40 protein-coding genes (2 of these 40 cut by a window edge) are annotated in these 57,671 nt (G+C 34.9%); 26 read left to right on the plus strand and 14 right to left on the minus strand.

The annotated features are described in order from the left end of the window. Window positions 1-438: the 3' portion of an SUMF1/EgtB/PvdO family nonheme iron enzyme gene (locus IC221_RS03605; protein WP_188167647.1), read on the plus strand. 351 nt of this gene lie to the left of the window's left edge; only the last 438 of its 789 coding nucleotides appear in the window; its start codon lies off the left edge, out of view; the stop codon is at window positions 436-438. Here IC221_RS03605 and IC221_RS03610 read toward each other — a convergent pair. Then, complete coding sequence (locus IC221_RS03610; protein ID WP_188167648.1) at window positions 435-830, minus strand: hypothetical protein; 396 nt, start codon at window positions 828-830, stop codon at window positions 435-437. The genes IC221_RS03605 and IC221_RS03610 overlap by 4 nt on opposite strands. Before the next feature lie 103 nt (window positions 831-933). On the opposite strand from IC221_RS03610, the gene IC221_RS03615 reads away from it, so the two are divergent. From IC221_RS03615 to IC221_RS03655, 9 genes are all read left to right on the plus strand, one after another. After that, entirely contained in the window at window positions 934-2,415 is a 1,482-nt protein-coding gene (locus tag IC221_RS03615) for a sodium-dependent transporter (protein WP_188167649.1), read from the plus strand. Window positions 2,416-2,482: 67 nt separating this feature from the next. After that, window positions 2,483-3,292 carry a 4-(cytidine 5'-diphospho)-2-C-methyl-D-erythritol kinase gene (gene ispE / locus IC221_RS03620; protein ID WP_188167650.1) on the plus strand — a complete coding sequence of 270 codons (810 nt, stop codon included), beginning with the start codon at window positions 2,483-2,485 and terminating at the stop codon, window positions 3,290-3,292. A 359-nt stretch (window positions 3,293-3,651) separates the two neighbouring features. Beyond that, complete coding sequence (locus IC221_RS03625) at window positions 3,652-4,329, plus strand: succinate dehydrogenase cytochrome b subunit (protein ID WP_044205119.1); 678 nt, start codon at window positions 3,652-3,654, stop codon at window positions 4,327-4,329. 67 nt (window positions 4,330-4,396) lie between these two features. Then, the gene (locus tag IC221_RS03630; protein ID WP_188167651.1) at window positions 4,397-6,325 is read left to right on the plus strand and encodes a fumarate reductase/succinate dehydrogenase flavoprotein subunit; all 1,929 of its coding nucleotides are present in this window, start codon (window positions 4,397-4,399) and stop codon (window positions 6,323-6,325) included. Window positions 6,326-6,429: 104 nt separating this feature from the next. Beyond that, window positions 6,430-7,194 carry a succinate dehydrogenase/fumarate reductase iron-sulfur subunit gene (locus IC221_RS03635; RefSeq protein WP_367397758.1) on the plus strand — a complete coding sequence of 255 codons (765 nt, stop codon included), beginning with the start codon at window positions 6,430-6,432 and terminating at the stop codon, window positions 7,192-7,194. Between the two features lie 164 nt (window positions 7,195-7,358). Further along, a complete protein-coding gene (locus IC221_RS03640) occupies window positions 7,359-8,441 on the plus strand; it encodes a hypothetical protein (protein WP_188167653.1) in 1,083 nt (360 codons plus the stop codon). Window positions 8,442-8,521: 80 nt separating this feature from the next. Then, window positions 8,522-8,746 carry a TM2 domain-containing protein gene (locus tag IC221_RS03645; RefSeq protein WP_044205127.1) on the plus strand — a complete coding sequence of 75 codons (225 nt, stop codon included), beginning with the start codon at window positions 8,522-8,524 and terminating at the stop codon, window positions 8,744-8,746. Window positions 8,747-8,865: 119 nt separating this feature from the next. Continuing rightward, window positions 8,866-9,129, plus strand: coding sequence for a hypothetical protein (locus IC221_RS03650; RefSeq protein ID WP_188167654.1), 264 nt, complete (start codon window positions 8,866-8,868; stop codon window positions 9,127-9,129). Beyond that, window positions 9,120-9,470: a hypothetical protein gene (locus IC221_RS03655; RefSeq protein WP_188167655.1), complete on the plus strand. Its 351-nt coding sequence runs from the start codon at window positions 9,120-9,122 to the stop codon at window positions 9,468-9,470. The genes IC221_RS03650 and IC221_RS03655 overlap by 10 nt, the downstream gene beginning before the upstream one ends. A gap of 48 nt (window positions 9,471-9,518) precedes the next feature. On the opposite strand, the gene IC221_RS03660 is transcribed toward IC221_RS03655, so the two are convergent. Continuing rightward, on the minus strand, window positions 9,519-11,927 hold the full coding sequence (locus tag IC221_RS03660) for a TonB-dependent receptor (RefSeq protein ID WP_188167656.1): 2,409 nt from the start codon (window positions 11,925-11,927) through the stop codon (window positions 9,519-9,521). A gap of 451 nt (window positions 11,928-12,378) precedes the next feature. Between IC221_RS03660 and IC221_RS03665 the strand changes: the two genes are divergently transcribed. The 3 genes from IC221_RS03665 to IC221_RS03675 all read left to right on the plus strand — a co-directional run bounded on the left by IC221_RS03665 (window position 12,379) and on the right by IC221_RS03675 (window position 15,854). Further along, window positions 12,379-13,401, plus strand: coding sequence for a hypothetical protein (locus IC221_RS03665; protein WP_188167657.1), 1,023 nt, complete (start codon window positions 12,379-12,381; stop codon window positions 13,399-13,401). Window positions 13,402-13,488: 87 nt separating this feature from the next. After that, a complete protein-coding gene (locus IC221_RS03670) occupies window positions 13,489-14,496 on the plus strand; it encodes a hypothetical protein (RefSeq protein WP_188167658.1) in 1,008 nt (335 codons plus the stop codon). 146 nt (window positions 14,497-14,642) lie between these two features. Further along, window positions 14,643-15,854: an ectonucleotide pyrophosphatase/phosphodiesterase gene (locus tag IC221_RS03675; protein ID WP_188167659.1), complete on the plus strand. Its 1,212-nt coding sequence runs from the start codon at window positions 14,643-14,645 to the stop codon at window positions 15,852-15,854. Between the two features lie 58 nt (window positions 15,855-15,912). On the opposite strand, the gene IC221_RS03680 is transcribed toward IC221_RS03675, so the two are convergent. The 4 genes from IC221_RS03680 to IC221_RS03695 form a co-directional block, all read right to left on the minus strand. Further along, entirely contained in the window at window positions 15,913-16,524 is a 612-nt protein-coding gene (locus IC221_RS03680; RefSeq protein ID WP_188167660.1) for a LemA family protein, read from the minus strand. Between the two features lie 66 nt (window positions 16,525-16,590). Continuing rightward, window positions 16,591-18,048, minus strand: a complete 1,458-nt coding sequence (locus IC221_RS03685) for a TolC family protein (RefSeq protein WP_188167661.1) — start codon at window positions 18,046-18,048, stop codon at window positions 16,591-16,593. Between the two features lie 17 nt (window positions 18,049-18,065). Then, entirely contained in the window at window positions 18,066-19,397 is a 1,332-nt protein-coding gene (locus IC221_RS03690; protein ID WP_188167662.1) for an ABC transporter permease, read from the minus strand. 3 nt (window positions 19,398-19,400) lie between these two features. Next, a complete protein-coding gene (locus tag IC221_RS03695) occupies window positions 19,401-20,642 on the minus strand; it encodes an efflux RND transporter periplasmic adaptor subunit (protein WP_188167663.1) in 1,242 nt (413 codons plus the stop codon). A 358-nt stretch (window positions 20,643-21,000) separates the two neighbouring features. Between IC221_RS03695 and asnS the strand changes: the two genes are divergently transcribed. After that, the gene (gene asnS / locus IC221_RS03700; protein WP_188167664.1) at window positions 21,001-22,431 is read left to right on the plus strand and encodes an asparagine--tRNA ligase; all 1,431 of its coding nucleotides are present in this window, start codon (window positions 21,001-21,003) and stop codon (window positions 22,429-22,431) included. Window positions 22,432-22,671: 240 nt separating this feature from the next. Here asnS and IC221_RS03705 read toward each other — a convergent pair whose 3' ends face one another. Continuing rightward, a complete protein-coding gene (locus IC221_RS03705; protein WP_188167665.1) occupies window positions 22,672-23,106 on the minus strand; it encodes a hypothetical protein in 435 nt (144 codons plus the stop codon). Window positions 23,107-23,547: 441 nt separating this feature from the next. On the opposite strand from IC221_RS03705, the gene IC221_RS03710 reads away from it, so the two are divergent. The 6 genes from IC221_RS03710 to IC221_RS03735 all read left to right on the plus strand — a co-directional run bounded on the left by IC221_RS03710 (window position 23,548) and on the right by IC221_RS03735 (window position 28,814). After that, a complete protein-coding gene (locus tag IC221_RS03710) occupies window positions 23,548-23,892 on the plus strand; it encodes a hypothetical protein (protein ID WP_188167666.1) in 345 nt (114 codons plus the stop codon). Between the two features lie 101 nt (window positions 23,893-23,993). Further along, the gene (locus IC221_RS03715) at window positions 23,994-24,473 is read left to right on the plus strand and encodes a GNAT family N-acetyltransferase (protein WP_188167667.1); all 480 of its coding nucleotides are present in this window, start codon (window positions 23,994-23,996) and stop codon (window positions 24,471-24,473) included. Further along, window positions 24,473-25,426, plus strand: coding sequence for a YheT family hydrolase (locus tag IC221_RS03720; protein ID WP_188167668.1), 954 nt, complete (start codon window positions 24,473-24,475; stop codon window positions 25,424-25,426). Before IC221_RS03715 ends, IC221_RS03720 begins: the two co-directional genes overlap by 1 nt. Window positions 25,427-25,783: 357 nt before the next feature. After that, on the plus strand, window positions 25,784-26,008 hold the full coding sequence (locus IC221_RS03725; protein ID WP_044205163.1) for a hypothetical protein: 225 nt from the start codon (window positions 25,784-25,786) through the stop codon (window positions 26,006-26,008). 251 nt (window positions 26,009-26,259) lie between these two features. After that, window positions 26,260-28,128, plus strand: a complete 1,869-nt coding sequence (locus IC221_RS03730; RefSeq protein ID WP_223241284.1) for a glycoside hydrolase family 13 protein — start codon at window positions 26,260-26,262, stop codon at window positions 28,126-28,128. Between the two features lie 293 nt (window positions 28,129-28,421). After that, complete coding sequence (locus tag IC221_RS03735) at window positions 28,422-28,814, plus strand: hypothetical protein (protein ID WP_188167670.1); 393 nt, start codon at window positions 28,422-28,424, stop codon at window positions 28,812-28,814. 2 nt (window positions 28,815-28,816) lie between these two features. Here the strand turns inward: IC221_RS03735 and IC221_RS03740 are convergent, their stop codons facing one another. Continuing rightward, window positions 28,817-29,620: an inositol monophosphatase family protein gene (locus IC221_RS03740; protein WP_188167671.1), complete on the minus strand. Its 804-nt coding sequence runs from the start codon at window positions 29,618-29,620 to the stop codon at window positions 28,817-28,819. A gap of 238 nt (window positions 29,621-29,858) precedes the next feature. After that, complete coding sequence (locus tag IC221_RS03745) at window positions 29,859-30,476, minus strand: hypothetical protein (RefSeq protein WP_188167672.1); 618 nt, start codon at window positions 30,474-30,476, stop codon at window positions 29,859-29,861. Between the two features lie 420 nt (window positions 30,477-30,896). On the opposite strand from IC221_RS03745, the gene IC221_RS03750 reads away from it, so the two are divergent. The 3 genes from IC221_RS03750 (at window position 30,897) to IC221_RS03760 (ending at window position 45,815) form a co-directional block, all read left to right on the plus strand. Continuing rightward, window positions 30,897-42,002, plus strand: coding sequence for a PKD domain-containing protein (locus IC221_RS03750; protein ID WP_188167673.1), 11,106 nt, complete (start codon window positions 30,897-30,899; stop codon window positions 42,000-42,002). 1 nt (window position 42,003) lies between these two features. Further along, window positions 42,004-43,071, plus strand: a complete 1,068-nt coding sequence (locus tag IC221_RS03755; RefSeq protein WP_188167674.1) for a PorP/SprF family type IX secretion system membrane protein — start codon at window positions 42,004-42,006, stop codon at window positions 43,069-43,071. Window positions 43,072-43,238: 167 nt separating this feature from the next. Continuing rightward, window positions 43,239-45,815, plus strand: a complete 2,577-nt coding sequence (locus IC221_RS03760; RefSeq protein WP_188167675.1) for an erythromycin esterase family protein — start codon at window positions 43,239-43,241, stop codon at window positions 45,813-45,815. A 34-nt stretch (window positions 45,816-45,849) separates the two neighbouring features. Here IC221_RS03760 and IC221_RS03765 read toward each other — a convergent pair whose 3' ends face one another. Next, a complete protein-coding gene (locus IC221_RS03765; RefSeq protein WP_188167676.1) occupies window positions 45,850-48,135 on the minus strand; it encodes a transglycosylase domain-containing protein in 2,286 nt (761 codons plus the stop codon). 229 nt (window positions 48,136-48,364) lie between these two features. Between IC221_RS03765 and IC221_RS03770 the strand changes: the two genes are divergently transcribed. Further along, entirely contained in the window at window positions 48,365-48,949 is a 585-nt protein-coding gene (locus tag IC221_RS03770) for an NAD(P)H-dependent oxidoreductase (RefSeq protein WP_188167677.1), read from the plus strand. 101 nt (window positions 48,950-49,050) lie between these two features. Here IC221_RS03770 and IC221_RS03775 read toward each other — a convergent pair whose 3' ends face one another. Both IC221_RS03775 and IC221_RS03780 read right to left on the minus strand, forming a co-directional pair. Continuing rightward, window positions 49,051-50,295 carry an aminotransferase class I/II-fold pyridoxal phosphate-dependent enzyme gene (locus IC221_RS03775; RefSeq protein ID WP_188167678.1) on the minus strand — a complete coding sequence of 415 codons (1,245 nt, stop codon included), beginning with the start codon at window positions 50,293-50,295 and terminating at the stop codon, window positions 49,051-49,053. Window positions 50,296-50,607: 312 nt separating this feature from the next. After that, complete coding sequence (locus IC221_RS03780; protein ID WP_188167679.1) at window positions 50,608-54,873, minus strand: CHAT domain-containing tetratricopeptide repeat protein; 4,266 nt, start codon at window positions 54,871-54,873, stop codon at window positions 50,608-50,610. 276 nt (window positions 54,874-55,149) lie between these two features. Between IC221_RS03780 and IC221_RS03785 the strand changes: the two genes are divergently transcribed. After that, window positions 55,150-55,860: an NUDIX domain-containing protein gene (locus IC221_RS03785; RefSeq protein WP_044205192.1), complete on the plus strand. Its 711-nt coding sequence runs from the start codon at window positions 55,150-55,152 to the stop codon at window positions 55,858-55,860. Between the two features lie 54 nt (window positions 55,861-55,914). On the opposite strand, the gene IC221_RS03790 is transcribed toward IC221_RS03785, so the two are convergent. Both IC221_RS03790 and IC221_RS03795 read right to left on the minus strand, forming a co-directional pair. Then, window positions 55,915-56,562 (minus strand): vancomycin high temperature exclusion protein, encoded by a 648-nt coding sequence (locus tag IC221_RS03790; protein ID WP_044205255.1) that lies wholly within the window; start codon window positions 56,560-56,562, stop codon window positions 55,915-55,917. Between the two features lie 129 nt (window positions 56,563-56,691). Beyond that, a complete protein-coding gene (locus IC221_RS03795; RefSeq protein WP_188167680.1) occupies window positions 56,692-57,078 on the minus strand; it encodes a group III truncated hemoglobin in 387 nt (128 codons plus the stop codon). A gap of 392 nt (window positions 57,079-57,470) precedes the next feature. On the opposite strand from IC221_RS03795, the gene IC221_RS03800 reads away from it, so the two are divergent. After that, window positions 57,471-57,671 carry the 5' portion of a tetratricopeptide repeat protein gene (locus IC221_RS03800; protein ID WP_188167681.1) on the plus strand. The gene runs 1,737 nt beyond the window's last position, so 201 of the gene's 1,938 nt are visible here — the first part of the coding sequence; the start codon lies at window positions 57,471-57,473; its stop codon lies off the right edge, out of view.

The raw sequence follows: 57,671 nt of genomic DNA on the forward strand, positions 1-57,671 counted from the left end.
TTTCTTAAGAAATTAAATACATTGACAGGAGAGAACTACCGTTTGCTTACGGAAGCAGAATGGGAGTATGTGACGAGAGGAGGAAAGAAGATGGCTAGTACTGATGCAGCTTCTCAAAATATACCTATGAGAGCATGGATTTCTTCTAATACAGATGACCACCAACATCAAGAAGTAGGCACAAAAGCAGCCAATGAATTGGGGATTTATGACCTTCAAGGAAATGTTTGGGAGTGGGTCAATGATTGGTATAGTGAAACTTCTTACAAACAGTCTACTCATTCGAACCCTCAGGGCATTCAAAATGGTACAACAAAAGTATACAGAGGAGGCTCATTTATGAGTGAGGCACTTTTCTGTAGACCTGCCTACCGTAATTTCGACAAGCCAGATGTGAAAATGAATTTCTTGGGCTTAAGAATCGCAAGATCACTTTAATCGTTTTTCTGAAGTTCTTTCTTTTTATTCCTTGCAATAAATAGGAAACCTAAAGGAGCAAATATCAACGTAGGAATTGTTGAAAGCTCTGGGTTCGGAGTTCCTTTAAAAGAATGAACGGTATAAGTAGCGAGGATTGCGATAGTGGAGGGAATCAAAACCCCTTTTAAAAATTCACCCTTCGAGGTGTACCTTTCACAAAGTGCCGATACATATCCACCAAATAGGAATGTATAGGCACTTTGTTTTAATGCGGCAGTGGTAGCCAAAGGAACGGATTGAGCATCATAATAATTAATGCCGAACACTAAAACACCCAAAAAGAGCGCTCCAGCTAAACCATACCTTATACTTATGTATGTTTTTATATAATGCTTTATCGATTCAATCATCTCTAGACTTCAATTTTATTTTTTAACTTGGAGTTTTAAACTCTACTTAAACCATAGCTAATTTAACAATTAGTGATTTAAACCATAATAAACAAACGAGACTATGAAAGAAAATGTTGAACAATTCAGTAGTAAATGGGGTGTCATTTTAGCTTCATTAGGAATGGCTATTGGAGCAGGAAACTTATGGCGGTTTCCACGTTTGGCAGGGCAGTATGGAGGAACATTTATCATCTTATGGTTTATTTTCTTATTTATATGGTCAATACCCATTCTACTTTCAGAATTTTCAATAGGAAAAAAGTTTAAGCAAGGAGTAATCGCTTCTTTTGCTCAAGCAGCCGGAAAGAAGTATACTTGGATGGGCTTTTTCATCACGATATGTACATTAGGAATCACCTTTTATTACTCCGTTGTAACAGCATGGGGATTAAGATACGTTGGGCTATCCACAACTTTATTGGATAATGCAACAGCACTTGAAAATCTTAATCAAAGCTTTTTAGATCAATATTGGCAAGATGTGGCCAACGGAAGTGTATTAACAGTTTTACTTCATATTGGAGTGGTTTTGTTTGCCGTTTTTATGTTGTATAAAGGAATACAGCAAGGTTTAGAGAGAGTCAATAAAATACTGATACCATCTTTACTCTTTTTGATGTTGTTAGTTTCCGCAGTGGCATTATCAACTGAAAATGGGCCTAAAGGATTACAATATATGTTTCATATTGATCCAGCTTTATTTTTTAATTCTAAAGTCTGGATTGAGGCCGTTACACAATCGGCTTGGAGTACAGGTGCCGGTTGGGGGTTAATGTTGACCATTGCTTCTTATTCAAGGGAAAAAGAGGATGTGACTTTTAATATTCTGGTCAGTGGAATTGGGAATAACATCGCATCACTAATCGCAGGAATAGCCATTTTGCCTGCTGTATTTGCTATTGCTTCTGATGATGCACAGGCCATAGCTTATCTCCAATCAGGAAATACCGCTCTTACATTTACCATTATCCCATTATTATTTGCCAAGATACCTTATGGAGAATTTTTAGGTGTGATTTTCTTTGTTGCTTTTACAATGGCTGCCTTTAGTTCATTGATAAGTATGATAGAACTTTGTATCAAAACATTTACGGATTTAGAGTTTAAAAGAACAAAAGCGAGTATTATCACAGCGGTTTTATGTATTGCATTGGGGATGCCTTCGGCAATCTCTTTGGACTTTTTCTCCAATCAGGATTGGGTATGGGGCCTTGGACTTTTGATCTCAGGTCTATTTATCAACTTTGCAGTACAAAAAAATGGCATCAAGAAATTCAAAGAAGATTATATTGATGAAGATTCGAGCATTATTATTCCAACTGTCTTATACCAATTTGCCATGTATCTTAATATAGGAATTGGCGTATTTCTAGTTTGGTGGTGGATGTCGCAAGGTTACAGTGAAGCACCTTGGTTTACAGAAGAAGGGACATGGAATTTCTTTGACGTTTATTCCAATGCAACGATCGTAACACAGTGGGGGATTTTAATTTTAGTCGGGTTGATTTTTAATAATTGGTTGTATAGAAAATTCGTGAAGTAAGGTACAGATTGTCATTTCAATTCGTAACTTCGTTGTTCCAAGTAAAACTACAACGTCAAATTGAATAATGATTTCCTTTCCAAACGCTAAAATTAATATTGGTTTAGCCATAACAAGCAAACGAGAAGATGGGTATCATGATATAGCATCATGTTTTTACCCAATTGGATGGACTGATATTTTAGAAATTGTTCCAAGCGAAGAATTATCTTTTTCGAGTACGGGTATTGATATACCCGGGGATGCGAATGGTAATTTATGCTTGAAAGCCTATCATTTATTGAAGAGTGATTTTGATATTTCTCCCGTTACTATCCATTTACACAAGGTGATACCGATCGGAGCAGGACTGGGTGGCGGTTCAGCTGATGGTGCTTATGCCTTAAAGATGCTGAATGAAATCTTTGAGTTAAATCTGTCTACAGAAAAGCTTGAGGAATACGCATTGGAATTGGGAAGTGATTGCCCGTTTTTTATTACTAACAATCCATTGTGGGTGACAGGAAGAGGAGAAGTATTTTCTAAGATAGAATTATCCCTCGCAGGCAAGTGGATTATGATGGTCAACCCTAATATTCATATCTCAACAAAGGAAGCATACTCAGGAGTAGTTCCTATGGAATTAGAGGCGGATTTGAAGCAAATTGTAGAGGATGATATTTCAATATGGAAGGAAAAAGTAAATAATGATTTCGAGCAAGGAATTTTCAAGAATCATCCTCAAATAAAAGAGATCAAAGAACATTTGTACAAAGAAGGAGCAGTGTATGCGAGTATGACAGGATCAGGTTCTACACTTTTTGGAATTTTTGAAACTAAACCCGTTGAAACTCTTTTTTCAGCTTTTACTACATGGGTTGGAAAGTTAGATTCATAAAGGTAAAATATAGTAATTTAATGAAAGGTTACGAATTGGCGAAAATTCGTAGCCTTTTTTTGTTCGTTTACATTAGTTTGAAAAGATGACTTTTGTTTCCTTTAAAAGGAAACATTTTACAAATACAAGTGTCTGACTGACTATTAAATCTTATTTACAGGTTTGTATAACTCTATTATTCAGTTGTTTGTGAAATAAAAGTACGTTGCATAAACAGAGCTGTTTCACTTGTTTAGATTTATTCAAAATAAGGTTCTGCTGACCATGATTATTGTATCTGTTTTAGTTGAGGTATAATTTTGCAACGAAATAAATTAGAGAACTATCTCACCACAATATTTATCTAAACGTTAATTTTTATGAGTTGGCAGAAATCGTTGAGTAGTACAATCGGGAGAAAGATTATGATGTCTCTCTCAGGTATTTTACTCATCTTATTCTTAGCCGGACACGTGTCTGGTAACATGACGTTATTAATGGGAAAAGCTGATGCTTTTAACATGTACGCTCACTTTATGTCTACTAACCCTTTAGTACAAGTAGTAGCGAACGTTTTTAAATTATTCTTCTTAGCTCACATTGTGTATGCGATTATTTTAACAGCACAAAACAAAAAAGCTAGAGGCGGACAAGCTTACAAAGTAACAAACAAAGACGGTTCTCAAGTATCTAAATACATGGGAGTGTTAGGATCTGTAATCGCAGTATTCTTAGTTGTTCACTTAGCACAGTATTGGGCAGTAATGCACGAATTAAGAGGTGAAATTTCAACTACAACTATCGATGGTGTAGAAATGAAAGATCTTTATTCTGTAGTAGCAGTATCTTATGCTAATCCAATGATTGTTGCGGCTTACGTTATTTCTATGTTTGTATTGGCATTCCACTTATGGCATGGCTTTGCAAGTGCTTTCCAAACATTAGGATTAAATAATAAGAGATACACTCCAATTATCGCTTTCTTAGGTAAAGCATATTCTATTATCGTTCCAGTATTATTTGGAGCAATTCCAGTTGTAATGTTTTTGAACAGTTAGTAAAACAACTTTTCAAAACAAAACATTACAGAGTTATTAATCAATAACATTAAAACTATAGAATAGAATGTCATTAGAATCAAAAATCCCTGCAGGCCCATTAGCCGAGAAGTGGGAAAAACATAAATTCAACGTAAAACTTGTTAACCCTGCAAACAAGAGAAAGTTTAACATCATTGTTGTAGGTACAGGTTTAGCAGGAGCATCAGCTGCTGCAACTTTAGCAGAATTAGGATACAATGTAGACGCGTTCTGTTTCCAAGATTCACCTCGTCGTGCTCACTCTATTGCAGCACAAGGTGGTATCAACGCCGCTAAAAACTATCAAAATGACGGTGACTCAGTTTTCCGTTTATTCTACGATACAATTAAAGGTGGTGACTATAGATCACGTGAAGCAAACGTTCACCGTTTAGCGGAAGTATCTACAGAAATTATTGACCAATGTGTAGCTCAAGGTGTACCATTCGCTCGTGATTACGGTGGGTTATTGGATAACCGTTCATTTGGTGGTGCTCAAGTATCCCGTACGTTCTACGCTCGTGGTCAAACTGGACAACAATTACTATTAGGTGCATACTCAGCGTTAACTAAAATGGTGAACACTGGTAAAGTGAAAATGCACACACGTAAAGAAATGCTTGACGTAGTAACTATCGATGGTGCTGCTAAAGGTATTGTAACTCGTGATTTAGTAACTGGTAAAGTGGAGTCTCACGCAGGTCACGCTGTATTGCTTTGTACTGGTGGTTACGGTAACGTATTCTTCCTTTCTACAAACGCAATGGCTTCAAATGGTTCTGCTGCTTGGAGAGCATACAAAAAAGGAGCTAAGTTTGCTAACCCTTGTTTCACGCAAATTCACCCTACTTGTATTCCTGTACACGGTGATTACCAATCGAAATTAACGTTGATGTCAGAGTCATTACGTAACGATGGTCGTGTTTGGGTTCCAAAAGATAAAAAACATGCGAAGATCACTGCTGCTGAAGCTGTGAAACTTCCAGAATCAGAAAGAGATTACTACTTAGAAAGAAGATATCCTTCATTCGGTAACTTAGTACCTCGTGATGTAGCATCTCGTAACGCGAAGATGGTATGTGACGAAGGAAGAGGTGTTGGTGTAACTGGTCTTGCTGTATTCTTAGATTTCGCTGATGCAATCAAGCGTGATGGACAGAAAACAATCGAGGCGAAGTATGGTAACTTGTTTGACATGTACAAGCAAATTACAGCTGACAATCCTTACGAAGTACCAATGATGATTTACCCTGCAGTTCACTACACAATGGGTGGTCTTTGGGTAGATTACAACTTATCAACTAACGTTCCTGGTCTTTATGCATTAGGAGAAGCTAACTTCTCTGATCACGGTGCTAACCGTTTAGGTGCATCAGCATTAATGCAAGGTTTAGCGGACGGTTACTTCGTAATCCCTTACACAATTGGTGATTACATTGCAACACTTCCATTAGGTCAGGCTGTTGATAAATCAAATCCTGCTTTTGCTGAAGCTGAAAAAGCGGCGCAAGCAAGAATCGATAAATTATTAAATATCAAGGGTAACCAAACTCCTGATGATATCCACAAGAAATTAGGCCACATCATGTGGGAATACTGTGGTATGTCACGTAACAAAGAAGGTTTGGAGAAAGCTCGTGGTATGATTCAAGAATTACGTAAAGAGTTCAACAAAGACTTGAAAGTAATCGGTGCTAATGAGGAGTTAAACATGACGCTTGAGAAAGCATTACGTTTAGAAGACTTCTTAGAATTAGGTGAGTTGATGGTAATCGACGCACACAACCGTTCAGAGTCTTGCGGTGGTCACTTCCGTGAAGAATCACAAACTGAAGAAGGTGAAGCATTACGTCAGGACGAAGAGTTCTCGTATGTTGCAGCTTGGGGTTATGAAGGAGAAGGTAAAGATCCTTCATTAACTAAGGAAGACCTTGTATTCGAAAACGTGAAGTTAACGCAACGTTCTTACAAGTAATTTATCGAAGAGTTGGGGCGACTCAACTCTTCCTCAAACAAAATCAACAAACAGGTTGTTAGCAAACTAACACCTACAATTTGAAGATCATGGCAGGAAAAACAATTAATATAAAACTTAAAATTTGGCGTCAGGCTGGTGAAAACAAGCCGGGTAAATTTGAGTCATATGAAGTAAATGATGTATCAGTTGATATGTCATTCCTAGAAATGCTAGACGTTCTTAACGAGAACGAATTAAAGAAAGGTAGCGACCCTATCCACTTCGATCACGATTGTCGTGAAGGTATTTGTGGTATGTGTTCTTTATATATCAATGGTAAGCCTCACGGTCCTAAGCACGGTATCACTACTTGTCAGTTGCACATGCGTACTTTCAGTGATGGTGAAACTATCGTTGTTGAGCCTTGGAGAGCTTCTGCATTCCCAGTATTAAAAGATTTGGTTGTAGACCGTACTTCTTTTGATAGAATTATGCAAGCTGGTGGTTACGTAACAGTATCTACTGGTGGTGTACCTGACGCAAACGAAATTGCTATCCCTAAAACTGTAGCGGATGAAGCAATGGATGCTGCGCAGTGTATCGGTTGTGGTGCTTGTGTTGCAGCATGTAAAAATGCTTCAGCAATGCTATTCACTTCAGCTAAAGTATCTCAGTTAGCTTTATTACCACAAGGTGGTGCAGAGCGTAAGCGTCGTGCATTAGCAATGGTAGAGCAACATGATGCTGAAGGTTTCGGTGCATGTACTAACACAGGTGCATGTGAGGCTGTATGTCCGAAAGAAATCTCTATTACTCATATCGCAAGATTGAACAGAGAATTCACTCGTGCATCGTTCTCAGGTAACGAAACAGATTATCAGAACTAATTTTAACGTTTAGTTATATATTGGAAGGGTTAAGCACTTAGTGTTTAGCCCTTTTTTTATATCTTTAAGCTCCTAAGTTAAACCAATCATACTTGAGGAATAGAACTATTGAAATCACAAACATCTAACAGTTTGATGATCTGACTTTTATTGTAAATATTTAAATGAAACTAATATCAACAATCTTATTGTGGGCAATGATTGCCACTGGACTTCATGCTCAAGAATTAGCACTTCGCCGTGGAAAAATAATAACACTCCAAAATGATACATTGGATGTGATGCTTTATCATAAGGACATTACAAACTATAAAAAATGTACTTATGACAAAGATGGAACAGTTGCTGTATTTTTACCTTCAGAAATAAAAGGGTATTATTTTGATGAGGGTGAGCATTATGTTGCTAAAGAAGTGCCTATAAACGATAAGGAATATCAAATGTACTTTGTAGAGTACTTGGTAGAAGGGGTTAAAAACCTTTACTTCTCTAGAGTAAAAGGCGCTTTTCAATACTATATTGATTATGATGAGACAAAGTTAGTCAACTTACATCATGGTAAAAAAGAAGTGGAAATTGATGGTGTCACCTATTTTAAAAATGACAATAGAATAAAAACGTCATTGTTGTATTATTTTGATGATGCATCTGTCAGCGTTCAAAACAAGATAAATGCAATTTCTACAACCCCATCCACCAATAATTTAATTAAAATTACAAAGCAGTATCATGATGAAAATTGTGGTGAGAATGCATGTACGGTATACCGTAAGGAGAAAAGAAAAATACATCTATCAATCGCCCCTTTTTATGGAATGACCTATATGAGAGACAATGCTACTTCGTTTACAAGCTATGGTGCTTTGCTCTATTTATGGTTGCCAAAGGCCAGTGAGCATTTATATTTAAGAACAGGTTTTCAAAGAAGAAGCCTTGAGCAAGTGCCAGAGAATGGTTCTGTGGGGACTTTACATGAATATACTACTATCCCATTTCAATTTGAATACCGATTCTTAAAAGGACGATTTCAACCGCGTTTAAATTTTGGAACAAATTGGCATTTCGGTGACGCTGGTAATGGTGTAGGGCTAACTATTGCAGGAGGAGCAGGTTTCAATGTAAACGTTCATAAAAAAGTATCTTTGTTCGCAGAATTACAGACTGATATTGTATCACTTGTATGGTGGGATAATGTAGATCCATTTTTTACGTATTCTCCCTTAGCTGGTGTCCAAATAAGTTTCTAAATTATTAAGCATAATCCAAACATTTGTAAAGGGTATTCGTATTACTATATATAGTGTCAATTAATAAAATATATAGTAAAATGAAATCAAGTTTAGTTGCTTATTTATTGTGGTTCTTCTTCGGATTGTTGGGTATTCATAGATTCTATTTAGGGAAGACAACTTCCGGAATTGTTTATCTTTTAACAGGAGGAGTTTTTGGAATTGGTTGGATTGTCGATTTATTCCTGATTGGAGGAATGGTTGATGAAGCCAATTTTAAAGCAGGAAATATAGCGGCGATGGAAGATATGATGAACAGATAGCCATAAAAAATTATAGATAGATCCAAGGTCTAACATATTGATGTTAGGCCTTTTTTTATGTTTCAAAAGAATTATATTTGAACGACAAACTATTTATTTAACAAACTCTTCTTTAATTTATGAAGTTGATATTTACATTATTGATTAGCTGTTTTTCTTTTACTATGTTCGGACAAACGAAAGTACAGTGGAAAGAGGGTATTGAACTTAGTTTTGAAGATTTTCAATCTCCTAACACCCAAGTATCAAATACACTATCATCTTTTTCTATTCAATCAGGAGTGATGTTGGAAATGGGGTATCAAATGACTGCGTATGAATTAATGTTTAAGAAAATTTCAATCAGGCATTTAAAGCAACATTTAATCCTAAAGTGGCATTAATTACTGCTCCTAATATGGAGTTAGCACAGAATATGGTTGATTATGCTCAAGTAGAATTTGATTTAGCTGAACTGTACACAAGGAAAATTAGAAAAGAGTTATTTTTAAATAAGAAGACATTTTCAAATTTGTCTATTTTTAATTCCTACTTTACAATACATCATCAAAAAATGACGTCAGAAATGTCTCAGCTTTTACAGGAATCTGATTTTGGAAGTAACAAAGAAGTTTTAGAAAGAAAACATGTAGAGGTCCAAAGTGAATTGGAAAAGTTATCAGACTTCTGTTTCGATTGTACTCCAGTAAAAAAGAAAAAAAATAAAAAAAAGCGCGACTCATAATTCATTTATGAATCGCACTTTTTTTATAGTATGATATGAACTTAAATATTAGTTCAAAAGATTACCAATTTTTACTTCAAAGAAGAACATTCTTGGAGTAATTGGACCATAAACGAAAGCAGCGTCTTTATCTGGACCACTTACAAACTGATCTTGCATTTGGTTGAAGATATTTTTCACGCCACCACCTAATTGAATATTAGCATTCTTACTCAACTTAGTAGTGTAAGTTACTTTTAAACTCATATCCATGAAGGACTCTGTTTTGATAAGTTCTTCTTCAGTTGTCAATTCGCCATTGATGAATCCACCTGGAATATAAGGAACATGCATGCTACCAGTATAAACCCCTGTCAATGATGTTTGCCATTTTTGAGCAGGACGATAGTTCATAGTGAAAGAACCGTATTGATTTGGTGTTCTCAAGATATATTTTGAAGTACTTGTCTCTTCGTCACCCCATTGGTTGTTTTCTTCATATTCTGCTGTTTGGACAGTAAAACCTGCTTGGAAATCTAGGTTTTGTGAAGGAGCAACTTTTGCCTCTATGTTGAAACCTTGTACTACAGCATCAGAAAGCGAGTTTCTTTTGTAGTTAATTAAAGTACCGTCAGGAAGTTCCGTTAATTGATTATCAAATCTATCTTTGATTCTAGTATGGAAACCTTCTACTAAGAAGTAAGTTTGAACATTACCAATTTTCTTCTCCCAATCCCATGCAAGGTTGTAAGATAAAGAAGTCTCAGGTTTTAAATCTGGATCTAAAACTGTTCTTACCGCTTGTCCTCCTTGTACTTCAACGTGTAAGTCTTCAGAAAACATCTGAGGAGCTCTAAAACCAGTAGCAAAACCACCTCTTACCTGCATGTCTTTCGTCAAGTTATATTTTAAATTGATTCTTGGGTTAATGGCAGGAACACTTTTATTATTTTCAGCGTTGGCTAAATCGTTGATTTGCACATAATCCATTCTAGCACCTACTAATACTGATAGTTTTTTACCCTTCCATTCATTTTGAGCAAATACAGCCATAGTGCTAGACTCTTGATCAGAGATTAATGCATCACCAACTTTTTCTCCTGTCTCTGGATCAGTATATCCGTTTTTTCGATCTTCGATTTTATCGAAAATGTATTCAACGCCAGCCACGAAGTAAGTATTCGCATTGAACATTTTACCAAGATCTCTGTTTACTTGAGCACCACCTACATAAGTTGTACCCGTAGTTAAACCATAGCCATCCACTGCTTGATTAGCACCATAATAACTATCTCTATTTACATACTGAATATTTGAATAAGCATTAATATGTGTTTTCTTATCAGTACTGAACCAATCATAATTCACACTTCCACCGAAGATATTCATATCAATCATCTCCGTGATATCAGTTTCATGAGGCGCTAGATCGAGTTTGTTACCTCCTCTTCTTTGTTCGTTTAAATATCTGAAATCAGCAGTAATTTTATTTTGATCATTAAATTGATGATACACTTTAGTACCTACTGAAGCAGTTTTCAATTCAGGCAATTCAGAAAAATCATCTTTTATTGCACCTCCTGTTGGATTACCATTGTCATCTAGTTGATACCAAACATCATCAGGGTTTGCATTCCAAGCATCTCTATGACGATACGATCCATAAATGTAAGCACCTGTTTTGTCATTTTTTGATACTAATGAAGTATTGAAATAAGTATTGATATCGTTTGATTTTCCATCAATTGTTCCAAAATTAGTACCTACTTCATAAGAGTTAAATTGTGGTGCTTTAGTAATGATATTTACAGTACCACCAATTGCGTTGGCACCAAATAAAACAGAACCACCGCCTCTTACAACTTCTACTTGATCTACCATTGAAACTGGAATTTGTTCCAATCCATAAACACCTACAAGGCCATTGAAAATTGGTCTACTGTCTACTAAAATTTGAGTATAAGGCCCTTCCAATCCATTTAACCTTAAGGCAGAAGCACCACAGTTACCACAAGTATTTTCTACTCTTGCTCCAGAAACGAAGTTTAATCCATCAGCTACTACTTTAGAGTTGTTTGCCATGAAAATTTCTTTACCCACAACATTAACAACAGCAGAAGTCTCTTTTCTACTTTGTTCTCTTCTACTACTAGAAACAATAACCTCATTGAGTTGCAAAAGGTCTTTTTCTAAATCAAAATGAATATCAGTTCCATTTTTTGCTTTAAAATTTTGTGTAATTGGTAAATAACCTACCGCTGAAATCATGATAGAATATTCTACTCCTTGCTCTAATTCAATAAGGAAGTGCCCTGTTTCATCAGATGAAGTTCCAAACTCTCCATCATTAATCGAGATTGTAGCAAAAGGTACGTGATCTTTATTCGATGTCACATGACCTTTGATCGTAATTTTATCTCCTGCAAAGCTAAGTATATTTATAGCTAACAATAAAAAAGTAATTAGTGATGCCTTCATGGCTTATTTGAAAATGTTTTTAATGGTTGACTAATTTTCTATTGTCGTAAATCTAAATAAAAAATTTAGACAAGCCTAAAAATAAGGTTGTAATAATTATAAATCATATTTTAAAGTACTCTAGCACCTATAAAATCTAACTTTTATTATCTAAAAATGTTTAGTTTGAACTTGAATCCATAGTAAACTAAATTTTCGAATATTTATAATATTTAGAAATCGAGAGATTTCTGATGATCTATAGAATATGAATAATGCTTTCACTTCACATTCTTTTTAAATAGTGATATTATGTAGGTTGGATTGACTATTCTATGGGAACTATTATTCTAAATCTTTCAAAGTTGTGAACTTTAGTACTTTTAGCCTTAATGAATCTTTTATACTAAATCACTTATTGCTAACTTTAAATGTTGATTTAACAAGCAATATTTATTAATAAGCAACTATTATGTGTTTTAAGACTACAATCATTGCAGGGATAATGTCCTTTTTATCTCTATGTGCCTACTCTCAAGAAACTGCAGGAGAATACATGAGCAAAATTGGTGAACAGTACCATCAGATTAATGAAGATACTTGGGATTACATCAAGAAAGCTTCTAGAGGACGTAATGCCAGTACAATTGAAAAAAAACGTCAAGCTTTAATTGGGAGCCTCCAATCTTCAAGGGCTCAGATCAAAAAACTTCCTCCTTATGACGGTGATGCCACTTTAAGAGATGTATTTTATGAATCATTGAGCTTGTCGTATCATATTATGAATAGCGATTATCAAAAGGTTGTCGATATGGAAAAGGTAGCAGAGATGTCTTATGATGAAATGGAAGCATACCTTTTGTTAAAAGAAAGAATTAGAGCGAGGAAAGATTCTATGCATAATGTAGTTTCTACTGTTCAAGAAACTTTTGCCGAGAATAATAATATTACACTTCAAGAAAGTCAATCAAGACTAAGTCGTAAATTGGACAATGCATCAGAAGTAAATAGATACCATAATCAACTTTATTTAATTCATTATAAATGTCATTGGTATGACAAAAAAGTCGTAAAAGCTAAAAAGGCGAAGGATAACGAAGCGGCAAAGAAAAATATCGCATTATTGGAACTTGCCGTTAATGATGGTAGAGATAAACTGAAAAATATTGAAGCATTCAGAGGAGATGAAAGCTATAAGGCAGCATGTGAAGAATTATTGACTTGTTATTATAAATTGGCGACTGAGTACTACCCAAAGCAAATTGAGATACAGGAGCAAATGACAAACTTCAATAAAGTGGTCGAAAACTTTAATGCAATCAAGCAAAAAAATAGAACGCAAGAAGATATTGATCTTTATAACTCAGAGGTCCAACGATACAACAACAATGTGAATGAGTACAATACATTGGTAGAGTCTTCGAATAAGAACCGTAGTAATGGTACAGAGAAGTTCAATAAAGTAGCAGATAAATTTCAGTCGAAATATATTTAATAGCATTCTACTTAATAAGCATGTTTGTGGAGGAGTAACTTCTTCAAACATGCTTTTTTATTTTTCATTTACCCTAACGTTTTTTTGATGAGGTTACTATTTATTTTAATTGCTTTTGTATGTTCTCACACACTATTGGCTCAAGAAGAAAATGAAATAATTTTTGCAGAGAAACACTGTAGCATCACTCCACCTAAGTCATTTAAAATAGCACAAGTTAAAGGTTCAACAGGATTGGTGAATCGTTTATCAAAAGTAGCAATTATAGTGGAATACTTTCCAATAAGTGTCAATGGTATCTATTTGAAGATGCTATCTGATGAACTTGAAGGTTATCTTTCAGATGGGAAAATGGAGAAAGCCGTATTGAATAATGGAACGCCTGCTTATAAATTCAACCTCACATCAAAAAAAGAAGGGTATTCAAAATTTATTTACCTATTCGGAGATACAGAACATACCGTAATTCTAATAGGTGCTTATCCTACAAGTCAACCACACTTCGAAGACGTATTGGTTAGTGTCATGCAAACTGCCAATTTATTGAATGGTAAATTAGATGATCTATCAGATATGGAGATGGTGGATGGTATGTTTTCAATCACAACAACAGAGTATCAGCCTTTATTACAAAAGAAAGGAAAGGCCATTTTCTTCAAAAAAAGTAAAAAAGATATTAAACCATCCATCTTCAAAGTTGATGACATTAGAAAAAAAGTAGTCGCTAAAAACTTTAAAAATTATGCTATGGCCCGTTTTAGAGAATTACCAATGAGTAATGAAACAGTGATTAGTAAAGTAAATGCTATCGAAATTGAAGGTATGCTTGGGTATGAAATCATTTCGCACTCTCCCAAAGGTTCAAAGAAGAATACATCTACAAACGAAGAAGCAGTCGGGTATATGGTTATACTTTTTAAGCCTGATAATGGTTATTTTTTAATGAGAGGAATGACATATGAGCAACATTCAAAAAACTTGAAATCCTTCAAGCAAATGGGGAAATCTTTTAAAGTTAAGATGCAGAAGAAACAGTTGAAACCTACGCCTGTTCCTAAAAAAGTAAAGCCCAAAAAGAAATATGCAGAATCTTAGAATTGGTCAATCAACCTATTAATTATTGAGCATTATTCGTTTTATACCTTAACATTCAATCACTTAATAAAAGGTAACGAAAGTAGAGATATAGGCAGTTCAATTTATTTTTGTGCATTATATATCAATAACTTACTGTAAATAAAATGAATCGTTACCTTTTCTTGGTAATTCTACCATTAACTATCTTTTCTTGCCAATTCAATACACACGACAAGAAGCCAAAAAATACGGTTGTACTCGTTTCCATTGATGGATTCCGTTATGATTATTCGGAAAAGTACAACACACCTCACCTAGACCAAATAGCAAAGGAAGGAGTGAAGGCCGCTTCTATGATTCCTGCTTACCCTAGCAAAACTTTTCCCAACCATTATTCAATCGTTACAGGTATGTACCCTCAAAACAATGGTTTGGTGCATAATAATTTCTATGACCCAGAAAGAGAACAACATTATAAAGTGGGATTGGGTAAAAAAGATGGTTCATGGTTTAAGGGAACTCCACTTTGGAATTTAGCAGAACAGCAAGGCCAAAAATCAGCGACTTTTTATTGGCCAGTTTCAGATGCTAGAGTAGAGGGAATGACACCTACTTATTATTTTAAATACAATAAACCTACACCTTATTTTGAAAGGGTAGACCAAATACAAAAGTGGCTTTCATTGGATGAAGAAGTGCGTCCGTCATTTATAGCTACTTACTTTTCATTGGTAGATACACAAGGTCATCTTTTTGGCCCGGATGCTCCAGAAACAAAAGAAGCCGTTGAATACCTAGATCAAGTGATTGGGAAACTATATGAAGTCGTAAAATCTTATCCTGACCCTATTGATTTAATTATCGTTTCCGACCATGGTATGCAGCAAGTTGATGTGGAAAATTCGATTGTGTTGGAGAGTCTCGGAAGATATAAAGACTTTGAGTGTGTGAATGGAGGTGGAATTCAATATTTCTTATATGCTAAAAAAGGGGCAGATATAGAAAAAACGTATCAAGAACTGAAGGCTCAAGAAGACAAAGGTTTTGTGGTTTACAAAAAAGAAGAAGTACCAGAACGACTTCATTTTTCTAAAGGGAAGCGAATTCCAGAAATATTTTGTGAAGCAATTCCTCCAATGACTTTTAGAAACTTAAGAGGGACAGTGAGCAATGGAATGCACGGTTACGACCCTTATAAAGTGAAGAATATGCATGCAATATTTTATGGAGTAGGGGATCATTTTCATAAAGGGCAAGCCATTAAATCCTTTGAAAATATACATATTTACCCTCTAATTGCTAAGATCTTAAACCTAAAAGTTCCTGAGGAAGTGGATGGAGACCTTAAAGTATTGTCTCCTGCTTTGATCAAATAATAAAAAAAGCCTTGTGAAGATTGAAGTTCACAAGGCTTTTTTGATAAGAGATGACGTCTTATAATGGTTCCTCACCATAAAAATAATCCAAAGCTGCAATTTTTATTTCAGGGTTCTCCTTTTCCAATTTAGCTTTATAATCTTTTGTCATCTTATTCCACTTTTTGACCGCATTGTTATAATACCCTCTTGTGAAAGTATCTCTAGCGTTAGCGTCTGAAACCTCTGAAAGTAACATTTCTGTTTCTTCTTGAGCATCTAAATCATCTACCGAATCAATCAAGTCATTCAGTGCAGTGATCATTTCAGTGATACGTTGATCGTACTGCATTACTTCTTCGTTGTTATTGAAACTCGATTTAGAATACTTTGCTCTTGAGGCTTGTGAAATAGCCGATTTAGCGGTTCTTTTCTTCTCTTTGTCCAATTTGGCATTGGAACGATTGAGAATTTGAACAATCATTTTAGCTTTTGAAATTTTTAATTCTTCAGAAGCGAAAGCCTCTTTTTTTAGAGAATCAATTTCTTGATATAATGCTTTAGAATCGACTTTACTCAGGTCTTCCACTTTCATTTCATATCCTTCCTCAGACTCATCTTGCTTTTGTTCAGTTGAACACGCAAAAAGTAAGAAGAATAATGCCGCTAAGGTAAGGTGAATCTTTTTCATTATGTTATTGTCTTTTGTAGGATCAATTAAGTTATCACCTTGATTATATCAATTCGCAGACCAAAATTAGTTTAATTCAATTTTTTCATCCTTTTGAAAATCATAAAGCGTGAAAACTCTTAGTCGATAAAAGGAAAGCCAATACTCTTTTAAGGCCGCTAAATATTCCTTTGTGGCATTGTCTTTATCTCTTAATGTAATATTGAGGTCAGTGACACTAATTTTACCTACCAAGTACCTTTGCCTTGCAATTTCATAACTTTTTTCTGAGACAATCTTTGCTCTTTCAGTAGATAAAACTCTTTTCCTAATAATAGGAATTTGTCTTGCAAGCATATAGATTTCTTGTGTAAATCGTTGTTCCTGCAATGCGATAGTACTTTCTTCCAATCGTTGATTAGAAAGTGCAGTTTCCACTCTTGATTTTCTTCTTCCCCAATCCACAAGAGGTATATTAAAACCCAGTCGTACTTGCTGCTGATCGTTAGGATTCTGATAGACTCCTGAAGGGACATTAGATTGTTGAGTGAGGCCAAATTGACCATTTAGGTTAACTTGTAAACCTGTTTGACCTTTTGCTTGAGCCACCGCTCTTTCTGCTTCTAATTTTCTTCTGTGGAAACTGATGTATTGTTGTCGATTGAGTTTGGCTTGTGCAACAGCCACATCAGAACTGATGGTGATATCAGGAATTTCAGCAGGAAGAGATAAGTCGACTCCATTTGCACTTGGTGTCAATCCTAAAAATGTATAAAGATTCAAAGTGGCTCTTTCGACTTCCAAATCTGCCGATTGTACATTTCTCTCTGAGGTGATTACACTCAGTTCGAGTTGTAAAAGTTCATTTTCTGCAATTTTTCCTAAGTTGTAACGGCCTTTTCCAATTTTGAAAATAGTATCGTTATTGGAAAGGTTGGTTTCAGCTACTTTTTTATTGACTTGTGCCAATAATAGATCAAAATAGTATTCCGTGGCATCGTAACCTACTTGTTCCATCTCTTCTGTAAACTTCTTTTGTGATTCCTCGTATTTCAAAGGCTCAATCACTTTATCAAATTTATAAGGGTTGAAATTGAAAAGAGGTTGATTGAAACCAACGATCAAAGGTTGTCCTGCATAGCTCACTCCTTGATTTAAACCTTCAAAGTTGTCGATTCTTTGAATACTAGAACCTACATAAATCGACCCTCCTGTTAAACCGACATTTTGCTGGAGAGCAAGGTTCAATTGTGAAGTGGACATATTTACCCCTCTAAACTCATTGGAACCGTCTGGCTGAGTGACTGATGAAATGGAGCGGTTGAAATCTGGTAAATAACCATCTAAAACCAATTGAGGAAGGTAATTGGATTTGAACTGTTTGTACAACCAGTAATTGTTTTCTTTTCTATTCTCCGCTTGTTGAGAAGAAAGCGACTCTCCTTTTGCAATACTAATCACTTGGTCTAATGTCATCAGTTCCTGAGCGAATAGAGGTGTGTTCAGGAGCAGCAAAAGGTATATAAATATTTTTTTTAAGTTCATTTGAAGTAATGTTAGGTTTATTCGTATCTCAAAGATTCAATTGGGTCTTGATTCGCGGCTTTTCTAGCCGGTGAAATTCCAAAAATAACACCGATGGAGGTAGCTACCCCAAATGAGATAAGGACTGATGAGAATGAAACGATAGTCGGTATGTCTGCAATATTAGAAATCAATACCGCCAAGGCAATCCCGAGAATTACACCAATTGTACCTCCAGAAAGGCTAATTAATACCGCTTCTAAGAGGAATTGAAGGATGATATCATGCTTTTTTGCACCCAGAGATATTCTTAAACCAATTTCTTTGATACGTTCTAATACCGAAGCCAGCATAATATTCATAATCCCTATACCACCAACTATCAGAGAGATAGAAGCGATCGCTCCCAAAACAATATTGAAAATATCCTTTGTTCTTCTTTGTTGCTTCAGAAGCATTTCGGGAATTGATATTTCGAAGTCAATTTTATCAAAATGCCTTCTGGTCAACATTCTTTGTAAAACTTCTGAAGCTAAAGGAAGCTCGTTACTTTCAGACATTTGGATGACCACCTTATCCAATTGATGGTAATTGGCTGGTTTTTTCTCCACATCATCATTGTTTCTATTTTCCTCTCGTGCTGCTTGTTGAATATCAGATTTAGTTACTTTTGCTCGATCTTGATAACGAATTAACATGGTCTGAAGGGGGACATAAACGTCTAAATTCGCATTTCTGATGCCTAATTTCTCTAAGTTTTTGGAAGCCGAACTTCTCTCTTTCAATACACCTATGACAGTTAACCACTGCCCTCCACATTTGATTTGCTTACCAATGGGATCTTCTTTACTAAAAAAACGGGTTTGAATACCACGACCGATAATACAGACAGCTTGACCAAATTTGAAGTGTGTATTCGAGAATAATACACCTGATGACAAGGTATGATTGTAGATTTCGAAGTAAGCATTTTGGACACCAATTAATTTAGTAGATCTACGAATACCATTTTTTATAATATAGGTTTCTAGCTCAATCTCAGGGCTGATTTTTTGAATATTAGGGATGGTATGTTTTATATTTTCAAGATCAAGTATGGTCAACCCTGGAGAATATTTATCCTTGTCCCCTTGATTCAATTGTGTGACTTTTTCCTCCGTTTGCTCCTTTTTAGGTGTGACAACAATATTATTGACACCCACCAGCTTCATTTGATTCAAAATTTCTTGTTGTGCACCTTGTCCAACAGCAAGCATAGCAATTACTGCACTAACCCCGAAGATAATTCCCAATGCAGTTAAGATTGAGCGAACGGTATTGGCCAAAATTGCTTCCCAAGCAATAGACAGGTTAATAAGTATTCTGTCCATTGTCTATTGAATTAAAATAATGTCTTTTGAAACGTTTGTCGGAGTGGATAATGCTACAATATCTTCAGGAGAGAGTCCTTGTAAGATTTCTATATCTTTATCATTCATTTCACCCGTTTTTACTTCTCTTTTTTCAAATCCACTTACCCCTTTTTTATAGACGTAACTGATAGAATCACCTTCAGTATGAATGGCTTCCAATGGGATTAAAAGTGTATTTTCAATAAAATTAGTTTGAATAATATTCGATGTAGTCATAGAAGGACGAAGTGTGCTGTCCGATTCATTGAGGAGTATAATAACCTCAAATACTTTAGCGTCAGAATTCGGTTTTTGTTCTCCCACATTGGCAACTTTTGTGACTGTTCCAGTGAGTGATTTATCAGGGAACGCATCCAAACCTAATGTTACGGTTTGCTTAGGTTTAATCTTACGTATGTCGACTTCGTTGACATACGTTTTTGAAATCATCACTGATAAATCAGGTAAAGTAGCCACAACAGGGTCCCAACCTCTGATAGTCGATCCTTCCTTTTTCTTCTTACCGTCCCAATCTTTAGCATAAATCACCATGCCTTCTTCTGGAGCAAAAATGGTAAACTCAGCAAATAAATCTTGTAAGAACTTTACCTTTCTTTTCGCTTCATTTAGCGTAGCAGTGATTTCTCGCATTTTTGCACTTAACTGCTGTTGTTTTACAAGATAATTCGACTTGGTTTGTTTTAGATCTCTCTCAGATTTTAGTACTTCAATTTCTGCTTGTTTGATTGTCGCAGGAGGCTCAAATGCCGATTGCTCTAACGCTAGTTTTTTCTCTTCAACCGTAAATTGAAGATTAATAATTTTATCCCTTTCCTGACTAAGTTGAAGAGCAGTATCCAACTTTGTTTGTTCCCATTGAGATTCTGCTTTCGTAAGATCTGTTTCTCTTTGCGTTAATTTGTCGGATAGCGAAGAAGCATCAAGTTGAGCTACTTTATCTCCTTTTTTTACGACGGTACCTTCAGGGACAAGACTATTTAATTTTGTTTCCCAAATACCAGCTTGTCTCATTTTTATAGGACCTTGAATCTCCACAAAGTTTTTCGCTTCCAATTCACCAGTAGTAGAAACATTGATATAGAGGTCTCCAAACCGAGCTTTTGTAAGTAGAACTTCTTCTGAAGCCTCATTAAAAAAGAAAAAATAAGATAGAATTAACACTAGAACACCAGCTGATACGGCTAGAATTGGTTTGCTTTTCATTAGTTAGATAGAATTAGATGAATTAAAATAAACAGTTTTGTTGCTACTGTTTTTGATTTAATTGGAGTACTATAGAGTAACTGTTCCATTTGTAATCACTCTGATATAATGGAACTTTTAATTTCACGATTCTATTTTAATCAAAATAAATATCAATTAGCACTTTTAGAGTATTAACCTTTGTTAATCATGCTTCCTAGACATCTAATCGATTAGAATTAATATAAAAGAGTGTTTAATTCTATAAATCGTTGTAAAGTAACTATAAAACTAGGCTAAACTTTTTATATTTGTGCTCAATTTTCGGCATACGTATTAGTATGTCATTTTTATTTTAAACATTTAAACTACCACGCAAGTGAAAAGAATAAAGATTAAAGACTTGCTGGCCCACGGTGAGGTTGGAGCCAAAGTAACTGTAAAGGGATGGATTAGAACATTTAGAAGCAATCGTTTCATTGCCTTAAATGACGGTTCTACTATCAATAATTTGCAAGCAGTGGTAGATTTTGAAAATACAGACGAAGATCTACTTAAAAGATTGACTACGAGTGCTGCTGTAGCAATTGAAGGTGAAGTAGTTGAATCTCAAGGTAAAGGTCAAAGCATCGAAATCGTTGTTGAGAAGATCGAAATTTTGGGTGATGCAGATCCAGATGAGTATCCTTTGCAACCAAAAAGACACTCTTTAGAATTCTTAAGAGAAAAAGCTCATTTACGTCCTCGTACGCAAGTAATGAGTGCTGTATATAGAGTAAGAAACGCATTAGCGTATGGTATCCATAAGTTCTTCAACGAAAAAGGATTCCTTTATATGCATACACCTATCATCACTGGTTCTGATGCTGAAGGTGCAGGTGAGATGTTCAGAGTTACAAACTTTGATCCTTTAAACCCTCCAAAAACTGAGGATGGTGAAGTGGATTACAAAGAAGATTTCTTTGGTAAAGCTGTAAACTTATCCGTTTCTGGTCAATTGGAAGCAGAAGTTGGAGCAATGTCAATGGGTGAGGTTTATACTTTTGGACCTACATTCCGTGCAGAGAACTCAAACACTTCTCGTCACTTGGCTGAATTCTGGATGATCGAGCCGGAGATGGCATTCTATGACTTAGATGACAACATGGATCTTGCAGAGGAAATGATCAAGTACTTGATCGACTTCGCGATGGAGCAATGTCCTGATGACTTGAAGTTCTTAGACCAACGTTATGCTCAAGAGCAGAAAGGTAAGCCTCAAAATGAGCGTTCTGACCTTGGTTTATTAGAGCGTCTTGACTTTGTTTCTAAAAATGACTTCGAAAGATTGACTTACACTGAGGCAATCGAAGTATTGAAAAGATCTAAGCCATTCAAGAAAGGTAAATTCAAATACGACGTAGATTGGGGTATTGATTTACAATCTGAGCACGAAAGATACTTAGTAGAAAAAGAATATAAGAAGCCTGTAATTCTTACAGATTACCCTAAAGACATCAAATCATTCTATATGAAGCAAAATGATGACGGTAAGACGGTAAGAGCAATGGACGTTTTATTCCCTGGTATTGGTGAAATCATCGGTGGTTCTCAAAGAGAGGAGTCGTATGACAAGCTGTTGACTAGAATGAATGAGATGGGAGTTCCTCAAGAGGAATTATGGTGGTACTTAGAGCTTCGTAAGTTCGGTACAGCTCCTCACTCAGGTTTCGGTTTAGGATTCGAGAGAATCGTATTGTTCGTGACAGGTATGGGTAACATCCGTGACGTAATACCTTTCCCAAGAGCACCAAAAAGTGCTGAATTCTAGAAAGAATTTTTATAGCAAAAAGGCTGTCTTGAACTTTACGTTTAAGACAGCCTTTTTTTATCCCTTAAAGCATTGATTATTACTTAAGCAGTTATTCAATTATAATCAGAAGTTTTGAATTTTCTTTTTTAGCCTACTCTTCGTTAGAATATCATCACGTAGCTACTGCTATGCTCTTCTATTCTACTTTGATTAGACTAAAAAATAATTATTCAACTTATCCCAATTTTATTTGTTTAACTACTTAAATGCTTTTACTTGTGTTGTTTTGTTATCAACAGGTCTCCATCCCAGAGTTGGGAAATATTTATAGGTGTAAATTTTCCATTTTACCTCTTTATTTTTTTTCTTTTGCTTTTGTGCCTGCCAAATGATCATAGCCTTTTGTCCATCTGTATAATCAGTATACACACGAACAAAATCCTTTCCCTCTACTAGTTTATCGAAAAGAATATTTTCGGTCTGACGGTCAATCAGCATTTTATGTTTTCCTTCTACAAAAATTTCCAAAGTGGCATCATCTCCCACACCTCTTGAGAAAGGTGCTGTTTTAATTTTCGGTGCATTGGAAGCATCATAGTTTTTATTTCTGTTTTTTTCATCTTTTACGTTATCAGCAAATAGCATATTCGTAAACAACAAAAGTGAGGTAAAGATTAGGGTTATCGATTTCATGTTATTAAAAGGTTGATTTACAACATTAAATACACCGATAACAGAGCTTAAGTTTAATACATTTACCTTTATTAGTTAGCGTTTATTGTTGTTTTATAAAAAAAACATCATAACTTTAAAATATGTTTAAATAAAAACTATACTGGTACTCGTGTTTTTATTCTAATAAAAAGTAAATGTGATTGTATTTTTACCTTAGTGTGAATTATATCTAAGTAATTGTTAATAGGGTGATTGTGTACTCTGTTTCATTTAAAAAAATAAGATAAATTCGTAAATTAGAACTGCATGAGTAAACTATGCTAAAATATGTTACTGTTAAAAACTTATTAAATATCAACAATAAACTCCTTTCGTTAAATGGAAATAACTACCAAACATACCCTATCACTAAGTATAGTGGCAGCACTTTTGATATTTGTTGTCATATTTGAGTCTTGCATGACTACCTCTATTGAGCTACCATGTCAAAAAAATACATGGTATACGAGTAATGCAGAACTAATTTTAGAAGATACTAAAGAGAAAATAAATGTCTCTGTAAAATTTACGGATTCTTATGCTTTAGTAGAACTAATGAATGACAAAACTCATGAGGTGTACAAATTATTACCTTCTGATGAAACATCACCTGAAGAAGATTATGTATTTGAAACAATTCAGAGGATAGGAAAGTATCGTAATGCAAAACTGTCACTTGCAAGAAAAAGTAATCTTGAGAAAATAGAAGTTTCTTTTAAAGATTACGACAGAAAAATTGATTATAATTCAATTCTTTACATGTAAAAAACAGATTTAGTTTTTTTTGAAATAGGTTAGTATTTATTGAAATACTAACCTATTTTTTGTTTATATTCTATGTAGATTTGTCGACAAAAAAAGTTGAAATGCAAATAAGGCCTATTATAATATCAGATAACGAAAAAATTGGACATTTAATACAGGAAGTGTTGGAAGAACATGAAGCCAATGTTCCTGGTACGGCCTATTTTGATGAAATGTTGTTTAGTTTAAGTAAAGTTTATCAATCCGAAAAAGCTATTTATTATGTCATTGAAGAAGACGGTAACATTATAGGAGGTGCCGGAATAAATGTTTTAGAAGGCGGGGATAACAGTATTTGTGAACTCCAGAAAATATACCTAAAAAAAGAAGCGAGAGGTAAAGGTCTAGGTAGAAAATTGATCAAAAAGTGCCTGGACTTTGCTGCTGAAAAAAAATATTCTAATTGCTATTTAGAAACGATGCCTCAACTATCAAAAGGAATTGAACTCTATGAAAAGGTAGGTTTTAAAATGTTGGATAAACCTTTGGGAAATACTTCCCACCACGGATGTTCAATTTGGATGTTAAAAAAATTACAATAATGCCAATTATTAATTCTCAATTTTCACCAAGCTTTTGGTTTAAAAACCCACATATCAATACGATATTTTCTAATCGTATAAAAAAACAGAAATCACCCAAATACTTAAGAAAACGTTATGAAACTGCTGATAATGACTTTTTTGATGTAGACACTATCTTAAGTGAATCTGATACTGCTGTAATCATTCTTCATGGTTTAGAAGGATCATCTAAGTCTGGTTATATTTTAGAAATAGCGGATTACTTCTCCAAAACGTGGGATGTATGGGCTATGAATCATAAGAGTTGTAGTGGAGAACTCAACTTAAGAAAAACATCATACCATAGTGGGAGAACAGAAGAATTGATATTTCTTCTAGACGAAATTATTGATAATTATCGAAAAATATACATTGTTGGTTTCAGCTTAGGAGGGAATATCACATTGAAATATTTAGGAGAAAATGCTCAGGAACTTCATCCAAAAATAAAAGCAGCAGTAGCTGTTTCTGCTCCTGTTCATCTTAACTCTTCAGCAAGGACACTCCAAGAACGGAAGAATTGGTTTTATCTGAATGATTTTTTAGTGTCTCTTAAAAAGAAAGCCATTGAAAAAATCAGAAGAGAGGATCCAGATTCAGCTAAAATTCTCTTGTTGGAGAAAGCAACAACTTTTGTGGAATTTGACAATCTTTATACAGCCCCCGTACATGGCTTTTTAGACGCCGAAGATTATTGGACAAAATGTAGTTCAAGGCAATTTCTACCAAAGATTTCTATTCCTACATTAATCTTAAATGCAGAAGATGATCCCTTTTTATCTGATGAATGTTACCCTTATGTAGAGGCAATGGGTAATCAACAATTGTACTTAGAAGTCCCAAAGTATGGAGGTCATGTAGGTTTTATGGAATCTTCAGGAAGAGATCGATGGTATTTGCACCGTTTGATGACTTTCTTAAAAAATTACTAGGTATACTAACAGTAGCCAATGACAGGTTGCTGTAATTGATAAGGCTTTTATCGTGTTTTGAGTAGTGGCTCTATGAACGATACTATTCTAAACAGGATAGAAGCCATTTTTTTGAATATTTCTTCTTTATTTATTGAAAAGTGGTGATCATTTACGATCGTTTGAATATTTTATTAGTGAAAAGTACTTTACAACATCCTTATTTTTATCTGTTTAGCTTTATTATAGTGATTCTAGTATACTAAAAATGATTTAAATCACTTTTTAACGGCTTTAAAGTTGTACTCCCGAAAAATAACCAATAACTTTGTTGAAATTATTTCAGACTGTTTACAAATAAACTTTTCACTAAACATTATGCATGGTTACTTATTTACATTGGTAGGAATTATAATGGTTGTTTGTTCATTTACAATTTATAAGGACGAAGCAACGATAAAGTATTCTATGTTGGTTGCATCTTTCTTCCTGTTTGTTTTTGGATCATTTATTAAGTTCAAGACACTTGTGAAGCTAAAGAAAGATATGAATGATAAACTAGAAGCAGCTCAAAAAGAGAGAGAAAGAAAGCTACAAAGCTAATTAAAGCCATAAAAAACCTTATATAAAAGTAACAGGAGGCTGTTGCTATCTTATTTCATTTATGTATTAATAAATGTATATAATATTGGATTTTCTTTTGGGGAGTTATTTAATATTTGCAGACATTATAATAAACATTCCTAAAAGTGTAAAATCTTCTTTTATATCCATATAATACGTTGTTTATTGTGTTCTGAATTTTACAGTATTCTGAATAAATACAGAATAATAATAATCTTTTAAATATGAAAATGAAATATCTACTAACCCTCTTGATGAGTATTACTGTACTCCATCTTTCTTACGCTAAAGGAAAAGTATCAATTGATCGAGTCGAACCCGCTTTTTGGTGGGCAGGTATGGTCAATCCAGAATTACAAGTACTAGTGCATGGTGAAGGTATTAACGATTTAGATCCTTCAATTGCCTATGAAGGTGTTGCTTTGGAACAGGTGATTAAGGTAGAAAATCCAAATTACTTGTTTTTGAACCTTAGACTTAGTGATTCTGTTAAGCCAGGGAAATTCCCAATCCAATTCAAAAGAAAAGGTAAAGTAGTTTTTACTTACGATTATGAATTAAAAGCTAGAGCAAAGAACTCAGCAAACAGAAAAGGCTTTTCTAACGAAGATGTGATGTATTTGATCACTCCTGATCGTTTTGCAAATGCAATTCCAGAAAATGACCACGTAGAAGGAATGTATGAAGATACAGACCGTTCTGATAATGGTAAACGTCATGGTGGTGACTTACAAGGTATCATTGATAACTTGGATTACATCAAAGGACTTGGTTTTACAGCCGTTTGGATTTGTCCTGTATTAGAAAGTAACCAAGTTGATTATTCATACCATGGTTATGCAATTACTGACTACTACAAAGTAGATGCTCGTTACGGTTCAAATGAGGATTATGTTCGTTTGGTGGAAGAAGCAAAGAAAAGAGGTATCAAAATAATCATGGACCAAGTAGAAAACCATGCTGGTTTAAACCACTGGTGGACTAAAGATATGCCTACTAAAGATTGGTATCACCATGCTGAAAAAGCGGAGAAACCAATGACCAATCATAATAGGTCTTCATTAGCTGACCCTTACACTACTGAATCTGAAAAGAAAGCCTTCAGTGATGGATGGTTTGTGGATAGAATGCCTGATTTAAACCAATCTAACCCTCTAATGGCAAAGTACTTAATCCAAAATTCAATTTGGTGGGTAGAATATGCAGGATTAGGCGGTATCCGTCAAGATACTTTCTCGTATCCAGATCCTGACTTTATGAGTGATTGGTCAAGAAGTATCATGGAAGAATATCCTAACTTCAACATTGTAGGTGAGGAGTGGACTGTAAATCCGGCACTTGTAGCAAGATGGCAAGCAGGTCAGGTGAACAGAGATGGTTATAAATGTTATATGCCGTCTATGATGGACTTCCCTAACCAAGATGCTTTCGTAAAATCATTGAATGTGACTCCTGGAGAATCATGGCAAGATAGTTTTGGTGCAGCGTATGAGATGTTGGCCAATGACTTCTTATATGTGGATCCATACAACTTGGTAACTTTTATGGATAACCATGATATGGCTCGTATTTATGACCAAGTGAATCAAAACTACGATTTATATCAAATGGCAATGGTTTACTTATACACATTGAGAGGTATTCCACAAGTTTACTATGGTACTGAAATCACAATGTCGTACCCTGAAAACCCAGGCGATCACGGTGGATTAAGAATCGATATGCCAGGTGGATGGGCAGGCGATAAAGTAAATGCATTTACAGGAGAGGGCTTGAACGCTCAGCAAAAAGATGCAATGAAATTGATCAAAACTCTAAACGAATACAGAACTAAAACAACTGCATTACAATCAGGTAAGTTGGTTCACTATTATCCAAAAGGGGAGACTTACGTAATGTTTAGATTTGATGATACGACAAAAGTGATGACCATTTTCAACAAAAATGCAGAGGCAAAAGAATTGAAATTGGATCGTTTTGAAGAAACATTAAAAGGAGCAAAATCTGCAACTGATATTCTAACAGGAAAGAAATATGACTTGTCAAAAGGCGTAATTTCAATTGATGCTACTTCAGCTGTAATGTTAGAAGTAAAATAGTTGTAAATCAAATAGATAGTGCTTAAAACCTACAGTTAAATTATTTTGGAATTAGTAGAACAGTATTTATTTCTGAAATTAAATATAACTATTGTCTAATTAAGTGCTTAAATAGTACAATATTAGTGAAAGAGGCACCTATTATGGGTGTCTCTTTTGTATTTTGAAAAAAATGATGATATTATTGTCATTCATGACATTTGGATTGTCCTAAAAAGTACAATAGTATTATCTAGATGAAGAGTATTTATTTACCGTTTTATTTGATAACCATCTTTTTATTTTCGGCATGTATGATAGATGACGAAAATGCTGATGAGTTAGAGTTAGGTCCTGTAGAGCATGTTTTTCATGATGCCATTGAAGTAGAAGTTGAAGACTCTTTAACTCAGTTAGCTATTGATGTAAAAATTTTAGGCTGGCTAAAAGATGACAGAAGTTCTTACTATCTGCATTATAAATTTTCAAGAAGGGACGGAGGAGTAGTTTACAGCGATGAAACGATTCCCTATGATGACATTCAAATCAAAGATGACATTTTAACAGAAAGTCTCTTTTTTGATGAATTAGATTCCCTTACTGAATATTGTTTAGAGTTGAGTTCAACCTATAGAGATGAAGTAACTAAAATAGATACTTATTTCTTTTTTACGAAAGGGGACACCATAACAAAGGAAATGGAATAGCATCAGCTATTCCATTTTTTATATATAATATCTTGCATTTCTTCGTGTATTTTTGGCGGAGCAGCTATGATTTCTCGGTCTTCGATATATGAAGATGCACTAGAAAAAGTAGAAACAACACCTCCAGCTTCTTTTACAATGATCGCACCGGCAGCAACATCCCATGCATTAAGATTATACTCAAAGAAACCTTCCAGCCTTCCACATGCCACATAAGCTAGATCAACCGCAGCAGATCCAAGTCTTCTTACACCATGGCAGCCTTCCATCATTCCCATAAGAATATTCATGTACTGAGGCATTTTCTCAAAATCATAATAAGGAAAACCTGTAGCAATTAACCCGTTTTTAAGTTTTGTTTGTTTGGATACTTGTATTGGGGCACCATTTAAAAACGCACCACCGTCTTTCCAAGCATAAAAACACTCGTCAAGGTTCACTTCTCTCACCACGCCAAGACAATAATCGGACTCACTTACCAATCCAATACTAATAGAGAAAATTGGAATGCCGTGAATAAAGTTGGTCGTTCCATCTAGTGGATCAATGATCCATTTTAATCCGTTGTTTGAACTTTTATTGGTTCCTTCCTCACCGATGAAGCCTGCTTCAGGCATAATTGCTTCAAGCCCTTGTACAATTTTTTGTTCGGCAGTTTTGTCAACATAAGAGACCAGATCATTTAAACCTTTATATTCGATTTTACTGTCATCGAAGTTTTGTCTTTCAGTAGCAATGAAATGACCTACTTCTTCTGTTAACTTGATCACCTTATGGCAGATATCTTTGTAATCGTATTGGCTCATATTTTTTATCTAAAAAGTAAGAAATAGAACAGTGAAACTTATCAATATTAGAATTAATCTCCTATTAAATAAGAGAACCTCTATCTCTCAAAAAAGTTTATTTTAATAAGTTGTTTATCTTCAGCACAATTGCTTACAACAATATTAATCAAAAATATTTTTCTGAAGTTACGTATCAAAAATTATTTGTTAATAGGAAGGAATCAAATGTAAAATAACGTAGTTCCTGAAATTGGTATTAGCTTTTTAGTATTTGAATCTCACGATTAATATTGTCCCTAGCTTGTTGTTCATATTTTTTTTGAAAATGAGAAGTAAGGAAAATATCACCTTCCAAGAAATGCTTTAATACTTTCTTTCTTCCATTGTTGTAAATGAAATCGGGATATATAGCATATTCTGATCTGACATTTTGAAAATAAGTAGCATACACCTCCCATTTTTGACCTAAAATAGATATGTCAATATCAATAAAAAGGTTAGTGTCTGCCACCTCTGATAAGAGGTGTTGTTTTGTAGCAAGGATATGATTTTTACATTTTGAGATAGTATCGCTGTTTACTCCAATATTTGACAGTTTTTTTACTGCGATTTCCGCACTTTTCGATTCGTTATTCCCTTTCAAAGGATTATAGACAAGATCATGATAGAACAGAGCGAATAAAAAAGGGTTCAAATCTTCAACTTTACTTTCAACATCATCTAACTCAACGATCATATGTTCTAAGTGATTGAGGTTGTGATATTTTCTTTCTTTTGAAGAATAATGATTCGTTATTTCATTCCAATATTGTTCAATTAGTCTAAGATCATCTGTGTAATGGGAAAGAAGTGAGGTATATTTTTCTTTAAGCATCTTTTTTCAATTAGAAGTGATGTTTTATGTATATCTATAATACAAGTCATAATGTATGACATATTTTCAATATTAATAAAATGTAAAATTATATATTTTGTTATTGAGTTAAATGGTTTGTATTCAGTGACTTGAGTTTTAATTAAGAAATGTTAAAAATAATATATTTTAATAAATAAATCTAAATGTGTAGCTTTGAAATTGATTACTGGGTGCCTCTATTAATGATTGTGTATTACAATCAAATTTTAAGATTTTATATTTTTTATCCTTCTCGAATTATGATAATATTTTGAGAAAAAAAACAGACTGCAATAAAATATTTTGATTTCACACTCTTGTTCAAAGAGAATTACCCACCCTTTCATTTAACGAATTTTTTTAATTAAAAACTCCTCACTTTCACAGCAAACAACAAAGATGAACTACAACTTCTTAAAACCAATTTTATGGTTACTGATTATTACCCTCAGTATACAGGGACATGCACAAACTTTTCCGTTTAGCGGGCATGATGGGTCTTCACCGACCAAGGTGGTTGATGTAAAAAATGCAACCTATTATGGCCACACAGGAGATGAAGAAATACGGGATATGGCAATAGGTTCTGATGGATCTATTTATTTCGTTGGTAAAACTTCAAGTGATGATTTGATTGCTTCTCCAGGAGCCGAGCAGACACAATTAAACAACGGTGACGCTTCAGGGCTTTCTGATGCCTTTTTAGTTAAAATGGACCCAACAGGTCTTCAAAGACAATGGGGTACTTATTATGGTGGATCAAGTTCTGATGAAGGCAATAGTATTGTCTTTCATAATGACCATATTTATATGGTAGGCACAAAATCAGATCAGGCTTTTATTACAAAATACGATGCCAATGGAAGATTGATTTGGGAAAAATCAAATTTTGGTGAAGCTGATAAAAGCCATGCTATTGATGTAGTCGTTGCAAATTCTAAGATATTCGTCATAGGGTATTATTGGGGTAAGTCAGAAGGAAATAACGCATTCATTGCTTCTTTTAATTCCAATGGAAATTTACAAGATGAAAAAACGATAATAGGAGATGTTGCCTTTTTATCTTCAATCACCACTGATGGTCAAAATGTCTACTTGTCGGGGATGGTATTTGATAATACTGAATTTCCTACTTCCGGAAATAATATTGCCATTGATAATGAGGCCTTTGTCGCTAAAGTTAATAATAATAATGTATTCCAGTGGGTTGAGGCTGTAGGGAGTAGAGTGGGAGAAAATACGATTCCTATTTATTATGATAATACTGATAGTGAGCTAGTTGTCGCAACTGAAGAGAGAGGGAATGTCAAAGTATATAAAATTAATCCAAGTAATGGTACTTTGATCAGTGAAGTAGTATCAAGTTATGGAGGTACTAAAGACGAAACAGTTGAGTCTTTAGTTGTTGATACAAAAGGCAATATTTTTATTACAGGGATTACAGAAAGTAATGATTTAATTTCCTCTTCAGATCAAGGTATCTATCAACAATCATTTGGTGGGGAAAAAGATGTCTATGTAACTAAGTTCGATAATAATGGATCGGTTAATTGGTCTACCTACTTTGGTAGTACAGCCACCGACGAGGGATTGAGTATAACACTAAATAGTAATGATGCTATCTATGTTGGAGGTATGGCAAGTAGTCAACAAGGCATTGCGACCGATGTGGCATATGATAAGGAATACAATGGGGCGAGGGATGGTTTTTTCTCTGAGTTTCACGATTTATATTTTATTACTCAGCCCAAAAATCAGAAAGTGGGTTTTAATGGAACAGCTACTTTTACGGCACAGGCTGAAGGTTCTGTATTGAATGAACAGCTCAGTTATCAATGGTATTTTAGTTTAGATGGTAGTACAAACTGGACAACGGTTTCAGGTGGTAATGGAACTACGCTTACAATAACTGGAGCTACAAATGAGGATAGAGGGTACTATAAATGTGTGGCTTATAGCCCAAAGCTAGATGCTGTTGTACATTCTAATAATGCGAGGCTTAATGTGATTTCAATTACAGCCTCTGATACAGAATTTTGTTTGGATGGCACCTCTATTTTAGCTACTGTTGACTTTTCAGGAGAAGATAATATTACCGATGTAACTTATTCTTGGACGGCTTTACCTTCAGCTACAGCAGGTTTGCCTTCCAATACCAACCAAAGTACTATTGAGGTATTTCCTACATATGCAGGGTCTTATACGTACACTGCCAATGTAAATTATAAAGACAGTGGAGATCCTCAACAATTGACGGTGTCTATTACTTTAATTGTATTGCCTATTCCTTATGTGGATGCCACAAATATGAAAACGGCTTTTTGTTCAGGTGAGGAAACTGATATTGAACTAAAAGCAATTTTCCAATATGATGTTAATGATAATGACCCTAATAATATTCTAGATCCAAATAATTGGAAAGATGACCCTTCAAGAACGGTTCACTTTTCTTGGGTAGTAGATGAAAATACAGACGTAGATGGTTATGAGGATGATCAAATCCGAAATACCAACAACAGCTCTCAAAATTCAATCCGACAGACACTACACAATTTATCGTCTACAGACCAAAAGGTCACATATCATATTGCTGTAGAGTTAGAGGGTGGTTGTCCAACCGATCCGCCAGTAGATGTTATTGTGTACGCATTACCGGAAGTAGATGCAGGAAATGACCTTATTTTTTGTCAAGGAGATGAAAGACAACTTTTAAGTGGTTTTACACCTTCTGATGGTGTATGGACAGGTACAGGAATTGAAAAAGTAGGGAATGATTACTATTTCAATCCTCAAACTTCAGGAACGGGTGAATTTACATTGACACTGACAAGTACAGATGCTAATAATTGTGTGAACTCAGATCAAATTACGGCAACTGTAAAATCATTGCCTATTCTAACATTAAATGCTCAGGCTGATGAAATCAGTTCTGGTAGTGAAGCTTCAATTGATTTTTCATCAACAATACCTGAAGTGACTTTTAATTGGGTTGTCAAAAATAAAGTCAATGTATCGGGAGCAACAGAAGGTACGACTACTGTTACAAATGGTCAGTATACGTTAAAACAGACACTGACCAATACCAGTTTTGTTCAAGGTGAGGTGACTTATGAAGTGACACCGATTGCCGATAATTGCGAAGGAGTTCCAAAGGAAATAACGATAATTGTAGTGCCAACGCCTACAGTTGGGGGAATTGAAGATGTGTTTGTATGTTCTAATGAATTAGAAGAAGTGGACTTAACCGGTGATGTAGCCAACACTATTTATCATTGGGAGGTCATAGAGAATAGTGGCAATTTGGGAGTATCTGATGGTAGTTCACAAACAAAATGGCCCATTCAAATTGAAAACACTACGAATCAAACACAGATAGTGAAATACGAGATTACTCCAGAAGTCAATAATAGTTTTGGAGCTCCTCAAGAAGTAATCGTTACGGTATATCCTGAAGTCACAAGTATTGTGAATAATCAGAGTACTCAAATCTGTTCAAATGAAAATGCGAATGTATTGATTTCATCTCTTCTGCAAAGTACTTCTTTAACGTACACTTGGAGGGTTACCAATCAAAGTACATCATTTTCGATGGCACAATACACTGGTACAATCAATAATAATGATGGTAGTTCCATCACCTTACTTGCCGAAAAAATTGAGAACCTCACATCACAAGATCAGACGGTACAGTTTGAGGTCACTACTTTGGCCAATAATTGTGAGGGACAGAAAGCAACTTTTGCCATTACAGTTCTAGCATTGCCAGAGGCAAAAATAAAGACTACTGGAAGCCCTGCAGAAATTTGTGGTGATGCTCAAATTAGATTAGAAGCTGAGACTCAAAATGCTCAAACAGGTACAACTTATCAGTGGTTGAAAGATGGGGCTGAAATCTCAGGTGCTACGGCAACTACTCTGACAGTAACAGAACAAGGAATTTATACTTTAAGAGTAATTTATAATTCATGTGAGGCAGTTTCTGATCCATTTGAGGTAATTCAGGCTTCAAGTGTTCAAGCTAAGATTACGCCGTTAACGCGAACAGATTTCTGTTTTGATGATAATATAGCAGTGACATTATCGTCTGATAATACAGCACAAAATTACATTTGGTATAAAGATGGGGTAGAAATTGACAGAGGTACTGCACAGATTACAGTTACAACAGAAGGTGTCTATAAGTTAGAAACTATTGATGAAGGAGGCTGTACTTCTCAGCCAGACGAAGTAACAATTACACGTTTAGCAAAACCGACAGCACTAATTGCAGCAGATCAATTGACCTATTGTATTGGAGATAATATCCAAACAACATTTACAGTCAACACTTCAAATGCAACGGGTACATATCAATGGATGAAAAAGGATGATAGTGATGTATTTATAGATCTTTCAGGTATGACTTCTTCTACATTAACAGCAACAGAACTGGGGGAGTATGCCGTTCGTTTTGAGACTACAGAAGGATGTGTTGTGACTTCAAATACCTTGAAAATCGAAAATCACCCTGAGGTTATTATTGATGCAGGAGAAGATAAAATGGTTTGTCAGGAAGATCAAATTCAAATAGGTACATCTGCCATAGCCAATTATTCTTACCAATGGAATCCAATTACAGCATCAGCACCTAATTTATCGGATAATACAAGTGCAATGCCGCAAGTTCAGCCTACTCAAAGTAATGCGGCAGGTGATTACATTTATGAATTGACGGTTATAGATAATAATACAGGGTGTTCAACCACTGATCAAGTGACAGTAAATATTTCTGAATTACCAGTAGCTTCTATTTCTGTTTCCAATAAAGCCATTTGGTGTGGTAACGAAACAATTGATACAGACCTTACAGCGGAAGTCTCTAATTTGAGTAATTTGGAAGGTGTTGTTTACTCTTGGGAAAATCAGAATGGAGATGATTTAGGTAGTGATATCACGATCAATGTTACAACAACAGGTACCTATTTCCTTACAGTACAAACAAAAGACAATTGTAGTGTAAAAACATCATTGGAAATAACACAATATGAAGAACAGTTGCCTGTATTGACAGTAGATGGTATTGCAACTGATAGTAAAGAAATATGTGAAGGAGAAAGTGTCAAATTAAAGGTAGCACCCTACGATGCTAATTTAACGTATACTTGGCTCGATGCAAATGAGAATGAAGTAGGGCAGGGAGAAGAAATCAGCATCAATACAGCGGGAAGTTATAAAGTAAAAGTGACCATTGGATCAGGTTGTGAGGAAGTATCTTCAGATGTAGATATTATAGTGAAACCACTGCCTGTTGTAAGTATAAGTACTTCAAATGCTTTAGGTTATTGTATTGGAGAGTCAATTGATGTCACAATGGAAGCCTCCTCTACAGAAATGGACTCTTACCAGTGGTACAAGAATGGAGAAGTACTTTCAGGCGAGACAACAGCCTCTCTAACAACAACTACTTCGGGTACTTATTCTTTAATCGTAACAAAAGATGGATGTATCTCTTTACAATCCAACGAATTGATCATTCAAGAATACGATTACCCAACAGCATCAATCTCTGCAGATCAATTGGCCTTTTGTAAAGGTTTAGAAATTAGAGCCACATTTACAGCAACTTCAGACAATGCAGATACCTATCAATGGCAGAAAAAAGACCAATCCGATAATTTTATTGCTATTTCGGGTGAGACGGGAAGTACTTTTATTGCCACTGAGATTGGGAAGTATAGAGTAGTGATTACTTCTCCACAAGGTTGTGCAACTCCATCGGAGGAAAAAGAAGTAAGAGAAATTGATTTGCCTTCCGTAGCTATCGAAATCACTCAAGGTGCTGGAGTGATATGTGAAAATGATTTTGCAGAATTATCGTTACCATTAGATCCTACATTCACTTATACTTGGTATAGAGATAATGTGGAGATTCCTAATGAAACAGCCAATATTCTAATTGTAACCACTGAAGGTGATTATCATGCAAAAGTGACTCAAAATACAGGAAATGTAAATGTTACTTGTGAAGTAGATACAGATCCTGTAGAAATAATAGTTCAGCCACTTCCGGTACTAGTGATCGATAATCCTGGTGCGATTTGCCAATGGGATTCAAGACAACTTACGGTGGGTAAATCACCTGACGATGTTAATTTTGGAGAAATTGTATTAGAAGAGTGGTCGGGTACAGATATTACACCTGATGGTATTTTTACTCCTTCAAGAGGAGACGAAACTTACACTTTAACATTCAAATATCAATTTAAATACAATGGAGCAGTGGCTTCATGTGAACAAACCGCTTCTATTACTATTACAGTAGATCCACTACCTGTAGTCGATTTAAGCCCTCTACAAACCTCTTTCTGTAATACTGATATAGATATCAATTTAGATGATTTTGGACCGTTTACAACATTTGAAGGTATTGGTGTTTGGGCTGGTAAAGGTGTTTCAAATAATATTTTTAATCCTTCAAAAGCGGTAAAAGAGAATAACAACCAATTAGGAATTGTTGAGTTACAATATACTTTTACCTCCACGAAAGGATGCTCTAAAACTGAAACAATCAGTGTCAACATCACTGACCCGGCAGATGTATTTGCAGGTCCTACTCAAGAAATGTGTATTGCTGATGAAACGTTAGTTGTACAAGGAGCATCTCCTTCGGGTGGTGTTTGGAGTGTAGAAACGAATGGAGCTACAATTACAGCTAATGGAGTTTTCTCTCCTTCAGCACCGGGTACTTACACCGTGGTTTATACACATGGATCAGGAAGTTGTGAAGTAGTAGCAAAGAAAAATATTGAGGTACACGATATGCCTCAAATTTCGGCTGGTGAAGATATTGAAGTTTGTGTAAATGATGTTCCTTTTGACTTAAGACTAAAAACAGGAGCCATTTATATAGAAGGAAATAATGAGGTTTGGTCAGGAGAAGGTATTATTGATTTTGATAATGTACTTTTTGATCCTGCCACTGTAGATGTGGGCACTTATGAGATTTCTTTTGAGTCAACCAATCCAGTTACCCAATGTACTTCAACAGATCAAGTTTCTGTTAGAGTGATGCCTTTGCCAGTACCTAATTTTACATTGGCAACAGATGCAGCCTATTGTGTCAATCAAGAAGTTACATTCGTCAATACAACGCCTGATTTACCAGGTTTTGATTTAAGTTACCGTTGGGATTTTGGAGATGGTATAGGTTCCACAGAAAAAGAGGGTACGCATACTTTCACAACTGTATCAGATGCAGTTGATGTTACATTGATTGTCACAACGGATAAAGGATGTGAAACTTCAATCACTCAACAAGTACAAATCGTTGAGGCACCAAAAGCAGATTATGCACTTACTTATGATCCAAGTGGTTGTACACCATTGGAGGTGACTTTTGATAATTTATCAGAAGGATATGCTTTGAATTATAGATGGGATTTTGGGAATGGCGTGATCTCAACAGATATGAATCCTGCTCCTGTTACCTACATCAATGAAGGCGTCACAGACACAACTTACTATATCTCATTAATGGTCAACAATATTTGTGGTACTGATATTAAAAGAGATTCAGTAGTGGTAAAAGCATTGCCAGATGTTGAATTTGTAGCGGTAAAAGATACATTATGTGCAGATGAATTGTTAGAGTTATTCAATTTATCAAATGGTAGTGTTGATCAGTATGAATGGAATTTTGGAGATGGATCACCACTTGTGAGAACGGCTGATAAAGGGCGAATTACACATGCTTATAAAAACGAGACCACCAATTTTGCTACGTATACAATCACCCTTTCTGCATTTAATGACTGTGGTGTAGTAACGGAAAGTAAGAATGTAGTAATTAAGCCCAAACAATTATTTGCAGGATTTAATGTTACTCCAACAGTAGGTTGTGAGGTCAACGAAGTCGTTGTACAGAGTAATCAAAAGCTAGGTGAAAATACTGTAATATGGGATTTTGGAGATGGAACTATTGTAGAGGACAGTGTAAGCTATTCACATATTTACACTACGGCTGCTACTTATACGATTACACTAACGGTAAGCAATGGATGTCATTCGGATACTTACAGTCAAGAGGTAGAAATTAGACCATCGCCTGAGGTAGATTTTGAAATCCAAAGTACAGTATGTCAAAATATCGGTTTAGAGTTGATCAATAACTCTCCAATACAAGCACAAAATACTTGGGATTTTGGAGATGGTAGTACGTATGAAGGGTATCAGCCTCCAGCAAAAATCTATGATCAACCTGGAGTTTATCAGGTCGCATTGACGATTAACAATCCAGTGACAGGTTGTGGAAGAACATTGGTGAAAGAAGTGGAGGTGTTTGAGATTCCATCCTCATCTTTTGAAGCTCCGGCTCAAGTTTGTGGAGAAGATCAAACTACTTTTGTAGCAATAGAAGAAAATGCAACGGCTTACCTTTGGGAGTTAGAAGACGGTAGAGTTTTTACTTCTAAGTCTGTCGATATTGTAATGACAAACTCTCAAAACCTATCATTAACGGTCATCAATGATAATGATTGTAGTACGCAAACGACACAATACATTGAGGTGGTAGAAACACCTATATTAACGACAACAATCCCCGATTCTTTAAATATCTGTATTGCCGGAACGGAAAAAATTTGTGCAGAACCGATTGATAATGTCACGCTCTATTGGAAAAAAGATGGAGAACGCTTAACTAAGGATGGTAAAAACTGCGTGACAGTGAAAGAGGATGGAGATTATGTTTTAGTGGCTATTGATGATGCAACCGGCTGCGTATTTACAGATACCATGAAAGTGAACAAGTATCAATTACATTTACCTCAAGATGGAATATTCTGTGATACTGATGCTGATAATCAAATCTGTCCTACGTTTGATGTGACTTTACTTAATCAAAGTGATTTTGAGTATGAGTGGACCAACAGAGAGACCAAAGAGAAAGTGTATACTGAATGTTTACCAACGTATGGTATGTCAATAGGTCTTCAAAGTTGGGATCTAAAAGTGACAGACGATAAAGGTTGTGAGTTATACGGTAATTCAGAATTCACAATTGTAGAAGAGTTATTTGTTGATGTTGAGGACCAAGAATTATGTGATGATGGAGAACCTGTTTATCTGATTTCGCAAGATTTAAGTCATTATGATTTCGCTTCTTACCGTTGGTGGTCTATCTCAGACCCAACAACCATTTTAGGGTATGAAGGAACACTATTGACAACTGAAAACGGAAGGTATGTTGCGGAAGTAACAGATATACGATCAGGTTGTACAGTTCTTGATACCGCTAGAGTGACGGTTTATCCAGTACCTGATTTTACGATCATAGGTTATGACGGACCATTATGTCACTCATTAGATACTCTGATTGTAGACAATACAAATATTGGAGGGTTAAAAGTAGAATGGTCGAGTGAAATGAGTTTTGAAGGTGATCCAAGTGGACTTTCCATTGTTGTAGATAAAGCCGGTGTGTATTATGCTACTGTCACTGATACCAACAGTCCGTTACAATGTTCTTGGACTGAAATTGTAAATGTGGAAGCATATCCTGTACCTCAGCTTAATCTAAAAGATACTACGATTTGTTCTGTTGATATTCCAGCAGAATTAATAGCAGAAGATCCAGAACATGAACCAGATATTAAATACCGTTGGTATAATATTGACGATCCAAATACGGTATTAAGTACAGAAGGCATCTATTATGCTGATCGAGCAGGTGTATATGCAGTAGAGGCTTATAATGAGAATTCAGGGTGTAGTAATTTTGATACTGCAAGAGTAGCTATTGATCATACGCCAACCTTTACAATCTTAGGTTACGATTCTCCTACTTGTGAAGAAACAGTGAGGTTGTATTTAGACAAAACACCTTCCGATTCAGTAGCTGTAGTATGGTACAAAGATGGGGTTGAATGGCAGGGTAATGTTTATGAAACGGTTGTGACTGAAAGTGGAGCATACAAAGTCACTATGACGAATATTACAAAACCTACCGCGTGTGCTTCTGAACAATTGATTACGGTATGGCTCAATGAAAAGCCTCAAGTTGTAGTAGATTCTATTGTGACTTGTCATGGAGATGAAAATGCCATGTTAAGAGCAAGTATTGATGTTGTAGATCTACAGGACCGTTATACATACCATTGGTATGATGTCTACAATAATCAAACAGAACTTTACACCGGAATGGCCTTCCCTGTCGTAGAGTCAGGCTATTATTATGTAGAGGTTATTGATACTAAATCGAATTGTTTAGTGGCAAGTGATTCTGCATTAGCGACTTTAAATGCATTGCCAACCTTTAAGATTGGAGGTTATGATGGACCTATTTGTGGAAATAGTACTTCGCTAAGTATCGAAGAACGTAGTTTGGAAGGTGTCAGAGCAGAATGGTATTTAGAAGATGAATTGTTTGCAACGAATGTTCAACAATTGGAAGTTACTGAAAGTGGTCATTACAAAATTATTCTCACAGATACTACAAAAGCAACAAATTGTACCTATGAACAAAGTGTGCAAGTGGTTCTGAATGATTACCCTGAGCTGACAATCAATAATGGTATAGATACGCTTCAGGTCTGTAAAGGAGATGACTTTACATTAAGCTATCAGTCAGATCGAACAGTATCGGTGATTTGGAGTACAAACGAAACTACCGTTTCTGTGAAACAGATGGCTGAATCAAGTCAATGGTATTCTATTGTAGCCACAGATAAAAATGGATGTCAATCAGAGCAAAGTATTTTTGTGAACGTTCAAAGTGTTGAATTTGAATTACCTGCTTCGGCATTGGTATGTTCTAATGCTGAAAACACAACGGTATCTGTAGTAAGTGGTTACAAGTCTTATGCATGGGAAGATGAAACTGGAACTATCGTTTCTCAAACCCCAGAATTAAGTACAAATATCAAAGGTAGATACACGCTTACAGTAACAAATGCTTTGGGTTGTACACTGCAAAAGTCAATTGATCTCAAAGATGCAAACGATGAGACTCTGGAGGCATTGAATTTCCCAACAATTTGTGATGATGATATTTCCACCACCATTGAAGTTACACATGGTTTTAAATACTATTATTGGGAAGGGGCTTCTAACTCTACAGGGCCAACTTTTGAGGCGTATGAATTAGGGACTTACAGTCTAACAGCGGTAACAGATGGAGGTTGCGAGTACTATTTAGAAATAGAAGTGACTGACTGTTGTGGACCTAAGATAGACATGGATGAAAATGATAAAAATAAAACAATCATATTCACTCCTCACTCAACTCCAGGAAAGAATGATCTCTTCTCTCTAAAATACAAGTACATTGAGAATTTTGAAATGAGAATCTATTCTAGATGGGGCAATGAAGTCTTTTACACTACTAATCCTGATGAAGCTTGGGATGGAAAATCTTTAGGTCAACAAGCACCGTCTGGAATTTACCAAGTGATTATTATGTACACCGGATGTTTTGAAGGTGGTACGATTGAAGAAAAAGAAGTAATCCAACTTTACCTAGCTGATTAAGATGAAAAAGTTATTTGTAATATTATTTATCATAGAGGGGTTTGTGATCCAAACCTCTCTAGCACAATCTCCAATTTTTTCACAGTACAATACCGCTAATTTGTACACTAACCCAGCAACTGTGGGATTAGGAGGTAGTCCGTTTATCGGTAAAATGGGCTATCGTGATCAGTGGAGTTCTCTGAATGGAGGTTTCCAAACTCAATACGCTAGTTTTGAAATGAATACGCTTAGTCGTTTGAATGTAGGAGCCTTGATTTCAAATGATATAACAGGAAATAATGGTTTGAATACTATCACTATGTCAGGCGTGGTAGGCTACACTATTCCTGTTAGCAAGCCAAGACGAATGTACCGAGGTAACATGTCAAAAGTATGGTTTCTACAACCCGCAATGCAGCTCGGGGTGATGAATAAAGCCATTCGATCGCAATATCGTTACATCGATGATATTAATAATGGAGGATCTACTGTGGATCAATTAAACGGTCTTTCCGATTGGTTTCCAGAATTAGGTTTTGGTCTAATAGCCACCAATAAATCGGTTTGGTTTGGTGTTGCAGCACATCATTTATTTCAAACCGGAAGGCAAGTCAATGATAACACGAAAGTACTAACAGCTTCACCTTTGAGATATACTGTACATGCGGGTTTTTCTCACCTTTTACCCAAAACGCAAGACCTCAATGTAGGGGGTAGTTTTATTGTGAGAATTCAAGGCGGTATTTATCAAGGAGACTTTACAGCTAATGCTTCAAAATCGTTAAGTTACAAAGACAAAACCTTTATTGTTGGAGCATCATTAGGTGTGAGAACTTTTATCAATATGCGTGATGAAGCCAATAGAGATGCATTGATTGTAGGGACCAACGTTCGTTTTAAGAATATAGAAATTGGTTATTCTTACGATTTTACCATATCAAGATTAGTTCCCTATACCATGGGTACAAATGAATATTCTATCATCATTTATCCATCATTTGAAAAATCACAAAAGTGGGATAAAAAATATAAGAAAAAGAACAAGGTATACTGCCCTAAGTTAGGAACATCTTATGTTTACAAATAATAGATGCTTACTACTGTAGTCTATCCTCTATGTCTTAAGGCCCGTTTGTTTTTCAATTGCAAACGGGCCTTTTCTTTTTATTCAGGAATGGTTAGATAAATATTTATGAGAAAGTTAGAACGAATTTTGCCCTTCAAACTTCAATAAATAAAGCAATCCTAAATGAAATGAGAAAACTAACACTATTCATTGTCCTGTTAATGCTCAATACCACTTTGAAAGGACAAGATGACCAATTACAGAAAGAGATCATTACAAAAAAGGTAAATGAGCATCTTATTCCAATTCACCCTTCCTCTGTAACGGATTCTACATTTGAAGACCTGATGCCACTTAAGGAGATGATAGGTGATGACCGAGTAGTTTTTATTGGAGAAGCCGTACATTATCTCGGAAACCATGTAGAAATGAATGCTCGTCTTGCTCAGTTTTTAATTCAAGAAATGGGGTTTGATTACATTTTGTTTGAATCAGGTTTTTATGATGTTGAAAAAGCACAAGAGAATATTGAAAAAGGAAAGGATGTTTATAGAGAATTAAGTTCTTCAGTTTTTGAATTTTGGAGTGCTACACTTGAGTTTCAAAATTTACGTAAAGACATTGAAAAGTATCATGTGAAAGTAGGAGGTTTTGATTACCCTTCTCGTATGATAGGCGAGGATATTTATTACGATCTAAAAGGATATCTTTCAAAAGAAGTAGAGGAGGAGCTACTACTAGATTGGTTTGATGCTTATTCCATCGTTTCGAGATGGGAACTTCCTCATAGTTTAACCGATTATTACAGGGCTTATCCAATTCTTCGAGAGGTTATTGCTCAAAAAAAAGTAACGACTCTTAAACAGAGAAGGCAACAATCATTTTGGTTAAGGGTATTGGATTCACAACATGAATTTGTCCAATTCATCGAAATGTATCCCAATGTCAATTCAATTACGGAAAAAGAGTGGAAAGCGAAACATGCTCAACCAAGAGATGATACAATGGCTAAGAATGCATTATGGCACATAAAGCAAAATCCTAATTCAAAATTTATTCTATGGGGTGCTTCAGGTCACGTATCGAATGATATAAAAAGTCAACATCATCCTGATTATAATACATTTCAATCTACTGGAGAGCAAATCATCAACAACTTGGGAAAGGAACACGTTACGGTACTTTCCACAACTTCGAGTTTTCCATCACTCTATAAACAAGAAAATTATACTTTAGAACATGCTTTAGAGGCTTCTAGCTATTCTTACATTATGCTTCCGCTCCAATCTTTCAGTTCTTCAATATATGGCAATGCATTTGGTCTTGAACCTTTACAATTAGAATGGAATAAGGCGAGTGATATTCTTTTTTATGCAGATACTTTAAGGGGTATAACAAGTTATGATCCACCTACTGATGATAAAGTTCGCTATATAGAAACGAACCATGAGGTAGATACAATTCTACAACGTATCATGACGACTAAAAATCTTGTGAAAGATGTACCTCAAAAGGAAGTATATTTATATAAATCAGTGACAAAAAAAAATCATGAAATCAAAACATATTCGGGGGTGATTACTGATCAAGAAAAAATGGAACCAATACCTTTTGCAAGTATTGGTATTCCAGAAGAACATATTGGTGTTTCAAGTTTTGAAGACGGTTCTTTTTCAATTAATATACCTGCTTATATCATTGCGTTTAGAGATAGTCTTTTAGTGTCATGCGTTGGCTACAAGAAGAAAAAAGTAGCATTGAGTACACTTTCAAAAAATATCAATATACCGTTAGAAGTAGATGTTAATGAATTAGCTACTCTGACAATTAGAGATAAACCTACTTCTTCTAAAAGGGTGATGAGAAAGGTCAGAAAAAGATTGAAAAGGAATTATTACCAAGACCCATTTGCCTTTCAAGCACTTTATAAAAGTAGAGTATATGATGCTAAAAATGATCGTTTTCTATTAGTAGAAGCCATAGCAGATAAAAATGATACAAATGGCTATCAGACTAAAGGAAAGGAACACAGTGAAAATAAAAATACCTCCGTATTGTATGCACAACTGACTCAGCTGAATAATGATACTGGAAAAAAGATGTCGGTACAAAATCATCTTTTTAAGGAATATAAAGTGGGAGGTGGAGCAATGATTACAGAACCCGTTGGTGAATGGGGTATGAGTCAAGAGAAACATCTTTTTTTAGCTCCAAGAATTTGCCCAATCAACTTTCAGCAATACACGCTATTAAATGCTTTAAGAAAGCGACATTATGAGTTTCAATTATTAGAAGAGACAGAAACTCATTTTGAATTATTGGCAACAGCAACCATTGAAAAAAATACTCACTTTTATAATACCTTAGCATGGTTTGATCCAGCAATTTTTCAAGTGAAATTAAAAATCAATGCTGAAAACTTTGCCATCGAAAAATGGGAGCAATTGGCAATCTACCCGAACGATAAAAGTCAAGTTTTAGATGTGAATACCAATTACTTTATAAATCTCCCAGAAGATTGTAGGTATCAAAAAGATCAGTTTATTTACGGTGATCCTGAAAAGGATGGGCAGTATCACCTCACCTATTGGAACCGTTACAATACTTTTTCTAACTATACTTTTAATGAAGGTATTGTACTTCATTTTTACCCTAATCAACAACTTAAATTGGGTAAGAAATTAGCCTTCAAGAAAAATAAAAAGAACACTACTGAATTTTGGGAACAATTAAACGCAGTACCAGAAAAGGATATTATAAACTAAATGAGGTTTGCAGGGTAAACGGTTTTTCTACCTTTTACTCTGCTTTTCTCTTTTTCTTCCTTTCTTCTCTTCGTTTTTTACGTTCAGCTTTTCGATTTTCCTTTTCTTCCGTGGTCTTCTTTTTGAAGATTTTATTAAAGAACATTTCAACATCAGTGCCTTCTTTAAAATCTTCACAATCAAATGCATCAGATAGGTAATCGGGAAGGGCAGGGAAGTAGGTGAATAATTCTTTTGAAAGTTTTTTATCTTTTTGAGTTTCTTGAAGTGTTAGACCGGTAATAGGAAGTGCCAATTTACTTCCGCTACCATTTACTCCTGAATTAAAGTGAATTTGATTGGAAGAAGCACCCACTCTGGTTACCATCACTAAGTTGGGGTTAATACTTGCAAACCATGCATCACCATAGTTTTGAGAAGTACCCGTTTTACCTCCGATAGGAAGGCGAACCTTATATTTACTTCGCAGAGCAACACCCGTTCCTTCATTAATGGCTTTCTGAAGAATAGTCGACATTAAAATGGAAGTTTCTTCACTTAACACTCTTTCTGATTCTACATGATTGGCCTCATATATTTTTTTGCCATCTGTAGTTGTGATGCTTTTGATCCACCTTGGTTGTATTTTATAACCACCATTGGCAAAGGCAGCGTAAGCAATGGCTAATTCATAAATACTAGCATCTACAGTTCCTAAAGATGTAGAAGGATAATCTTTTAATTCTTCGCTGAATCCTAATTTTACCCATAGCTCTTCCAAGCGGTCAAATCGGATAGATTGATAAAGATTGACGGTAGGAATATTAAGTGATTTTACTAATGAAGCAGAAAGTGTATACATTCCACCCGATGTTTTGGAGTAGTTCTCAGGTTTCCACCCATCTTCTTCTTCAATTTCATTTTTGAGATATTTACAAGGAGGCATCCCTTTTTCCATAGCAGCTGCATAAAGAATGGGTTTAAAAGTAGATGCAAGCTGTCTTTTGGCCATGATTTGATCATAGGGGTGTGTTCTAAAATCAATACCGCCAACCCAAGCTTTAATAAAACCGTCATTGGGGTTGACCGCTAAGAATCCAGCATGAAGAAGTGAAAGCTCTTTTCTTATACTATCTTCTACACTTAAGTTTTCTACTTTTATCCCTTCCCAAGTGAAATACTCTCTTGATTTTTTGGCTTTAGGTTGTTCAAATTTTTGTGTAGCTGAAGTAACCAAACGTTCTAACTGTTTTTTACTAGCACCATTTGCATACTGTTTATCTAACAGTTTCTGCATTGTTGATAAATGTTCTTGAAAGGCTAGAAGGGCATTATACTGTAATTTTGCATTAAGTGATGTCTGAATGATCAAACCATCTTTTTCTAAATCAAAATCAGTACTATTGGCCTTATTATACTCTTCTACAATTTCTTTTGCCTTCTTTTTAACGTGTACTAAGAAGTAGTTTGAAATACCTTCATTCTCAATGTTGGCGTAGTCTAGTTTTAAAGGCAAAACCTTCAAGGAATCATATTCAATTTTTGATAGAAGGTCGTATTTGACCATCTGATTCATGACAACATTTCTTCTTTTTTGAGCATTTTCAGGGTATAATCTCGGGTTATAAAATGTATTTGCCTTTAAGATACCGATAAGGACTGCACTTTCTTCAACCTTTAAATCAGAGACTTTTTTGTTGAAAAAGCGTTCAGAAGCCGCTTCAATTCCAAATAAATCTTCACCGAAAGGAACTGTATTTAAATACATTCTTAAAATGTCCTCTTTGCTATAAAGTCTTTCTATTTGTTGGGCAATTTTTATTTCATTGGATTTATTGAAAAGCATAGAAAAAGGACCATAATCCTTTCTCCCATACATATTTTTTGCTAATTGCTGCGTAATGGTACTACCTCCTCCACTGCTTTTATCACCTAAGATGATACTCTTAAATAAAACCCTTAAAACACTTCTAGAGTCCACGCCTTCATGTTCAAAATATCGAGCGTCTTCAGTAGCTACTAGGGCATTAATAAGATGTTTAGGAAGGTCTTCAAATTGAACATTAGTTCTATTTTCTGCAAAGAATTTCCCAATAAGTATTTGATCTTCAGAGTAGACTGTTGAAGCCTCTTCGTTTTCATAACTTAATAGCTCTTCGTCAGAATATCCAGTGCCAAATGTTCCTGACAGGAAAAGAAGTATAAAGGAAACACCCATTAAACCTAGTCCAATGATAGAAAGGAAAATTGGTTTCTTATTTTTTAAAATATAAAAGTACAGGGCATGAAAGTTTTGATTGATGGTAGCAACCCACTTTTGTTTGTTGTTCGTAGTACTCATGAATGTATAATAAGCTAATATGATTTGTTGGGGAACAAGAAGTAAAAATAAGCGTTCATTTATTTAAATCTAAAACTATAAGATTTCTTAACCTTTTGATTGCTAGAACCTTCATTAAAATCATAAATAAACAAATTCAAATCTTCAATATTTGTTGAAACAAATTATTTGTTTTTACGTGTAATAATTTTTGTGTACGATAATGAAGTCAATAGAAAACAGAAAGAAAATGAAAAAGGTATTAGTCATCAACGGAGGACAAAAGTTTCTTCACTCTCAAGGTAGTTTGAATAGATCAATTGCGAATTTATCTATTGATTATTTTAAGAATAGAGAAGGTTTTGAAGTCAAATCTACTTTTGTGGATGAAGACTATGATGTCAATGAAGAAATTGAAAAGTTCCTTTGGGCTGACATTATTATTTATCATACACCAATTTGGTGGTTTTCTATTCCATTTGGATTCAAGCATTATCTTGATCAAGTATTGACGAATGGGCATAATAAGCTTTATGCTTCAGACGGAAGGTCAAGTAAGAGTCCAAAATTGAATTATGGTAGAGGAGGATTATTACAAGGTAAGCAATATATCCTGACTACTTCATGGAATGCACCAATTGAAGCCTTTGAGTTAGAAGGTGAATTATTTGAGGGGACAAGTGTCGATAATGGACCGATGTATGGATTCCATAAAATGAATAGTTTCATTGGAATGGAAAAATTGGCCACTTATCATTTATACGACGTGATGAAAGACCCTCAGGTAGAATCAGATTTTGAAAAGTATACTAAACTTTTAGATGAAGTTTTATAAAATGTAGGGGTAGGTAATTTGTCTACCCTTACTATATAAAAAGCAAGGGCAACCTCAATTCGAGATTGCCCTTGTTTTATATTACAATATGTGATGTTGAATTACTTCTTAGAAGCAGCAGCCAATTGAACACATACTGTTAATACACGCATAGCCAATTTGATTTCACCCATTGAAGGCAAAGTTGGAGCGATACGAATATTCTCATCTTTAGGATCATTTTTGTAAGGGAAAGTAGCACCTGCTGCTGTTAATTTAACACCCGCTTCTGCTGCTAATTTTACCACTTCTTTAGCACATCCTTTTGGAACGTCAAGACTGATAAAGTAACCACCTTTTGGAACAGTCCAAGTGGCAATACCTTTACCGCCTAATTCTTTTTCTAAGATTTCAATCACTGCATCGAATTTTGGAGCAATGATTTCAGCGTGCTTCTTCATATGTTTTTGAACTCCTTTGAAGTTCTTGAAGAAACGTGTATGTCTTAATTGGTTGATTTTATCAGGACCGATAGTAGCCATTGATAAGTGACCTTTCATCCAGTTAATGTTATCCACTGAAGCACCCATACCTGCTACACCTGCACCAGCAAATGAGATTTTTGAGAATGAACCATAGATCAATACTCTATTCTCAGTTCCCTTAGCTTTACAAGCTTCTAAGATGTTTTCTAATTCATCTTGATCTTTTGATAAGTGATGAACAGTATAAGCATTATCCCACATAATACGGAAATCCTTTGCTGCAGTCGTCATCTTAGCTAAACGCTTCACTGTCTTTTTTGAGCAAGTGATACCTGTAGGGTTAGAATATTTAGGAACTACCCAAATACCTTTAATACTTTTATCTTCGGCAACCAACTTTTCTACTACATCCATGTCCGGACCTTTCTCAGTCATAGGAACAGTAATCATTTCAATACCGAAATGCTCACATACAGAGTAGTGTCTATCATACCCTGGAGAAGGACATAAGAATTTTACTTTATCTAATTTTCCCCAAGGCTTTTTGCTTTCAGGAAAACCATGAGACATTGCTCTTGCAATAGTATCATGCATTAAAGTAAGTGAAGAGTTTCCAGCTGCAATTACTTCATCTGTTGAAGAAACCTCTAAGAAATCCTTGAAAATTTCTTTCATTTCAGGGATACCATCAAGACCTCCATAGTTACGAGTGTCTGCACCCGCTAAAGTTTTGTAGTCCTTAGACGTTACTAAGTCCATCATTGGTAAGGATAAATCAAGTTGTTCTGTACCTGGTTTACCTCTTGTCATATCCAAAGCTAATCCTTGAGCTTTGTAATCTTGATATTTCTTTTGTAGTTCTTTTTTTGTTAGTGAAGCCATTACATACTGATATTAAAGTATTTTACCTTTTTAACGACATCAAAGCTATGAGTTATTTTTTAATATTTAAATTATTAACATACATTTTTATTATATCTGTAATAGAATAATGTGATAGTAACGAATATTGAAAAAGGTGTTTGGTATATAACAGGTATTGTTATAAAAATACTCTCTTAACTTGAATTCTTTGGGAATTAATTTCTCTGACTTCTAACCGTTAAACTCCTAAGGTCAAGGTCTTTTAAAATCAAAAAGAGGACACTTCATAAAGCATCCTCCTTCCAAATTTTGATGTATAATTTTCTATTATTATATCTTTCCTATCATAATAAAGGCACCCCAATATTTTGGTTCAGGGAATTCTTCTCTAAGTTGCTTCTTCGCCATTGAGAAAGCAATTCTTTTATCGTGTCCTTCTTTCAACCATAAGTGATAAAAAGAAGTCATCAACTTTTGAGTGGCTACATCGGATACCTCAAACAAACTCATAATGATGTTATCAGCACCAGCCACTAAGAATGCTCTTTGTAAACCATAAACTCCTTCGCCGACTTTATTGTCACCTTTACCAGTTTCACAAGCAGACAATACCACTAGTTCTGTATTATCAAAGTTCAAGTTCATTGCCTCATAAGCTGTTAAAACACCTTCTTCTTTATTGAAAGCATAAACATTGTCAGTGGCCATTAAGTCACCAGCATTTGTAAGTAATAAGCCAGATCTAAGTAAAGGATTGACTCCCTCTGCTTTTTTGAATAATGATTGCGACTCTGTACTGATGTCGTCTAAGAAGAAACCGTGAGTAGCAATATGGAATACTCTTGGTGATTCTAATTCCTTAACTGCAGTTTCAGTTGCAGCTTTATTAAGGAAAACGGCGTCAATGGTATTATCTTCTGTTGAAAGCAACTTGTCCAACTCTTGAATCTCTTTGTATGTACCTGGTAACTGAGTGATAGCTCTTGGTGTATACTCATTATATTCTTCGGGTTTTAAGTCTTTATAAAACACGGGATTACCAAATAGTGAGATATTTCTATTATCACTTCTGTCCGCACTTTCATTCAGAATATCAAGAGTTGTAGAAGTCAATACAATATGACTATGATCGATGATATAGTCGCCTTTATCAATATCAACAGGAATAGATTCTAGGTTGATTTGATTATAAACGCCATCAGCCGAGAAGTAAACCGTTTTATCGTTACCAATAATATCATAAATTGGTTTCCAGAATGCAGCATACGATTCATCATCAGGGAAACCGAAAATTAAGTTGTTTTTATAGAAACCTAAGTTTTCTGTTTCTAACAGATTTCCATTAGGAATAATTTTTACTATTGGAGTCGTCTTTGTTTTTGGAGTAATGATTAATGCAGCATAATTCACTGTGTCAGTGTAGATATTGGAAAACTGATTGAATCGTATAATTTCAATAGCTACCTCATTTTCTGCTAAATTCTTTTGAATTGCTTTCCAACTTTGCTTTTTAGAACTTTGCTCGGAGAAAACACTTGATTTCTTTGATAATTCCTTCTCTAAAACATTAATATCTCTTTCCAAAGCTTTAACATTGATTCCTTCCGCAAGTTGTTGTTCATTGGTCAATGCAAAGGCTTTTGTAAGTGTTTCTTTCTTTTCAATCCATTCGTTGAATTCACGAATCAAAACAGAATCATTACTTTGTAGAATTTGATTACGCACTTTTACAGATGAACTTAACAAAAGAGGTTTTGTTTCCAATGCGTAATTATACATATCAGACTTCAACTTCTTTTTCTTCGATGCGAAAGCCAAATTGTAGTAGAAGTCATAATCTAACTTAATAGACTGCCAGTATTTTGATTTTTCTTTTGAACTTAATACAGGGAAGTACTTCTCAATAAATTCGGTGTGCTCTTTCAAAGTAATTTTAGCATACTTTGTAGACTTATTGTAATTGCCATCACTATAATACGCTTGGGCCCTTTTTAATGTACTTTTAATGTACATAGGGTGACCTTTGTGGAATAATTTACTGTACGTCTTTTGTGCTTCAGTGTAGTACTCTTGTGCTTTTTCGAAGCCATTTCTTCTCATTTCAAGGTCCCCTAAAAGAAGCTTAATTTCAGCAGAGTTGGTATTGTTTTCATTTTTTAATTTTTCAACCCAAATATCATTCGCTTCATTTAACAGGTCTTCTGCTTCATCGTATTTGCCTATCTCCATTTTGGCTAACGCATAGTTTTTCAACGCAAGTGCAAAAACAGGATTCTCTTTCCCTAGTTGAACGGCCACGATATCTACAGCATCCTTGAAAAGATACATTACATCGTTAGGATCATATCCCATATACAAGTCGATGAGAGCTAACTGCGTATAACCTTTTGCCACTTCAATATGTCTTTCTCCATACAAGCTTTTGGCAATGGCAAGAGCTTTTTGTGTAAGCTCTTGTGCTTTTTCGTAGTTACCCATTGCAACGGCAATTTCAGCCTGTACCTCAAGGGTTTCAATGGATTGTTTTGCTTCTTCACCAAAAGTGTTGTAACTAATAGTATACGCTTTTTGAGCAATAGAATCAGCTTCAATATATTCACCTTTTAGATAGGCCAATCGAGCTTTTTGTGTGTAAGGAACAATTAGTAATCGGCTATCCTCACCAAAAATATCTTTTCTATGGTCAATTGATTTTTGGATGATATTTTCAGCTTGAGAGAAATATTCTTTTTGTAGATAAACAATAGCGTGGACATCTGCGAATGAAGAGGAAGCGACTGTTCCAGGTGATTTTCTTGATAATCTATTCGCTTTAGAAAGGTTGTCTGTAGCTTCATTAAACTGACCGGTGATTACTTGAAAACGAGCCGCAGTTTCTAATGCTCTAGCATGTGTAGCATTTTGTGTTCCCTTTCTGTAAGTGTGTTTTTCATAAAGCTGTAACAACTCCGTGATTTCTTCATCTGCTTCAGTGTAATTTCCAAGATCTATGGCATAAGCGGCTGTACCTTGTAAACCTGCGGCATATTCTAGGTGATCTTTTCCATAGTACTCACCGTAAGCCTCTTTGATGCTTGCACTTAATGAAGCAGCTTTTTCCGTTTCACCCATTAGTGAATAGTAGTTGGCTCTTTCTTTTTCAGCTTCAAGGCGTTTGTAGTGGTGAGGATTTAAGCGTGCTTCAATAATCGGTAAATGAACGTCGAATAAGTTATTCGCCTTTTCAAACTCATTCGAATACATCGTTAAGTAAGTGGCTTGTTCAACTTTTGCAATGTGATACTGAAGAGCATCTTTACCTAATATTTTAATAATAGCCATGATATAAGCATCAAGTGAATTTTTGGCTAAATCTTGATCTTCTAAGGCTATACCTAACTTATATCTTAACTCTAAAAGAAGAATATATTCTTTATGGTTTTTAGGGATAATTCCATCATTTACGTCTCTCACTAATTCACTAGTAAGACGCAAAGATTTATTCAAATTTCCTTTCAAATAATCATCTTTTGCCGTTAAGCGGTCAGATTTTGAACGGTTGATACTTTTTCTTCCAAAGTATAATGTTGTGTTTGTAAAGTATTCCCATTGTGTCTTATCTCCTTTATTACTGAAGCGTTGCCATGCATAATAGTCTACAAGGTCTTCTTGAATTTGGAAAAATACTTTATGGCTGATACCAAGTACCCTTTCTGCTCTATAAATGTTTTTTTCAAGCATTTTTCGAGGTACCAAAGGATCAATTTTGTTTTCTATATAATTAAGTGTTCTCTCGTGGTAGTTGAGGATGTAGCTCACATCATCTACTCTTAAATTCTTCTTTATCCACTCTTCACTTACTTTCAGAAGACTATCTGCTCTAGCGTAATCACCACTTAAACGGTACAATTTACCTTCCATTGTTAAGCTGTAAGCATGATCTCTTTTCAGACGATTTTGCTCTCGGTTGGTAAATTTTTTATTGATGAATCTGTTTCCTCTAAGCTCATAAACGTCTTTGGAGATACTATTGGCAAAGTCGAGACTTAATTTTTGATACTCAGGAATTACAGCCATAGCCGAGTCGTATTGACCTCTTTCTAAATAGATACCAGAGAGTACAGCTTTTTCGAGTTGTTGATAATCAAGTGATTTCGCAATGAATTTTTGAGTATTTGGATTACTTTCAATAATAGCCATTGCTTCTAAATAGAGATTAGAAGCACTCACAATATCAGAATAATCAATGTATAATTTACTCGCTAAAAGTAGGGCATAAGCTTGGCCAAAAGGTGCTCTTCTTCTTTTTTTAGCAAGTGTAATGAACGAAGAAACGGTTTCTTCAAATTCAGCAAGTTCAGACAAAGAAAGTTGGAAACTCGCTCTTTGTGCTAAAACTTCGATAAGAGCCGAATCTCTTCCTCTCGCTTTTCTTAAGGCTTTATTGTTCCAAATTAATGCTTTCTTATATTCGCCATCATCCGCATATTTTTGACTTACTCGAAGCAAATTGTCAATTTTTTTATTGACTTGATCAGCAAATGAGAGTTGTGTTGAAAAAAGCAATAATAGTACAGTCAAACACTTTATGAAAAATTGAGATAATATATATTTCATAGTAGGCTATTTTGAAGTCCGTAGTATAATCTTTAGGAGTTAAAATGTTATTAAAATATAAATGTAAATAAAAATAAATAGATAATCACCGGTTATTGCTTATTATGTATGAGTTTGTCCCGTTTTGTTATCTTTTTCGAATGAAAACTTTATATTTGTAATTCAATTTCAGATTTGGATTAAAAAGATAATGTATTCTTAATTTATTAGTTATCTTTATGGGAAGGAAAAGAAAAATTATAGTAAAATTCCAATCTTTAAAATAAGATTTAGAATATGAACGAATATTATCAGAGCGCATATAAACCTTTACTGGCCATAGATTGTGTAATTTTTGGATACGAAAAAGGCGAATTAAAAGTCTTATTGACGCGCCGTAAAGTAGATCCTTACAAAGGAGCATGGGGATTAGCAACCGGTTTCTTGCATTACGGAGAATCTTTACATTACGCTGCTGAACGTGTACTAAAAAAACAAACAGGTTTAGATAGAATTTTCATGGAGCAACTTAGTACTTTTGGTGAGGTTGACCGAGATCCAGAAGCACGAGTTATTTCATTAGTATATTATTCTTTAATTAAAGTTGAATCACAAGATGAGGAAGCTTTAGAGAAGAATCAAGCACAGTGGTTCCCAATTACGGCCTTACCAAAATTGATGTTTGACCACGAAACAATGATTCAAATGTCTTGGGGTAAATTGAGAAGAAAATCAAGATACCAACCTATCGGGTTTGAATTATTACCGGAGAAATTTACATTACCTGAGCTTCAGTCATTGTATGAAGCGATTCACCAAAAGCAATTTGATAAGCGTAACTTCAGAAAGAAGATCTTAGCAACAGGCTTATTAAAGAAATTAGATGAGAAACAAAAAGGTGTGTCTAAGAAAGGTGCATACTACTATGTCTTCGAAGAAGGTAAGTATGACGAGCTTATTTCTCAAGGTTTCAACTTCGAATTAAAATCTATGGCATTTGGTTCATAGTCAAATTATAAAATTAGAAAGCATCAATTTCATTATGTAGAAATTGATGCTTTTTTATTCTATAACCTCTTCTTTCCCCAAGAATCGAGGTTGTGTATCAAAAATATAAAGGTCTAAGAACATCTTCGCTCTAGCAAGTACCTCTCTTAAATGGACTGTATAGCCTTTGTTTAAAGGTACATCATCTGCGGGATAGCCATAGGCTTCTATACCATGGTGCCTAGCAATAAATATGGCTCTTTCTATGTGAAATAGTTGTGAAATGACAATGTACTTGTCTTGTTTAAATACTTTATTGGCTCTTATAACAGAGTCTAAGGTTCTTAAACCTGCATAGTCCATCACAATTTTTTTCTTATTTACCCCTTTTTTCTCCAATGCGATACGCATTACTTTAGGTTCATTATATTGTGTGGTTCTATTGTCACCGCTGACTATAATAAACTCAACATCGTGCCCTCTAATTAATTCTGAAGCAGCATTGACTCTATTATAGAAAAATGGATTAGGAGCCCCGCTTCTTAAGTATTTACTTGTTCCTAACATTAAGCCCGTTTTACAAGTGATAGCAGGAGTTTCTCTGTCTAAAATATACGGAGCACTTTTATGACTAACATAGGCATTCCAAGACAGTAATAAAGTAATCAACCCAATTGTGCCTACTACCACAAAAATAGAGGCATATAAAATCTTCTTCTTCATAGAGTACATTTCAGCCCAAATATACGGGATCAGAGGTGAAATAAAACGAAAAAAATGTAATTACTTTAGTAACATTTCTTATCCATTTTTAATTTATTTCTCCTCCTTGAAGTATTTTCATTTTAAGAATTAAGGGTTGTTGGAACGTGCATTAAAAATACGCATGAACAACATGTGGGACATATTTCTAGCTCTTGATTTTAATAAATCAGCTTTTTCTCCCTTGAATAACTCATCTATAGTATTGAACCACAGTTGTAACCAAAACCCAAAATGCTTTTGTTCTATCGTAGATTTTTGATCCACTTCTTGATGTGTTTTTACAGGGTTTCCCTTATATTTTGAAATGAAAAATAAGTTCGTCTCCCAAAAGTCATACATCGTAGGAAGGTGGGTGTCCCAATCAATTTTTATATGTTCATCAAAGAAGGGCCCTAGTTCATCGTGTGCTCTTACTTTTGTATAAAACGTATTGACAAGCAGAATCACATCTTCTCTGTTTTTAAGATCATTCATTTTACTATTGTTTTATAAATCTTTTTGAATAGTATAGCTCAATGTAAATAGCTGATATATAGTATTTTTACCCCTTTGTGCGGTAATGTTGAAGAAATCTTACATAAATACAGTACTTTTTGAAATTGAACAAAGGATAATTTTGATACTCGAAAAAAAAATGGAAAATTGAGTAATGGTTCTACTAAATAATTCTACTTTTTTTGAATACTGCTTCCTTCATTTAAATTTCAACAACAATGATAACAATGAATATTTTCTTATTCTCTAAAAAACGTTAATACTTTATTAATAACTCTAAACTATTATATCATAATCTTAAATTTATGTGTTTAATACAATAGACTATCTATGAAATAGAAGGTATTGTAAATTCTAACTAAGCATTATTTATGTCTATCAATAAATTAAAAGTTATTTTCCCATTCTTGATTTTAATCAGTACTACTGTTTCCGTAATTGCTCAAAACTATATGGATGAGGGGTATCAAAACGTCTTGAATGGACAAATTGATAAAGCTATTGACGCTTATACGCAAGAAATCCAATTGAATTTATTGAATGACAATGCTTATTACGAGAGAGCAAAGCTA

It is taken from the genome of Flammeovirga sp. EKP202, from assembly GCF_014534745.1.
In the GTDB taxonomy this organism is placed as follows: Bacteria; Bacteroidota; Bacteroidia; order Cytophagales; family Flammeovirgaceae; genus Flammeovirga.

Bases quoted from the DNA above. Each gene is read 5' to 3' on its own strand.
- IC221_RS03610 (WP_188167648.1), bottom strand. From the start codon at position 830: ATGATTGAATCGATAAAGCATTATATAAAAACATACATAAGTATAAGG.
- IC221_RS03615 (WP_188167649.1), top strand. From the start codon at position 934: ATGAAAGAAAATGTTGAACAATTCAGTAGTAAATGGGGTGTCATTTTA.
- ispE (WP_188167650.1), top strand. From the start codon at position 2,483: ATGATTTCCTTTCCAAACGCTAAAATTAATATTGGTTTAGCCATAACA.
- IC221_RS03625 (WP_044205119.1), top strand. From the start codon at position 3,652: ATGAGTTGGCAGAAATCGTTGAGTAGTACAATCGGGAGAAAGATTATG.
- IC221_RS03630 (WP_188167651.1), top strand. From the start codon at position 4,397: ATGTCATTAGAATCAAAAATCCCTGCAGGCCCATTAGCCGAGAAGTGG.
- IC221_RS03640 (WP_188167653.1), top strand. From the start codon at position 7,359: ATGAAACTAATATCAACAATCTTATTGTGGGCAATGATTGCCACTGGA.
- IC221_RS03645 (WP_044205127.1), top strand. From the start codon at position 8,522: ATGAAATCAAGTTTAGTTGCTTATTTATTGTGGTTCTTCTTCGGATTG.
- IC221_RS03650 (WP_188167654.1), top strand. From the start codon at position 8,866: ATGAAGTTGATATTTACATTATTGATTAGCTGTTTTTCTTTTACTATG.
- IC221_RS03660 (WP_188167656.1), bottom strand. From the start codon at position 11,927: ATGAAGGCATCACTAATTACTTTTTTATTGTTAGCTATAAATATACTT.
- IC221_RS03665 (WP_188167657.1), top strand. From the start codon at position 12,379: ATGTGTTTTAAGACTACAATCATTGCAGGGATAATGTCCTTTTTATCT.
- IC221_RS03670 (WP_188167658.1), top strand. From the start codon at position 13,489: ATGAGGTTACTATTTATTTTAATTGCTTTTGTATGTTCTCACACACTA.
- IC221_RS03675 (WP_188167659.1), top strand. From the start codon at position 14,643: ATGAATCGTTACCTTTTCTTGGTAATTCTACCATTAACTATCTTTTCT.
- IC221_RS03680 (WP_188167660.1), bottom strand. From the start codon at position 16,524: ATGAAAAAGATTCACCTTACCTTAGCGGCATTATTCTTCTTACTTTTT.
- IC221_RS03685 (WP_188167661.1), bottom strand. From the start codon at position 18,048: ATGAACTTAAAAAAAATATTTATATACCTTTTGCTGCTCCTGAACACA.
- IC221_RS03690 (WP_188167662.1), bottom strand. From the start codon at position 19,397: ATGGACAGAATACTTATTAACCTGTCTATTGCTTGGGAAGCAATTTTG.
- IC221_RS03695 (WP_188167663.1), bottom strand. From the start codon at position 20,642: ATGAAAAGCAAACCAATTCTAGCCGTATCAGCTGGTGTTCTAGTGTTA.
- IC221_RS03705 (WP_188167665.1), bottom strand. From the start codon at position 23,106: ATGAAATCGATAACCCTAATCTTTACCTCACTTTTGTTGTTTACGAAT.
- IC221_RS03710 (WP_188167666.1), top strand. From the start codon at position 23,548: ATGACTACCTCTATTGAGCTACCATGTCAAAAAAATACATGGTATACG.
- IC221_RS03715 (WP_188167667.1), top strand. From the start codon at position 23,994: ATGCAAATAAGGCCTATTATAATATCAGATAACGAAAAAATTGGACAT.
- IC221_RS03720 (WP_188167668.1), top strand. From the start codon at position 24,473: ATGCCAATTATTAATTCTCAATTTTCACCAAGCTTTTGGTTTAAAAAC.
- IC221_RS03725 (WP_044205163.1), top strand. From the start codon at position 25,784: ATGCATGGTTACTTATTTACATTGGTAGGAATTATAATGGTTGTTTGT.
- IC221_RS03730 (WP_223241284.1), top strand. From the start codon at position 26,260: ATGAAATATCTACTAACCCTCTTGATGAGTATTACTGTACTCCATCTT.
- IC221_RS03735 (WP_188167670.1), top strand. From the start codon at position 28,422: ATGATAGATGACGAAAATGCTGATGAGTTAGAGTTAGGTCCTGTAGAG.
- IC221_RS03740 (WP_188167671.1), bottom strand. From the start codon at position 29,620: ATGAGCCAATACGATTACAAAGATATCTGCCATAAGGTGATCAAGTTA.
- IC221_RS03745 (WP_188167672.1), bottom strand. From the start codon at position 30,476: ATGCTTAAAGAAAAATATACCTCACTTCTTTCCCATTACACAGATGAT.
- IC221_RS03750 (WP_188167673.1), top strand. From the start codon at position 30,897: ATGAACTACAACTTCTTAAAACCAATTTTATGGTTACTGATTATTACC.
- IC221_RS03755 (WP_188167674.1), top strand. From the start codon at position 42,004: ATGAAAAAGTTATTTGTAATATTATTTATCATAGAGGGGTTTGTGATC.
- IC221_RS03760 (WP_188167675.1), top strand. From the start codon at position 43,239: ATGAGAAAACTAACACTATTCATTGTCCTGTTAATGCTCAATACCACT.
- IC221_RS03765 (WP_188167676.1), bottom strand. From the start codon at position 48,135: ATGAGTACTACGAACAACAAACAAAAGTGGGTTGCTACCATCAATCAA.
- IC221_RS03770 (WP_188167677.1), top strand. From the start codon at position 48,365: ATGAAAAAGGTATTAGTCATCAACGGAGGACAAAAGTTTCTTCACTCT.
- IC221_RS03775 (WP_188167678.1), bottom strand. From the start codon at position 50,295: ATGGCTTCACTAACAAAAAAAGAACTACAAAAGAAATATCAAGATTAC.
- IC221_RS03780 (WP_188167679.1), bottom strand. From the start codon at position 54,873: ATGAAATATATATTATCTCAATTTTTCATAAAGTGTTTGACTGTACTA.
- IC221_RS03785 (WP_044205192.1), top strand. From the start codon at position 55,150: ATGAACGAATATTATCAGAGCGCATATAAACCTTTACTGGCCATAGAT.
- IC221_RS03790 (WP_044205255.1), bottom strand. From the start codon at position 56,562: ATGAAGAAGAAGATTTTATATGCCTCTATTTTTGTGGTAGTAGGCACA.
- IC221_RS03795 (WP_188167680.1), bottom strand. From the start codon at position 57,078: ATGAATGATCTTAAAAACAGAGAAGATGTGATTCTGCTTGTCAATACG.